Origin of the sequence: Rhodococcus sp. UFZ-B548 (assembly GCF_903819475.1) — a bacterium.
Taxonomy (GTDB): Bacteria; Actinomycetota; Actinomycetes; order Mycobacteriales; family Mycobacteriaceae; genus Rhodococcus_F; species Rhodococcus_F erythropolis.
Genome location: NZ_CAIJDS010000060.1, coordinates 1 through 46,406, shown reverse-complemented (window position 1 = coordinate 46,406; position 46,406 = coordinate 1). Strand labels below are relative to the sequence as shown.

Genomic DNA, 46,406 nt, shown 5'->3' with positions numbered 1-46,406 from the left:
CAGTGAGTGATCTCGGTTGCCTCCGAGTGTCTCACTAAATCCTGACAGAGAGGGCCTTGGGCGAAGGCATCGACCTCGTCACCCGTATCGGAGACACCTTCTCGGCCCAGATCAAATCCGTGAGCCCATGAGATGATCGCCGCCAAACCCCTGGCAGTGCATATGCGTCGGCGCTGTATGTAACACTGCAAGGCTCGAAACGGTCGGGCGAACACAGACCTATCTCAAGAAGTCCGACATGCCTATATCCACAGTCGCCGCAACGGTTCTGCTCTTTCTCGGAGCCGGAGCGTTGGCCTTACGTCAAGTCCTACTTGCGAAACTGCTGTGGGTTTTGGCCGCAGTTGCCGTGATCGCTTTGGCAGTCAACGGAATCCAGGCACGAAACATCATCGCGATATGCGCCGCTGTCGTGATCCTTGGCGCAATCGCCGTCATCCTCTTCGCGATTCCGAACAAGAGCGAACGATCCTGATTGTGCGGGGCAGGCGCCCGACCTGGACCAGGTCGGGCACCCGTCGCGCTGGGAGAACACTCATTTATCGGGGCACGCCCACTCGGTTGTAGTCACCAGAACGCCCAGACGAGACTGACTGCAGTGATCGAACCACCTACCAACAGAACATTGCCTGCCCTCCCTGCACCTTCATTCCTCTCGACGACAACACTGAACGCCGCGATAGCGACACCGACAACGAACAAAAGAACCGCATACCAATTCATGCCGCGAATGAAAGCAGAAATCGCCTCGCCACCACAACGGGGTGTGTGCACCGCAGAACCCGCAGTTCAGTGGTGCGCGTGAACGCCGGCGAGGGTGACGGCAGGTGGAGGAGATGTTGGCGCGGGAATCCTGAACCTATGAATTCGCCGAGCCTCCATCGACAGTGGTGTTTTCAACGAGCTCCAAGACCATGGAATGTGGTCGCGTGGTGGTTCGAATCTGGTACAAGACCCCGGCATATTGCACTGCGCGACGGGCAGTTCGAAGCATTGTCAGAAAGACATCCAAATTCGGTTCATACGCGACGAGGCGGGCGTGTTCATGCAGTTCGGTGCTCTCGACCTGAACTATCACCTCGCTCATCGCCCATGTCTTTGCATGGCTGACGCCCGAACAGAGCTGCCAAGCAGTAAGGAGTGAGTCCGGACGCCCGGGGAGGTCGTCGATCGATTCGATCAGTTTCTCGTATCCCCTAGGGTTCCCTTGTGACAGATCAATCTGCAATCGGGCAGCTGCATCAGTTGCCCATTGCTGTCGGGCCTCGTGTTCACCGCCGTCGTCGAGTGGGGTGCCGGAATACGCTTTTGATGAATACTTCCACGATTCGCGGTGTTTGTAGATCAGTCTGGCGAGTCTGGTGTCGGTTTCCTCTGGTAGGAGAAGCCACACCGTGGCACCAGCCGACTCGTAAGCTGCCCGTAAGAGCGCATATTGCGGGTAAAACCAAACGCCATTGAGCATGAGAGCCACCGCTGCTTCGATGCATTCACAAGCGTGGGTTAAACCTCGGTGAGCGAGCGATGTTGCCCAAATGTCCGGGAAACGGTCCTCATCCGCAGCTAAGTCGCTTCCCCCATCTGCCCGCTGACCAGCTTTTTTCTCAAATTCCTCGCAGATACTCCGAACGGATTCCAGCTCGGTGTAAATGGCACGCTTAAAGGTTGCATCATCCATATCGTCAGAGGTATCAGTTCCCTAGCGAGTTTGTCGGGGAATAGCCTTTCTGCGAACCGACCCCCGCCCGCTGCGAACGCGAACTCAGTACCCTCAACATCCGTCGATGAGCGAGCCTCTGCCTGTCAGAGAAATTTGATCTCAAGCCCCGCTGCCGTCAGTTCCCGAGCCACTCTGGTCTTCCAGTCAGGATCGGTGGTATTGACCGTGAGGAGTCCGTTTATGTCGGAGGGACGCTCGATGCCGCCGTCGATGAAAAGCACCTTGTTACGGCCTAGCTTGCCCAGGAAGTATCCGAACTCCAGGACGACATTTTGTCGGGCTCTAGGCTTTGCTTCGGCGGGATAATCTTTGCGATGGCCGGTATCGTCCGGAGAGCCGAGAACGATTGCAAAAGCTGCTTCTGCACTGTGCTTCTCAAATTTTTCGATCAGAGTATCGCCACCGCTGGCATGGTCGTCCAAAATGACGATCTGCTCGGTTGCCAAGCCCCATTTCAACAGCGTGACCTGGAGATCGTTTCTCAGTGCCTTGTCATGGCCGTAGACAATGAAGATTTTTCCGGATGTGCTCACTGCTGGTTCGCCATTCGTGGTGGGGTGATCACTAAGAGGATCGTAAGTGGGAGGAACATAGAATGCGCTGGGGGGTGCCGGATTCGGCGCGCCTGCCGTCGTGCCCGCACGATTCTCTTTCCATTGCAGGTGACCGAAATCCGATAGATCCGCGCCGATTTTGGCCAAAGCGCCTTGAAGTACTTTGACGCGGTTGGCGGCTAGGTCGCTTCCCGATTCGAAGACTCCTTCGGAACGAAGCAGCTCGACGAGTTCCGTGATGAGGTATTTGGTTGTCGGGTCGTCGGGAGAGTTCAAAAGGGCTCTCAGCACTCGGGTCTCCTTGGTCCCTGAAGACTCGGACGAGATGCCTACAATTTCGAATGTTGTGTCAAGAGCAGTATGCGATGGCCCCGCGCCGCCGCGCCACATCCCGGCCAAAGCGCCTGCGACCCGCTGACCCATTGAGTGCTGCTTCTGCATGAAGTGCAGTTTGCACCATCGGATCGAACATGATTCGAGCGCATCCAATTAACGGTCGTTTCCAGAATGCGTGGAGGCGTGGTGTTATTGCCAGCTCCTGACCGGATGCATCTAATTAGGTAGCGTGCGTGTGTGGCTCTGGAAGAAAAGATTTGAAGGCGCAACGCCGCTCGGCGATCGCTACTGTGCTGGTTTTCGCTGGATTCGGCTTGGTGTGCGGCCTCGTTGGTGCTGCCGTGTTGTGGTGGTACGCCTCCCAACCCTTCACGATCTACACAGCCAGCTACCAACCGCATAGTCTCCAGTCGACCCAGATCGAGAAGGTCCCGGTGTCCCGATTCATCATTGGCATGGTTATCGGTGGCCCCCTTTTCGGGGCCGCAGTTGGTGCCCTTGTTTCCACGACCGGTTGGAATCTCGTCCGGCGAGAACGCCGGCTCGATTCTGAGTAGAACCTGTTTGTCTTGCTCAACTCGGATCGGGCGCGGCAGTGGCCCGAATTGGTGTCCATCAATCGATCGTTTATAGACAGCGCTTAGGTCTTCCGGAGTAGGCCCGTGACGCCGGCGAGGAGGATGGCGGTAAATATCCAGGACAGGATTCGCAGGATCGGTAGGCCCCAGGTGACAACGAGCGATGCTCCAGATTTCGTTGTCCAGTCGGGTTTCGGGTTTCCGAGTGCGGCTGGGATTACGCTGGCGAGGGTGTAGGTCGCCTGGTTGAAGCATGGATAGTCGGGGTACCTATCGCAGGTTTCGTGGGCGGTGATGGGTGATAAGGGTGGGGTATCGGGGGCGTGGGTTGCTGCCGCGATGCGTGCGGAAGCAGGGACAGTCGGGACGAAGTCGCCGCGGTTGAAGGTTACAAGCGCGGTTCCTAGGACTAGGGCGATGACGAGCCACACCGCAGCAAGGAGCGGGTAGTAGCCGTGACCGGCGACCACTCGATACGTCCAGCGCAACGGTTTCGAATACCACGGTGCGTGCTCTGTAACCTTATTGGCGGCAACGAATCTGAGTCGCCGGGCGTCGGCAGGCTGGCCGTTGCGGTCGTAGACCTCGGCCATGGCATGCCAAGGCTGGACGGTGAACCCACGCTTAGATGGGGTGGTCTGCAGCCAGCGGGTTGCGGCGTCGCGGTCGGCACGGATCTGCCCGTGCACGTCGGTGATCTGCCACCCGGTTGCGATCAGTGGACCGTCGGGAATGGAGTTGTCGGGGATTCGCAGGTCGGTGATCGTGGTGCGGGTCAGGTCGATCGTTCCGGAGACTCTGGTCGGTGCCAGCCGGAGTGTTGCGATAGTGCTGGATTCCAAGGTGAGCGCGGTGCCGTCGGGGTTAGTGAGGGTGGCGCCGCTCAGGTCGAGTTGGCCACCGATGGTCGCGCCAAGGGCACGCACCTCGCCGATGGCGGCGAATCCATCACTCGCGAACAGTTCGCCGGTGACGGTCGCGCCATCGAGGGTGAGTGCGGTGCCGTCTTGGTTGGTGAGGGTGGCGCCGCTCAGATCGAGTTGGCCGCCGATGGTCGCGCCAAGGGCGCGCACCTCGCCGATGGCGGTGAACCCACCGTTAGCGACGAGGTCGCCGTCTATGGATGCCCCGTCGAGGAGAAGGGCACTCCCGGTCGGGGCCGTGATGCTGGCGCCCCTGAAGTTGAGTTGTTTGCCGATGGTCGCACCGACGGCCCGGACCGTACCTTCCACGCGGCAACCGTCCGTGGCGTAGAGGCCGACGCTGAGGGTCACGAGATCGAGATCGAGGGCGGTGTCGCCTGGGTTGGTGAGGACTGCACCGCCAAGATCGAGTACGCCGCCGATGGTCGCGCCTACAGCACGAACTTTGCCGTAAGCGACGAACTTACCCCTCGTGTACAGGCCGCCAGCGATAGTCGCGAGGTCCAGAAGTAGAGCGTCTCTGCCTGAGTTGTCGAGGGTCGCGTCACTCAGATTGAGCTGTCCAAGGATGGTCGCGCCGACGGCGCGGACGGTGCCCGCTTTGAACCCGTTTCCGGCAACAAGGTCGCCGGTCATTGTCGCGCCGTCGAGGGCGAGTGAGGTGACATGGGATCCACAGAGATGGAGCTCTTTCAATGTTGAACCGGTTAGATCGATGTCGTGTTCCACATGGGATTCGGTGAGATGAAGGGGGTGATTGAACTGCACGTTTTCGAGATCGACCGGTCCGGTGATCCGAGCGCCCTTGATTCGTAATCCGTGGGGGTCGACCGCCAGATCACGATCGGTGAGTACTACCCGGAGCGCGGCAGCTGGGATTCGCCGTTTCCTTCCCCAGATGTCTGCGTGGGTAGGATTTCGGAGGATCGAGAGCGGGGAAAGATCTGCTGCCAGGTCGAGTACCTTGCCGGTTCGCATGGCAGTACGGAGCCGTGCCGCCCACTCATCCACGTCGTCGTCCACCATGACGGTGATCATCTCGCACGATCTCGCGGGCCGACTATTTGGGCTCTACTGATTGATCGGTCGATCCTATCGAGATGGAGGCGTCAGTTTCGAAGCGCGCTACGCGGGGTGCAGGGACTGGCTTTGCCGCGGTGAATCGACTGGACGCCTCTCAACGCGGGATCGCTTATCGGACAGGGGTGTCACACCTACTCAAGTTACTTAGTCGAGTGCTCTCGGTAATGGAATCAGCCTGGTCAGCGATAGCTCTTACACAGACCGGGATCACGTGCACTAGACAAAGTGGTCGAGTTGCCGGAGTACCCAGAGGTTCAGGAGAGAACAATGGGACTACGACGTAAAGCATTGAGCCTCAGCTCATTTGGAATTTTCCCTTACCGGTCCAACAGTGACAAACTGGCCAAGATGGGCAAGCAGGAGCAGCGCAAGGCGAAGACCGACAACAAGAAGGACCGCAACCTGCAGGAACAGATCCTCGCGGAGCAGCGCCGCGCAAACGACCTGAAGGAGGCCGAGTTGCGCGCGCGGTACGCACCGAACACCTTGGAAGGTTCACCGGACAACAGCTGGTCCGACCGGAACGATGAGCCGCGGCGGGCCAACCGCAGCGGCTGGTGGGGCTACAGCGACCCAGCCAATAAGGATCGTCGCGGTTAAGCGATCTCCCGGCCGTTTCCGAGGAAAGCTGTGTGTCCATCAATCGTTCGTTTCTCGGACACGAAACAGACGACGACGATCAGACGAAGCGACCAGCCAGGGGAGTGTTGCAAAAACCTGTCCCATTGCTTTTGTCCCGAAACTTCGTCTGTCGGTGAGTTCTGCAACACTGTGCCCTTGTGAGCGACTTTTTGGGCTACTCCAGGGTTTCAACCACCGACCAGAACCCGGAATTACAGCAGGACGCGTTGAAAGCGGCCGGTGTCAGTTTCAGAAGACGACTGCACTTGTTCAGAAGTGGGCTGCGCATTGCCTCTTCAGGCACTTCGAGCGGGGCATGCTTCCGTTCAGTGTTGTCTTCCAACCGCCAGGACTCGTCACCCCGTGAACGCATACCGACCTTCTCGACACTGGCTCGAACCACCCGTCCTACGGCCTCCGATGGACAGATCCGCGCGCGACAAGGTCCACGGTCAGTGCGACGGCGACGGTTTGTGCAAGCAGCAGCCCGCACAGCACCAGAATTTGCACAGCCCCAGCCTGCAGGGCCGAACCGCTGGCCAGCAGTACGCCCACGAATGCACCCGGCAACGTCACCAGTCCCACCGTTCGTGTCTGGTCCAGTCCCGGCAGCAGCGCGTCGTTCGCGGTGGGTCGCACCACCTCCAGCCGTGCCTGACGTTCGGTCATGCCCAGACTGAGCGCCGCCTCCACTTCGCCGTGCCGGTCGGTCAACGCGGCCAGTGCGCGGCGTGCGGACAGCGATGTTGCCGTCATCGTCCCACCCAGGATGATTCCGCCGACCGGCACGATCGAGATTCCCTGCGCCGGAACGACGCCCGTGAGCAAGCACAAGGGCACGACGATCCCGATACCCACAGCGAGGGGAAGAACGAGCCAGATACCGGACCTTCCCGATTCCGAACGCCGACTCGACGTGAACGCCGCAGCCCCGAACATCACCAGCAGTACGAGCAGCGACGACCACAGATGCGCAAGCGCCGCAGCGAGAATCAGCGAGATTGCCGCCAGTTGAACGAACCCGCGAACGGCAGCAGCGGGAGCGGTGATCATGCGCCCGAACGAGGAGACCCGATAGAGGATCGCAGCGAGGGCCACCATCACCAGACAGAGAACCACGAGCGGCGGACCAGGCTCGGCCAGGGAAGTACTCACCGTTCAAGTATGTGGCGTTGCCCCGGTGCATTCGTCTCGCCGCTCCTTAGCGGAGGGCGATCAAGGTGGCCAGGTGACTGCCACCCCTACAGTTCCCTACGTCCTTCGCGCCAGGTTCGCGACGACAGCAGGCGCATCCCGTTGAGAGCGACGAGGACGGTGGAGCTTTCGTGCCCGGCTACTCCGATCGGCAGCGGAAGGGTCCAGAACAGATCCCATCCAACGAGTGCCACGATGAACGTCGCCGCGATCGCGAGGTTGGCGACCACGATCCGGTGCGCACGCCGCGACAGTTCGATCACCGACGACAAGGTTGCGAGGTCGTCGCGCACCAGGACCGCATCGGCGGTGTCGAGTGCGAGGTCTGAACCCTTGCGTCCCATGGCGACACCGATGTCGGCGGCTGCAAGTGCCGGGCCGTCGTTGACGCCGTCACCGACCAGAAGAACGCGGCGCTCGCGAGTGCCGCCGCTCGAAAGTCCGCTGCGCTGCAGTTGCTGCACTGCCGCTGCCTTGTCCTCGGGAAGCAGACCTGCCCGAACGTCGGTGATCCCGATACGCTCGGCCACCGCATGCGCTGCGCGGACGTTGTCTCCGGTGAGTAGCACTGCCGGACTACCGGTTACCCGTTCGAGCTCGCCGATGGTGGCGTCGAGGTTCGAGCGCGCGGTGTCCGCAAGGGCGATCACTCCGATTGGTTCGCCTCCGACGCGCACGATCACTGCGGTCATACCGCCCGATTCACGGTCGACCGCGGTACGTTCGGCCGTCGACTCCCATTCGCGTATCGACAGACGTTCGGACGGTACAGCTTTCGGTACCACGTCAGGTTTGCTCACGGTCACTACCTCGCCGTGGACGTTCGCGCGGACTCCCACACCCGGTGTCGACTCGAATGCCGTCGACGCCGGTATCTGCAGACCTCGGCTGCGGGTGTAGCTGACGATGGCTGCGCCGATCGGGTGTTCGCTGCCCATCTCGGCAGCCGCTGCCGCGGTGAGCACGTCGGTTTCGCTGAAGCCGGTGAATGCATCGACGCGTTCGAACTGCGGTGTTCCTTCGGTGAGGGTTCCGGTCTTGTCGAATGCCACCACCTCGATCGTGCGGAGTTGTTCCATGACGACAGCAGATTTGACCAGAACACCGTGGCGACCGGCGGTGGCCATCGCCGCGAGCAGAGGCGGCATCGTCGCGAGGACCACCGCGCACGGGGAGGCGACGATCATGAATGTCATCGCTCGCAGCAGGGCCGGTTGGAGTTCGTTTCCGAGCAGCATCGGGATCGCGAAAATTGCTGCGGTAGATACGACTACGGTCTTCGAGTAGTACTGCTCGACCTTCTCGATGAACAGCTGCTTCTTCGCTTTCGTGGCCGACGCGTGTTCCACCATGGCCACGATGCGGGTGATGACGGTCTCCGAGGGGTCGACGTCGATGCGGATCCGCAACGCGCCGGTGCCGTTGATGGTGCCGGCGAAGACGCCGTCGCCGACCGACCTGAACACTGGGATCGCCTCACCGGTGATCGAGGACTGATCGACGTCGGAACTGCCGTCGACGATGGTGCCCTCGCCGGAAATGCGCTCTCCGGGTCGGACAATCACGATATCGCCGCATCGAAGATCCGCGGCGTCGATTCGATGCTCGACGCCCGCGGTATCGAGCTTCACGGCGGTCTCGGGCGCGAGATCGAGGAGACTGCGAATCGAGTCGGCCGTACGGCGAGTCAGGACCGCCTCGAGTGCGCCGGAGGTGGCGAAGATGACGATGAGCAGTGCGCCGTCGAAGATCTGCCCGATCGCTGCTGCGCCGAGGGCCGCGACGATCATCAACAGGTCGACGTCGAGGGTCTTCTCTCGCAGTGCGCGTAGTCCCTCGCGTGCCGGTTCCCAGCCGCCGGTGACATAGCAGGCCAGGTAGAGCGCCCAGAACAACCAGAACGGGGCATCGACGAGCTGCGTTAGGAGTCCGAGAAGGAACAGTGCGGTGGCAGCCAGCGCCCACCTCACCTCGGCGACGTCGAGCAGGCGCGTTCGCGAGGAGCCGGGGTTGCGCCGGGCCGTGGGCGCGGCCGCAGTGGTAGTGCCGATCGATGCCATGACTGCCTTCTGCCGACGAATGTGGATGTACGGGTGACTGTACAGGAACATATGAAGATCTTTACATATGTACATGGACTACAGTTGCCGCATGGGACACGAAGTCGACGGGCGGCCACGTCCTCCAGCACAGCTCGACGCCGAATCCGCGGCAACAGTTGCGGCGACATTGCAGGCTCTGGCGACACCGAGCAGGCTGCGGATTCTCACCCAGCTACGGCAAGGCCCCAGTGGGGTGAACGACCTGGCCGACGCCGTCGAGATGGAACAGTCCGCCGTCTCTCATCAACTCCGCTTGCTCCGCGCGATGGGACTGGTCACCGGGGCGCGATCCGGCCGCAGCATCGTCTACCGCTTGTACGACAATCACGTGGCGATGCTTCTCGACGAGGCGGTCTATCACATCGAACACCTCGGAATGGCCGCACCGGATACGGCCGGCACTGTCGATTCCGCCTAGCCAGAGCCCCCCTTCTGGTACCCAGCACACTCGCAGTCACATCGAACCGACGGACGTGGCCGCTGGGCCTGCCTCCTCAACCAGTGGTTACCCCCAGGGGGTATCTCTTGGTATCGTTGGGGGCATGCACTCAGTGAGCCGGCGCGGTCGACGGGGCACAGCTCCGACGGTCTGTTTGCTGATTGCACTGACGGTGTTCGGTGTTCTGTTGATGCATTCGGTAACACCGATGTCGAGGTCCGTGACCGGCTCTATGTCCACGTCGATGAGCGACGGCCATGCTTCGGCGGCAGCACCGTCCCACACCGACGCCGTGGTTTCGGTAATGACCGGGGAGCACGGCTGCCCGTCGGCACACCAGATGATGCATCCCTGTGTCGGCACTACCGCGTCGTGGCCTGCGCTGACGGTCCCGGCTGCGAGCGCAGCCATCGACCTGGTGCCGACATCGGTGAACCGGATCATTGGACGCGCCGATTCCACGCTCGAACGTGCACCGCCGTGGACGTTGTGGGAGTTGGACAGATCGGTGACCTTGCGAGTGTGACGGGGAGCCCGACAGACGCACGTCTGTCGGGGGATCGATACACATTCAATTCTCTGTACTACTCACTCTTGCAAGGAGTTTCCTCATGCGTACCAAAATCATTGCCTCACTCGCTGCTGCTGCCGCGAGCGCGTTCCTCGTCGTCGGCTGCAGCGACAACACGACCGATTCGTCGATGGACGGCCATTCGATGGGCTCGATGTCCTCGGCGTCGCCGGCATCGTCCGCTTCGGCGAGCTCGTCGGCACAGTTCAACGATGCCGATGTGATGTTCGCGCAGATGATGTACCCGCACCACGCCCAAGCAGTCCAGATGGCCGACATGGCGAACGGCCGCACCGACAACCCGGACGTGCTGTCACTGGCATCAGCGATCGCCGCCGCGCAACAACCCGAGATGGACCAGATGACGGCATGGCTCACCGAATGGGGTCAGCCCGCACCCTCGGCCGACATGGGCCAGATGGGCGGGATGGACCACAGCTCGGGCAGCGGCATGATGACCACTCAGGACATGGACGCGTTGAGGGCAGCGTCGGGACCCGAATTCGACCGCCAATGGCTCACGATGATGATCGCCCACCACACCGGCGCCATCGAGATGGCGAACACCGAAATCGCGGACGGGACCGATCCTGACGCCCAGGAGATGGCCCGCACCATCGTCGCCACCCAACAACAAGAAATCGACACCATGCAGCGACTGCTCGGCTGACCTGGCCCGCTACACGACACGATGGCCGCATCCTCTCCGGCGGAGAGGATGCGGCTATCAGCGTTCCACAGTTGTCAGGGCTGCGTTCCCGGTACGAAATCAGCTCTCACAGTGCCGGTTCGCGCTGCGACGGAGGATTGGAACTCCCCTCGTTCACCGCCCCGGCGATGGCGTCGGGTGCGAGGTCGAGGCGACGCAGTAATTGTGCGTTCGCGGCGACGATGATCGTCGACAGCGACATCAGGATCGCGCCGATCGACATGGGGAGTACGAACCCGACCGGTGCCAGAACCCCCGCCGCGAGCGGGACGGAGATCAGGTTGTATCCCGCAGCCCACCAGAGGTTCTGCTTCATCTTCCGGTACGAGGCCCGCGAGAGTTCGATCACCGACAACACCGACCGCGGGTCGTCGCTGGCGAGGATCACTCCGGCCGATGCGATCGCGACGTCGGTACCCGCCCCGATCGCGATGCCGACATCGGCCTGCGCAAGAGCCGGTGCGTCGTTGACTCCGTCGCCGACCATCGCCACGGTGCGTCCTTCGCTCTGGAGTTCGGCGACGGTGTGGGACTTGTCTTCCGGTTTCACCCCGGCGAAGTAGCGGTCCACACCGAGCTCGGTGGCGACGGACTTCGCGACGGCATCGGCGTCGCCGGTGATCATCACGACCGCGATTCCGCGCGCGTGGAGCGCGTCGATCGCGGTGCGGGATTCGGGCCGGATCTCGTCGGCGAGCGCGAGTGCTCCGATCACGGCACCGCCGGCGAGGACGTGCAGGATGATCGCCCCGTCCCCGCGCCACCGATCGGCGACAGCGAGTTCGGATCCGCGCTCTTGCTCGAGCAGCGCTGGCCCGCCGACCTGGATCCGGAGGCCGTCGACGTCGGCTGCGACCCCGACAGCGGGGGACGACTGGAAGTCGGCGGCCACCGGGACCGTCAGGTTCCGTGCTCGTGCGGCCTCGACAATGGCGCGAGCCAGGGGATGTTCGGAGTCCGCTTCCGCGGCAGCAGCGAGTGAGAGAACGTCGGCGGCGGTGCGCCCGTCGGTCACCTCGATCGCGGTGACGGTGGGTTCGCCTTTGGTGAGGGTGCCGGTCTTGTCGAATAACACGGTATCCACCGTGCGCATGGTTTCGAGTGCGAGCCGGTCCTTGACGAGTACACCGCCGCGGGCGGCGCGTTCGGTGGCGATGGAGACCACCAACGGGATAGCGAGTCCGAGTGCGTGCGGGCAGGCGATGACCAGCACGGTGATGGTGCGGATGACGGCGTCGTCGGGCATCCCGACCAGAGTCCACACGGCGGCGGTGATGATCGCGGATCCGGCTGCGAACCAGAACAGCCAGCCGGCGGCGGTGTCGGCGATGCGCTGAGCACGCGAGGTCGAGTTCTGGGCGTCGGCGACCAGGCGGCCGATGCCGGCGAGGGCAGTATCGTCGCCGACCGCGGTGACCTGGATGCGGAGACCTGAGTCGGTGGCGACCGTGCCGGCGACGACCTGGTCGCCGTCGCTGCGGCGGATCGTGCGTGATTCGCCGGTGATCATCGATTCGTCGATGCTCGCCGATCCGGAGACGATGGTGCCGTCCGCGGGTACTCGGCCGCCGGGGCGGACGACAACGACATCACCGAGCTGCAGCTCGGATGGGGACACCGGCACCACGTCGTCGCCGTCGACGCGTTCGGCGGTGTCCGGGAGCAGTGCGGCCAGTGAGTCCAAGGCGGAGGTGGTCTGCGCGAGGGATCGCATTTCGATCCAGTGCCCGAGCAGCATGATCACGATCAGCAGGGCCAGTTCCCACCAGAAGTCGAGCTGGTGATCGAGCAGGCCGAGGCTCGCTCCCATCGACGAGGCGAATGCGACGGTGATCGCGAGGGCGATGAGCAGCATCATTCCCGGTGCACGTGAACGGATTTCGCCGATTGCGCCGGTGAGGAACGGGGAACCGCCCCAGGCGTACATCACGGTGCCGAGTACCGGTGAGATCCAGGCGATCCACGCTGCGTCGGGCAATGAGTATCCGAGGAGCATCGCGAACATCTCGGAGGCGACGATCACCGGGACGGCGAGGACCAGCATGCTCCAGAACAGGCGACGGAACATTCCGACGTGGTCGCCGTGACCGGCATGGCCACCGTGCCCGGTATGGCCCTCGTGTTCCTTCTCGCCGTGTGCGGAGTGGGCTGCGCTGTGTCCGGATGCATCGTGGCCCGGTTGAGTGTCCGCCGTCTCGGCTCCGCCAGCGTCGGACTGTGTGTGGTTGTTCATCGCGGTAGATCCTTCTCTCGAAACAAGGTCGAACGGCTACGCGGTGCGTGAATCCGCGGGTTGCGGTTCGGCTGTGTATCCGGCCTCGTGGACGGCGGCGATGACCCGAACGTGGTCGGGCTCGTCGGTACTGGTCACCGTCAGCGTTCCCGCAGCTGCAGATACTTCGACCGTGTCGACCCCGACGACGGCGCTGACTTCTTCGCGTACCGATGCTTCGCAGTGCCCGCACGTCATGCCGGTGACTCGGTAGTTCGTGGTTATCACGATGCCCCTTCGTTTGCATTCTTGGTAACATACCCCCAGGGGGTATATGACGGGATGGCTTGCACCATACCCCCTCCCCGTATATTTCGACAGGGCGAGCGGCTGCTGTCAGGGGCGAATACAGGTCACCGGAGCGGTGCAGTCGAAGTCGTGTCGACGTTCCCGGCGATTAACGTGTATCCATCGACCTGGCATCGACATCGGTGGCCCGAATCGCTGCACGCCCCGACTTCACACTCGAACGCGCATCGTCGCGGACTTTTGTAGGAATACACAGATTTGGTGACCTGGCGAGCGCGACAAGGAGCCCGGTCGACGCACGCCTGTCGGCGGATCGAAAGACATCCGAATCCCTGTATCGACCACTCATGCAGGGACTTTCTTTGTGCGTACCGAAGTTCGCTGCTGCCACCGTCGGCGCGTTCCCTCGTGCTCGGCTGTAGATCTCGACGGACAGATCCGCGTCCTTCTCGCCGCGCCACCGACCAGGCGGTGAATGACGTGCGGATCCCGTCGAGATGCCGAGAGATGTGTACGACTACGGAGCCGGAGACGCAGCCGTCCGACAAGCACGCAGCTGCGTCATCCCCAGACAGTCGAACCCCAGGACCGGATGCGGGCTCAGCACGACGGCGGTCGGGACGTGCGTCGACTCTGTAGGTGCGTACCAGCTGGCCCCAGGGTCGTTTTCGGTGGCATATCCTTGAACGACAGCCGAAAAGTGAGGTCGAAGCCGTGCGCAGAGAATCCGGACAGTTGGAGGAGTCGATCCTTCGATTGCTCGGTGAGCATCATCAGTTGGCGGTGTCAGAAGCTCGGGAGCTACTCGGATCCGATCTTGCGCATACGACAGTGATGACGGCGCTGGGGCGACTACACGGAAAGAGGCTCGTCGACCGAGAACGACGCGGACGATCGTACGTCTACACCCTCCGCGCTCCCGTCGACGAGCTACCGGCCTTACGAGCAGCGATGCGGATGCGGACCGAACTCGATACGCGAGCTGAACGAGCCGACGTTCTCGCCAACTTCGTTGCCTCCCTCGATCCGGAAGACGAATCCGTCCTCCGAAAGCTGCTCTCGGAAGGTTCCGCACGGAACTCGGACCACCGAACATGATTCTGTTGCTCGTCGTTGCCGCGTTGCCGTGGATCATGTCGGTCGCGTTGAGAACATACTGCGGCCCGGTCGACGACGATGCAGCACCGCTGGCAACGGTGACGGTCATCCCTGTCCTGGTGGCAGTCACGGCCTTCTCTGTCGCAGCGTCCACGACGGCGCTGGCATCGGTACTGATCGCCTCACCACCTGCCATTGCAATTGCCGCCGGCTTCGGGATGATCGGGTGGGTCGTCTACAGGCTCGCACTAGCCGCCGGACACATCGCTCGCGTCGTCGCCAGCTCACGAGATGCTGCGAAGTTCGCAGCCGAGGCCGACGTACGCGGCGGAACCGTCCTCGTCGAATCGACCGAGCCCGACGCCTTCGCCGTCGCCTCCGGTGGCGGCGCAGTGGTGATCACGACAGCGCTCGTCGCGGCCCTGTCGGATGCCGAACTCACTGCGGTGATCGAGCACGAACGCGCGCACCTTCGCTTCCGGCACACCTTCTTCACGCAGACGGTCGAGCTCGCAGCACAGTTCGACCCGCTGCTTCGCCCCGTCGTCGGCCACGTCCGCCACGCGGCCGAACGCCACGCAGACGAGTGGGCTGCGCGATACGACCGACATGCAACCATGTCGGCCCTGGCCAAGACGGTATTGCTCCGCGCCCACCTAGCGCGGCACTCGACTTCGTTGTCAAGCACCGGCGGCGACGTCGTACGCCGTGTCCGCGCTCTGACCGCGCCTCCGCCTCCGCCTCCACGCCGTTCGGTCGTGATCGCCGCACTGGTGTCGATCACGGCTTTTGCGGCGATCTCACTGGGATTGTTCGACGTAGCGCAGGACGTGATCGTTCCGGAAGTCGGCGAGAACCCGACCTCTGTCTTTCGTTGAGGAACTCCCCCCCACCGGAAGGCGTACGTCAGATTCCCGCGACGCCGGCCAGCTGCCCGATGCCGTAGGTGATGATCATGGCGATTGCCCCGCCGGTCACTATTCGCGTCACCGCGGGCCGGCGCGGGGCTCCCCCGAGCCATGCGCTGATCGTTCCGGTCGCGGCCAGAGCTACAACGACCACCGCGAACGTCACAGCGATTCGAATCGGCGCCGGAAGCAGCACGATCGCAAGAAGCGGTAGTAGTGCACCAGTGACGAACGCGATCGCCGATGAGAGAGCGGCCTGCCACGGGCTCGTCAACGCGTCCGGATCTATTCCCAGTTCGATATCGACGTGAGCTGAGAACGGGTCCTGGGCGGTCAGTTCTTCTGCAACGATGCGGGCAGTCTCCGGTGACAAACCTTTGTCCTCGTACATCGCCATGAGCTCTGCGAGCTCCTGTTCGGGTTCTTCGTCCAGTTCTCGGCGTTCTTTGTCGAGTAAGGATCGTTCGGTGTCGCGCTGAGTGCTCACCGAAACGTATTCCCCCAGTGCCATCGACACCGCCCCGGCGACAAGGCCTGCGGTACCGGCCGTGAGCACAGGTCCGCGTTCTGCGGTTGCGGCCGCGACTCCCACCACCAATCCGGCAACGGAGACGATGCCGTCGTTGGCCCCCAGAACTCCCGCACGGAGCCAGTTCAAGCGTCCCCCGACATCGCCGTGGGGTTCGGCCTCGTGTCCACCGGACACTGGATCTGCCATGTTCGACTCCTGTTCAGGTCAGTACCGATCAGTGTTCTCCGAAAGGGTAACTGTCGGCCCTTCGTCGTCACTTAACAGGATCGACTGGTGCGGGCGCGGAGGACACTGCGTCCTCCCACGCCGCGCGTGCCCCGGACTCTCCGATCCGATACACCTGCACCATCGTGGCCACTCCGACCACGACAGCGAGTACAGCGACAGCGATCGATTGCCACCGGACCGGCCGCGTCCCGCGGCGATCCCGAATGTGCTGCGCCACGAGCAGGGCTGCGACAAGAGCCAGTCCCAGTGCGAAGTAGAGCATCGAGTCGCCGAGTTCGGCGTGCGTCTGCACCGAGGCCCCCTCCGGAACTCGCTTCTCGAGCCATTCCCCCGCATCGGTGGTCAACGGCGTCAAGGCAAGTGTGAGGACCGCGAGCACCACGATCAACCAGACGAGCCTGCGGCGCACCGGAGCCCAGATACTCGACACGATGGCGAGCAATGCGGTGAGCGGGGCGAGCACCACGATGAAGTGCACCAGCAGCACATGAGCGGGCAGGCCATTGATCGTCGACACACGGATCTCCTGTTGTCTGGGCGTGCACACCACACGGCCACCACTAAATACTACACGAGTTGTAGTATTGAAGCTGCTGTCGACCACGGCTCTCCCGGGCCGGTGATCATTCGTCGAAGAATTTGCTCGTAGAGTTCCCCCAACGATTGCACCGTGCCTCGATCGAACAATGCTGTGGGGTAGACGATTCCAACGTCCATCCCGATCGTCCGGCCGACGGCGTCGCGTCGCTCGACGAGGTGAAAATGCAGATCACATTTCGCGATGTCCAACGGTCGGGGCGTGATGTCGACGTGCGTGGCGCCGATATCGAAGTGCGAGTCGGTGAACACATCCAACGAGAGCGCAACCTGAAAGAGTGGATGTCGCCCGAGATGCGGTCCTGGGTCGATATGTGCCGCGACCGTCTCGAAAGGGACATCCGAATGATCCAGTGCCCGTACTTTGCTGGCATGCGCAATGGCGATGACGTCCTCGAACGTCGCCGCTGCGGCGATATCGGATCGGATCGCAACAGTATTGACGAACGTACCGACGATCGTTTCCAGCTCCGGATCTCTGCGACCGGCGATCGGCGTCCCGATGACGAGATCGCTCGTGCCGGTAGCACGGGCGAGAAGCACCAGGAGACCGGCCCGCAGAACGGTGAACCGGCCGGTTTCATTGGCGCGGGCGACCCGATCGAGCCCGTCGGTGATGTCGACGGCCAGCTGCAGGTCGATTCTGTCGCCGGTGACGTCCCAGGACGAGGATCTGGGTCGGTCGGTCTCGACAGCAGTATCGAAAGCGAGGCCTTCGAATTCTCGGCTCCAGAAGTCGAGATCCGGCGACCCCGGGCGCTGCGCTGCCCAAATGCTGAAGTCGGTGTACTGCAGCGGCATCTTCGGCCAGCCCGGTGCGCGTCCCGATGCACGAGCTCGGTAGGCGACAGTGAAATCCTGGGCCAGTAGGCGGAGGGACCAACCGTCTGCTGCGATGTGGTGCACCGAGCACACAACAAGGTGGATGCCCGGTGCCTTCTCGAACAGCGTCGCCCGAATCGGAAGCTCACCGCGAACATCGAACGCTGCGGCGAGGACCTCGTCGACCGCGCGCGGATCGAACGCAGTGATACCGAGAACGGACTGCAACCGCGCTGGATCGTCGACAACGACTTGCCGCGGACCCCACGGTGAATCCGGGTAGATGGTGCGCAAGCTCCGATGTCTGACGAGCACATCGACGAAGGCTGCTTCGGCCGCGGAGGTGTCGAACGGTCCGGTGATCTCCGCGGCGAACGGAAGGTTGTACAGCGGCAGCTGTGCTGCGCGGTCGATGTGCATTTGCTGCGGTGCCAGTGGGATCACCGCAATGCTCTCCGCTGCGCCCGGCACCGGACGCCCTGGGCGGGGCCGATCGGCTGGATGCGCCTCGATAAATGTCGAGAGTGCCCGTACCGATCCTGCATCCACCAGGTCTCGTATCCCGATGTCGACACCGAGTTCGGTGTTCAGGCGTGCGATCACTCCGGTTGCAGTGAGGGAGTCGCCGCCCAGGGCGAAGAACGATGCATGCATGTCGATGACCGTAAGGCCGAGAACATCCTTGAATGCCCGCGCAACAGCATCTTCTGTACAGCTCCCGGGTTCTGTGTCCACACCGATTGCGACGTCGCGCTTCGGCTCCGGTAGCGCAGTTCGGTCGAGTTTGCGGTTGACGGTCAGCGGTATCGACTCGAGCACCGTGATGGTCGCGGGAACTGCAGATCCCGGAAGTATGTTCGCGAGAAAACCTCGAACCTCCTGCGGATCGAGCGGCTGCGCTCCGTCGCAGACGATGTATCCGTCGATGCGTAGGTCACCACTGTGGGTACGGCGGGTGGTGGATGCAGCCGCCGTGACTCGGGGGTGCGTCCGGAGTGCGGCATCGATTTCACCGAGTTCGATGCGATTGCCACGGATCTTGACTTGGTCGTCGGTCCTTCCGACGAACGCCAGGGAGCCGTCGGATCTCGCTCGTGCCATGTCGCCGCTGCGAAACAGTCGTCGACCGGCTCCGCCGAGCGGGTCTGCCACGAATCTCGATGCGGTGGCGGCGGCCCGGTTGCCGTATCCCCGTGCGATTCCGGTGGTCGCTATGTAGACCTCACCGACCGCCCCGGTCGGAACCGGTCGCAGGGTCCGGTCGAGGAGGTGGATTTCAGTTCCCACCATGGCGGTTCCGATACCGATTGCCTCTCCGGCGACCAGGGCATCGGTCATGGTGACGCTGCATGTGGTTTCGGTGGGGCCATACGCGTTGAGTAACCGACGCCCTGGGGACCATGCGGCGACGACGTCTCGCGGTGCCGATTCGCCTCCGATGATGATCGTCTCGATGTCGGTGAGGTCGGAGTAACCCAGTGTCACCAACGCAGATGGCGTGATCAGCAGATGCGTGAGGTGGCGGCGCGCGAGCAGTTGCGTCAGCTCGGGGCCCGCGTATGCCTGCGGCGGGGCGATGACCAGGGTCGCCCCTGCTGCCGCTGATGCAAGGTGTTCGACGATGGCGGTGTCGAATCCTGGCGAGGTGAGATGGCAGACTCTCGACGAGGCATCGAGACCATAGCTCACCTCGATCTGCTGCACCAATGCTCCGATGCCCTCGTGGGTGACGACGACGCCTTTCGGCTCACCGGTCGAACCCGAGGTGTAGATCACGTACGCCGCATTCGATAGCGAAGCCTTGCGCGTCGCCGGTCGACGCCGGGTTTCGTCGCTGCCGGCGACGCCGATGTCGAGCCAGTCGATTCCGCCGCCCGTCCAGGCGGGTTCTGCACTCGACCTGAGCCCGAGGACAGCGCGGCTGTCCCGCAGGATGTAGTCGGCCCGGCTATCGGGCAGTTTCGGGTCGATCGGCACGTAGACCGCACCCACGCGAGCGACCGCCCAGAACGCGATGACTGACGCGATGGATCGTGATATACACACTGCGATTGCAGCTTCCGGTCCGGCCCCCCGCTCTGTCAACCTCCCCGCCAGGTCGTCGACACGCTCGTTCAGTTCGAGATATGTCAATACTGTGTCTCCGTCGTCGACCGCAGTCCGCTCTCCCGCGTTCCGCACCGCAGCGTCGAATGCGTCGATCAGAGTCATGCTCGAAGTCGCTGCGGCCCCGGTCGATGCGGTGGGTGGTTCGTCCGGCAGGAACAACTCGAGGTCGCAGACGGCGGTATCGGTGACGTTCGGGTCTGCGAATCCGTCGAGGAGATGAAGAAACCGTTTGTGGTGGAGGGCGAGATCGCCGGCGGGATAGACGGCTGGGTTGGCCTCGAAGTCGATGCGGGGGCCCTGGCCGGTGCGGCCGGGGTAGATGTCGACGGCAAGGTCGGCCACCGGTCCAGTGGTCAAGATGTGGATCTGCCCGTCGACACCGCCCAGGCGGACACTGTTTGCGAACATCATCACGTTGACCGTGGGTCCGAAAGATGCTGCCGAGAGGGGTGATTCACCGGGTGAGGTGGACGATGTGCCGGGCCTGGATCGTTGGTGGCGCAGTACCGTGCCGAGGGCTGTCTCGGTCAGTTTGATGGCACCGCCGACGGTCGTGCGTCCAATGCCTGGCAGGTCCAGGGGCACAACGTTCGAGGTAGTCGATCCGCCGCGCCGTAGCAGCGCAGTGGAGCGAGCGGACACCGGGAGGGACAGTCGCACGTCGGTCGAGTCGGTCATGCGGGCAACAAACACTGCGAATGCTGCGATGACAACGCTCGACGTCGTGCGGCCAGCGAGCGGCGTGAGGACAGCGTGCTGGCTCGATGCGGCGACACCGCCTGCGGTCATCGACATCGGTTGCGGTGCAGCACTGCCCGCGAGCGACAACACCCCGGTACGGGAGTGTTCGAGTGCCGATGCGCGCCAGAAGTCACGGTCTCGTCGTGCCCGCGCCGACCCTTGATACTGTCGGTCTTCCTCCACGAACGCCGCCGGTGACGTCGCATCGTGGGGCGCTGGTTCTTCGCCGGCCATCACGGCGGTGTAGATCGCTGCGCCGCGCTCGAGTACTCGGACCGAGGCGTATCCATCCAGCGAGATGTGGTGGGCGCAGGTGTACCACAGGACATGATCGTCGGACAGGCGGAAGAGCCGGAGCCGGACCAAGCAGCCGTCGAGTGGGAACGGGCTTCGGCAGTCCCGCTCCATCCACTGCAGGGCAGCCTCCCGTGGATGCTCGACGCCGCGAAGGTCGACCGTCTGAGCCGCATCACGGACGCTGCCAGCGAAGGTCTGACTGGGACGACCGGCGGCATCGACAATGCGCATCGGAGCCGACGAATACTCGGTGTGGGCCCGCAGGCCACTGCTCAGCAGCGCATCGACATCGACGCTGCCGGTCAATTCGACATAGTAGGCGATCACGAAGGGGATGTCCGGCGACAGCTGCTGGGCATGCCAGATATCGAGCTGTGGTGTCGTCAACGCCAACACGTCGTCGCCCATGTGAACCCTCTCAGAACAGTTCATCAACTACTACATGATCGGTAGTATCCAGATTAGCGTCGTCACCGAGGCCGCGCATCGACGCAGCGAAGAGCGGCCGACCGAGATACCACCAAACCCCCTATAAGAAGCCTTACTCGCGTGTTGCTGAAGGTCCCTTGAGGATGAACGGGATGGGCTAGAACGGCGCTGGGTCGGACCACTCTCAGCGCTCTTTCAGCACCCTGTGGGCACTATGAAGCCAAGTCCATCGACTGGTCGACCTCCGCAGAACACACAAGGTTCGCGATCGATCGTCCAGGAAAGTTCGTACCCGAGTTGCAGCGCACGCACAGCGTCTTCCCAGCAAACTCGCACACTCTGGATCTCGAGGCCCTCGACCACGCGGGCCGATATCGGAAAGGCCTCGCATGACTACACCGGAATCCGGCTTTCGTAGAACGCGTATCGCCACTGCGGCAGTGGCAGGAATCGGGGTCGCCGTCGTGATCGGAACCTCGACCCTGGCATTCTTCGATACCCAGAACACCGGTACAGCCAACGCAGCGACTGTCTCGGATACGACCTCGACTAAGCAATCAGCCAACGGAACCAGCACCACCACGAACCCATTCGGCACCTCGCCACGTGTCTCGTCGGGATCCGGAACACCACACAGCACCACCCACGGCTCATGAGTACTGTCGCCGACAATGACTCGGTAGCCGAGTCCCGTTGGCAGATATGGAGCACCGACGCTCATCTCGTCGTGACCGACCCGATGTCGCTCGAGGCTGCGGAATCGATGGTGCGCAGCGAACTCGACGCGGTCGATCGCGCATGCAGCAGGTTCCGGCCCGATTCCGATGTCATGAACCTGGCCGGCTCACATATCCGGCCCGCCCCCGTCGGTGCCGTACTCGCCGACTTCGTGCACGCGTCGCTACAGGCAGCCGAATTCACCGACGGTGCAGTGGACCCGACGCTCGGCTCGGCGATGATCGAGCTGGGCTACGACCGGGACTTCTCACTGCTCGAACCACCATCCGAGGGTTCCTCCACACCCGTGTCGTTCGTACGCCGCGCCGACTGGACGATGGTGACCCTGCACGACGGCGTGCTCACGGTTCCGGAGGGCGTTGTACTGGACCTGGGAGCGACCGCGAAAGCGCTGGCAGCCGACCGCTGCGCGGCACTCGTCGCGTCCGAACTCGGCTGCGGAGTTCTCGTCTCTCTCGGAGGTGACATCTCGACGAGCGGTCCGCAACCGAGCACGGGATGGCATATTCGAGTGTCCGACGGCGACAACCAACCATCGACGACGATCACCATCGGATCGGGCGTCGGAGTTGCCACGTCGAGCACCCTGCGGAGGCGATGGTCGAAAGGCGGAAAGACTGCTCACCACATCCTCGACCCGCAACTCTTAGTTCCTGCCGACCCATACTGGTGCACAGTCACCGTCGTCGCACAGAGCTGCTTTCTGGCAAACACGGCCAGTACCGCCGCCATCGTGAAAGGCCCGTCGGCCGTTCGATGGCTGACAGACAACGGCCTTCCCGCCCGAATGATCGACGCCGACGGCGACACGACACTGACACCCGGATGGCCCCATAACAGTGCCCACATCGGACATCCGATCACCGAGGAGCACTGATGGATCAGGCATTGTGGGCACTCGGACGGGGAACAGGCATCGCGGCGTTGGTGCTACTCACCCTCTCCATGGCATCGGGAATGGTGACGCGATCGGGGAGACCGATCCTGACGCTCCCACGATTCGGCGTCGTGGAACTCCACAAGAACACGTCCCTGTTGGGGTCGCTGCTCATCGCGATCCACGTCGGTTCACTGTTCTTCGATCCCTACGCACAGCTGAACGTCATCGACTCGGTGGTCCCGTTTCTCGGGCAGTACCGGCCGTTCTGGCTCGGCCTCGGCACCCTCGCCGTGGATCTGATCATCGTCGTCGTCGCCACCGCTCTACTGAAGCACCGACTGGGGCACAAAACATTTCGAGTCGTCCACTGGTCGACGTACGCCCTGTGGCCGATTGCCCTCGCCCATGCCCTGGGCAACGGAACCGACGTCGGACACGCATGGTTCCTCTCCATTGCTGCAGTGTGCGCGGCACTGGTGACAGCCGCGACGACGTTCCGACTCCGCCACGACTTCCTCGAATTTCACCACACCCGAGCAGGAGCACAGCGATGACGACCTCGAGCCTCACTCACATTTTGTCCGGTGCCGCGTTCGACCTCGACCGACATGCGCACATGTTCGGGCCGGTGCCTGCGGGCGATGATTCGGTCATCGCGGCTGTCTCACGTTCCGGCCTGGCCGGGCGCGGTGGCGCAGGTTTTTCGGCCGGGGCGAAGATGGCCGCCATCACCGGTCGCCGCCCGGTAATGATCGCGAACGGATCCGAGGGCGAACCGCTGAGCAGCAAAGACGCTGTCCTACTGTCCGATTCACCGCATCTCGTTCTCGACGGCCTCTCGATTGCCGCGGCCGCAGTGCGCGCCACGGATGCATTCCTGGTCGTACCCGCCTCGCATGCCGAACGGTTGCGCAACGCCATCGCCGAACGGCGACACAGTCGTTGGGATCGCACCGATGTCCATGTCGTCGCGTCCGCCGGACGCTTCGTATCCGGGGAGAAAACGGCTCTGATCGCGGCGGTCGAGGGGAAGCCGCCGATTCCGCGATCCTCGCTGACATCGTCATCGAAATCGGGAGTGAAGGGGCGCCCGACTCTCGTGCACAATGTCGAGACTCTCGCGCACGTCGCCACCATTGCGCGATTCGGCGTCGACTGGTTCCGAGCGTCCGGAACTGCCAGCGAACCTGGAACGATGCTCGTGACGTTGTCCGGTGCGGTGCACAACCCCGGCGTTGTCGAGGTACCGATCGGAAGCCGACTCGAGTGGGTTGTCGGCGATATCGGACGAGCAGACATAGACCACACTCGCGCTGTCCTGGTCGGCGGTTATCACGGAACCTGGATCAACCGAGCGGACCTCGCAGGGCGACGCCTCTCGAAAGAATCACTCGCCGCGATAGGCGCAAGTCCGGGAGCGGGAGTGGTACACGCGCTTGCAGTCGACACCTGCGGTCTTCGTGCCACGGCCGACATCGTCGACTACCTTGCACGGGAAAGCGCCGGTCAATGCGGGCCTTGCCTGAACGGGCTCCCCCGGCTGGCATCGGTGTTCGGCGACCTCGCCTACCACCGTCCCGGTGAACAGACGCTGAACGAGATCCGCCGCTATGCCGGGCTCGTCGACGGGCGCGGTGCATGCCACCATCCCGACGGAACCGTACGGCTCGTCCGGTCGGCCTTGACCGCATTCGCCGACGACGTGCGCCTGCACAGCACCGGCCACTGCGAAGCGAGAGCTCTCTGGGGAAACCGATGAGAACCGACCGAACATCCGACATGCAGCTTCACATCGACTGGACGCGCTGCGACGGCCGGGGCCTGTGCACCGAATTGCTCCCCGAGATCCTCTCCCGCGACGAGTGGGGATATCCGCTTTCAGCGAGCCCTGCGCCTGTTGTGCGATCGAGATCACTGGGTGATGCACGCAAGGCCGTCGAATTGTGCCCACGGATAGCGTTGTCGTTGCACTCACCGGACCGAACGACACCGTAGAGCCGTCTCGACACGAGACTGTCAGAGGAACCGGGGCCACAGGATGACTCGGTCGATTCCGTGAACCGACGCGATCTCTGCGTTCGGTGTGCCTAGCCGAGCATCCTGCGGATGCGGTGTGCCGGATGTCGCGGCCGTTGCCGTGGTGGATGCAGGTGGTGGCGACGGCGACACACCTCAGGATCGCCGAAGCAATGCGGTCACCAGGCGAACACTTTGCCTTGTGGACAGCTCCGGCAGATACGCCTTGGTGATTGCACTGCCGATGCTCGCCAACGCTGCTGGATCGGGGAACGCCATGTACATCGGGCTGTATTCGGGTTGGAATTTGGATTTGAACGCGAGCAGTGATCGAAAGCCGTACACCGGTTCGAGAGTTCGCCCGAGCAGGTCCAGGGATCGATCCATCACCCCTGTGGCCGGTGAATCCGATGATGCAGCAGTCACCGCATGTGCCAGCGGAGCACCGGAAAGGCTGAGGAACTGTGCGCCTTCGTCTTTGACCATCATCGCAGCCGAAGCGATCAAGAACTCGATGGCCGGCCGGAAACCGTCGGCGCGTCGGCGCATGAAGTCCATCGTCCACCCCACCACGATGCCGTCGCGATAGACGGGCATCCAGGAGGTGACAGCGTGCACCGTGCGGTGCTCGTCCACGGCAATGAGGCAGCGGACATCGCGGTCGTCGAGTTCGTTGAGTCCACCGAGGGTGAACCCCATCTCGGGCATGCCTTTGTCGGTCATCCATTCTTCGGAGATGGCCGCGATCTGGTCGGTGATCGCGAAGGGTGCGTCCGGGTAGGAGAGCCATTCGGCGTGCACAGCAGCTTTCCCGGCGCGGTTGAGTGCTGTACGCACGTCCTGAAACTTCTTCCCGGTGAACGCCAGGGTCGACAAGTTCAGGACCGCCTCCTGGGCGACCTGCACACTCGACCACCCGAGCGTGTCGGTGACCGAACGAACCTCGCCCGACACCGAATACAGGCACGGTGTCCAGCCGTTCCCGACGCAGAAGTCCGCGAATCCGAGCAGCGTTGCGCGCAGATCGCCCGGGGGACACACCGGGCTGCCGGTGGTGACAGCGACACGGCCGATCACCCGATATGCGATGAAGCCCGTGCCCGAGTCGTCGAACCAGTACTGGTTCCCCGGCCACGTGGTCATCCACGACAGTGATCCCCCGCCGAAGGACCGCAGGATTTCGCGGGCGCGGACGACATCACCGGAGTCGACTGTGTAGGCGGGTTTGGTGAAGGTTCGGAACATGGCGACGGTCAGCACGAGCCAGAACACCACTCCTGTCCACTCGAAGAGCAGCGTCGCTGGCGTGTTCGTGGGTAGTAGGCGTGGGTCGAGCCACTGCAGGTCCACCGGTGGGATGAGACGGTTGGGAAATTCGGCGATGAGCGCGGTCGGTGTGGCCACCGGGTCGAACCCTGCCCGTGCAAGCCAGCCGGCACCGACGAAGACCACGAACAGGGTTGCCACTGTCACCGCCGCCGCGTACCCGAACCGGCGGTACGTTCCCGACGGCGCGGCAGCATCGAACAATCCACGCGACCACAGCAACAACGCCACAATGACGATCGGAGTCAGTACCGGTATCGCCGATCTCGCGATCTGCGATGTCTCGTCCAGGCCGTAGAACACCGAACCCGGTGTGACACTGTCGATGTAGCGCAGCACCACGTTGAGCACGGCCAACCCGATCAGCACCGCCTGAGCGATTACGGCGGTCCACCAGGCACCGCGCCGACCACGCCGGAGCCCGTCCGCTACCGCCAGGACGAACACCGTCGGCATGATCGCCAACAGTGTGGGGCCGATCCCGGAAAGCCTCAGTGCAGCAAGCCCTTCCCTGCATTCTTGGGGATCCCCTCCTGCCGCGCACAGTGCGCGGATATCGCCCACTGTGGCCTCGGATCCGCCGAAGACATCTTTCAACCCGGCGAACGGGCCGATCGCATTCGGGGAGAGTGCGGCCAGGATCGGACCGATTGCGCTGGCCGCGACCACGAGTGCAATGAGCAGACGACCCTCTCGTTGCGTTCCCACCATCGGTTGACGCCGCGTCGGCCGACCGAGCAGCAGCGGGCCGACGCTCAACCCGATCGCTGCCGCCACGAGCCGGATGACGTCTTGCAGGTGACCACCGAAGAGCACCAGGGTGATCAACAACGTCACCGTCACCACCCGCACCCGCCACCGCCACAACGTGCTCATCGACACCGTCGACGCCATGAGCACCCCGACGATCCACGTGGTCGGACTTACCGCGACACCACTGTGCAACGTCGAGGCCCATCGCAGGCCGATACGCTCGGTGATCGAGGTGAACAGCACCCCGCCGGCCGTTCCACCCAGTTGTGTCAGCACCGCGGCCGCCACCCATCGCGGCGTTCGGAGTCGCTTCTCGAGCGGTGCAGCGACGAGCAGCACCAGAAGCGTCGCAAGCAGATACCCGGTCAGGCTCGGCGACCACAGACCGGCCGAGAGCAGTGTCCACACTCGGCCCTGCCGCAGTGACTCGGTCCCGACACCGACCTGAGCCAACACCGATGGGCTCGGGCCGTGCCCGACACTCGACGTCGCGATCGCCGCCGCCCACATCACGAGGACGAACAGTGCGCTCGCCGGCGCACGAACTATGTTCTCGCGCAGGAACGCTCCTGCCGAGGCTGTGTACCGGGGTAACGCTCGTACGGCGGATCTGGCGGCGGCGGTGAAGTTCACCGCGCGCTCCTTTACCCGGGTGCTGTGTGGTATCGAGTGCTTCACGATCTCAGATCCTCCTCGTTGCGGACCGCGCACGAGTGGTCCTCGCGCGGTTCCGATCGCATCGCGAGCCGACAGCTCGCCCGGGTCCTACAAGATCTCCGAATCTTTTCGCCGCCCTGTGGTACTCGCCGCCCGTCGAGTCCATCCGGTCCAGGGGCCAGCGCCGGGTCATGGCGTCAATCCCAACCGGGTTCCCAGCCACGGCAACGACTGCGAGAGCCCCGGTCCCCACACGCTCCAGCTGTGTCCTCCCGGGAGTTCGAGGTAGCGCACGTCCACCCCGGCAGCGGTGGTCGCGGCCAGTACTCGTTGTGCCTGCGGGCCGTACGTCCGGTCCGTGCTACCGGCGACGATGGTTCCGGCGGTGTCGGGCAATCGTGTGCGCGCGAGGACGTCGAGGGGGTTCACCGCGGCGAAGGCGACGGGGTCACCGCCGAAGAACTGGTCCACCGTCTGTCGACGGGTTCCCACTGTCGGTTCGTCCTGCCCGGAAATATCGAGGAACGTGGGATACACGGCCGGGGCGTTGACGGCGAGCTGCAGTGCGCACGTTCCTCCGGCCGACATACCGCCCACAGCCCAGTGGCGAGGGTCGGGATCGATCTGGAGTGTGGAGCGGATCCAGGCGGGGACGTCCACGGACAGGTAGGTGAAGGCGTGACCGGCAGGAGAGTCCACGCAGAGGGTCTGAGCGAGCCTGCTGCCGAGTGGATCGGCCACCACGACGACGGGGGCGAGACCGGCGTTCGCGGCGGCGTAGGAGTCCAGTACGGCATCCAATCTGCCGCCGTCGAACCAGTCTCGCGGTGTTCCCGGTTGCCCGGGGACCAGGACCAGCACCGGTAGCTGCGCGCGCGGAACACTGAGATACGCCGGTGGCAGGTAGATCCACGCTTCCCGAGCTCGGAATCCCGACATCAGCCCCGGGATGCTCGCCGTGGACACGATCCCTGTGCTGGGCATCGACGTCGGCGGTGACCAATTGCGGCTCAGTGGCACTCCGGGTTGCGCGTTCGTCAGCGTCGGTGTCGTTCCTGGTACCCGGGAGAAATCCACTTGCGAGGCCAGGTTCAGCCCGAGGGCGGTCCGCACGGTCGGGTATGCACCGAAGTGGTTGTTCACCTGTGCAGCGCCGCTGATCACCACACAGGCCACAGCAACCAGTGACAGCACCTTCATCCGCACCCGCGCTGGACGCAGCAACGCCATCGCCAACGCCGCTGCACCGAGCCCGGTCCAGAGCACCGCAACCACCGGAAGAGGATCGGGGAACGGTCGCCAGAGAACGTCGACCGACACCATCAGGATCGCTGACACTCCCGCCCCGATGAGCAACGCTGCCGGTAATCGGCGACACCACCAGCGGCGCCCCCGGCCGAGCGCGAGCACCAGCAATGCCACCACTCCGAGCCCGAGCAGGGCGGCGCGCACCGGGCCGTAGAGGACAGGTATGTCGATCATCGACATGACGTCCTTTCACAGGTGACTCCGAGGCCGCCTTGTCCGGTCCCATGCTGTCCCAGCACCGGCCTGCCCGCACGGAGAACGCCCGTATAGGGGGTTGGGTAAGAGGATCGGCGCAAGGAACGTGCGGCCCTCACGCAGGGTCGGGCAGGAGCTCGCCGTTGGCTTTCTGCGGTTCCCCGGTCCGTCGGTGGGTCGGGGCGGGGAGAGTATCGACAGGGCCGTTGCGGACACGGATCGCCTCGGCGACGACGAAGCCGACGAGCACGGTCAGCACTACAGCGGAGGTCCATTGAGTTCCCCATCCCAATCCGCCGTGGTCGGTGGGCTTGCTCAGGAAGTCGCCGCCGGTAGCGCCGAGGGGGCGGGTGAGAACGAACGCGATCCAGAACAGGGCGATGCCATTGACGGAGGTCAGGTAATGGGCTGCGAGTAGCGCGATCATGACCGCGAGCAGGATCAGTGCGCTGGTGCGGAACCCCAATCCGAGACTGTCGGCGAGGAAGTCGCCACTCGAGGTACCGAGGCTGTTGGAGAACAAGATCGCGATCCAGTACAGAGTTTCGCCGCGTGCGGTGGCGATGTTCTCCACGTCGAGGGTCTGTCCGCTGCGCCACCACAGTAGGAACACCACCACCAGACCTGTGGTGAGCAGGACCGCTCCGCCGGTGTAGCCCAGTCCGCCTGTGCGGTTGAGAAGATCCGACAACGTCGTGCCCGCGGTGCTGGTCAACGCGATGACCGTCCAGAACAGGGCCGGGTGGTAGCGCCGGGCTCGTAGCTGGAAGATCACCGCGATCAGGAACAGTGCCGCGAAGACGACGGTAGCGACGAGGTACCCCACGTGCAGGGTCTGAGCGAGCAGATCCCCGCCGGTCTCGCCGAGGGTGGTGGCGAGTATTTTCACCACCCAGAACGATGCCGTGATGTGGGGAAGTTTGCGCGCGACCCGCAGCGCGGATCGGCCTGTCGTGGGCGGGTCGTCCGAAGCGGTCATCGAGAGTCCTTGTCCAGTCGCAGAAAATGCCCACCCGTGCGGGCCACCGCCGGCGCGGCAGATCAGAGACTGACATCTGCTTGTTGAAGAACCGCTGAGAACGCGCGCTCAGCGGTTCAGCGGAAGGCGGATCTCGAACCGGGCACCGCCGGCCGGCGACTGCGACACCGCCACCGTCCCTCCGTGCGCGGCGACAGTGCCTGCGACGATGGACAGTCCCAGCCCTGTGCCGCCTTCATCACGTGTTCGTGAGGAGTCCAGGCGCACGAAACGGTCGAACACTTTCGCGCGCTCGGACTGCGGTATCCCCGGCCCGTCGTCGTCGATCCGGATGATGGCGTGTCCTGCCGATTCGGCGCAGGACACAATGATGCGGGTCCGGGCGTGGCGGACGGCGTTGTCGGCGAGGTTGCGCACCACCCTGCCCAGCGCGCTGGGGTCACCGGTCACCCGAACGGGCACGATCGACGACTCCACCAGTACCTCGGACACGGCCTCGATACGTTTGCCCTCCTCGTACAGCAGGTCGTCGAGATCGACATCGACCGCCGCGACGGGCAGACCGGTCTCGTCCGACCGTGCCAGAAGCAGCAGATCCTCGATCAGTCGACGCATTCGGCGCGCTTCCGGAAGCAAGGACTCGTCGATCATCGCCTCATCGAGAAGGTCGGGCCGCGACGATGCGAGTTCGAGAGCTGCGGTGATCGTGGACAACGGACTTCGTAGTTCGTGGGATGCGTCGCTGACGAAGCGTTGCTGCGCTCGTTGTCCGACCTGCAAGCGTTCGAGCATCGCGTTCATCGTCTGTGCCAGGCGGGCGATCTCGTCGCGGGTTTCGGGTACGGGAATACGTTCGTCGAGTTGGCGACTGGAAATCGACGCCACCCTGGACCTGATCCGTTCGACCGGGCTCAATGCCGCACCGACGAGGCGGTACGTCGCGAACGCGACCAGGGCGATCACGATGGGACCGACGACGGTGAGCAGGATCGCCACTGTGGACACGACGTTTTCCACCGGTTCACGGTCGGCCCCGACCACCACCGTCACCGGCCCGGAGGGCGATGTGGCTCCCTGTGCGGTAACCCAGAAGTCGCCGTCCTCACCGTAGGACACTCGGCCCAGATCACGGGTCGCGGCCGGGGCAACCTGCTCGGTCGTGACAGGCGCAGCGCCATCCCCTCGGGACTGCGCTCGTACCGTCCCCGATCCGTCGATGACCTGAATGATGCCGATCTGCCCGTCCGTGGCCAGTAACGAGTCGTCGATCTGCGCTGCGGTGTCGGATTCGAGCTGTTCGGCGACCTGCAGGCCGCGGGCAGCGGCAGCAGATCGAGCGGAGTTCTCGAGCGAGTTGTACAGGACCCCGAGGAGCGCACCGCCGGCGATGACGAGGCAGACGGCGACAACCACTGTCGATGCCACCGCCGAGCGCACGCGGACGGTCCACGAACGTGGTCGCAACAGATCGAGGGTCGAGTGCATCAGGTCAGTGTCCCGTGTCCCCTCGTGAGAAGCATCTGCTCTTCAGCGTCTCTTCAGGAACGATCTGCCAGAGTCCACGACCATGACCACGACCACCGCGCGCATGTTGGCGAGCAAAGTCCCCGAAGTGACGCTCTTGTTCTGGGTCATCAAGATCCTCGGTACCACCGTCGGAGAGACGGCCGCCGATGCACTCAACGTCGATCTCGGGTTCGGCTTGACCGGAACCACCGTCGTCGTCGGTGTAGTGCTGGCCGCGGCCCTGATCTACCAGTTCACGCTGCGCCGGTACGTGCCGTGGGTCTACTGGCTGGTGGTCATCCTGATCAGCATCGCCGGCACGTTGATCACCGACAATCTCACCGACAACTTCGGTGTGCCCCTGGCCATCAGCACCGGGTTCTTCGCTGCCGGCCTGATCCTGACGTTTGCAGCGTGGTACATCAGCGAGGGAACACTGTCGATCCACAGCATCAGAACCCGGCGCCGTGAAGGGTTCTACTGGCTGGCGATCCTGTTCACCTTCGCGTTGGGCACCGCCGCGGGCGATCTGGTCGCCGAGCAGCTCGCACTGGGATACCTGACATCGGCATCTGTGTTCGCGGCGATCATCGCGGTGGTCACCGCCGCGCACTACGGGCTACGACTCAATGCCGTCCTCGCGTTCTGGATCGCCTACATTGTCACTCGCCCCCTCGGCGCGTCGATCGGCGACTATCTCACGCAAGACAAGAACCTGGGCGGCCTCGGACTGGGACCGACCGTCGTCACCGCGGTGTTCGGCGTCGCCATCGTCGGATCGGTGGCGTATCTGAGCATCTCCCGCGCCGATGTCCTCGACACCACCACCGTCAGCTCCGGGACCTCCGACGCAGCGCACAGCGCATGACACCGCCCGTCGAACATCACCCGAACACCGGCCGGGCGCGGCGCACCACGCCGTGCTCACGTACCCCGCGAGTACCGCGCGGTGCGTGCCTGTCCATTCACCGATAGTCCTGGCGCGCCCCACCGCACCGACGGCCCGCTGTGTACGACCGTGGGCCTAATCGACCGATACCAGACACAGGCAGCGGTCGCTCCCGACCCACCGGGCCGATCTCGAGACGAGGATCGATGACCGACACGGCAGACACCGAACAAGCACGCGTGTTCATCACCATGTTGCACGCCGAGATCGCCGTGATCTCGGCGCGAATCGAAGGAGCCGAGAAGATCGCCCGGACGGCCTGGGAGGTCGGCCGAACATCCTCTCGCCGTTGGTATGCCGACGATGCACGTATCCAACGCACGATTCTCTACGAGCTACATCGTCAACTCGATTCCCTGCACACTCGCTTCCCGGGTGTACGAGTGCCGGAGGCACCGAGGTCACCGTCGACGCCGGAGAGTGCCGGAGGCACCTCACCCCTGACCTCGTCGAGGCCTGCGCCCACTCACCGTGAACGAACACCGTGATCAGGGCCGCAACCGAGAAGTGCAGGACCGTCGACCGATTCGACGAACTACCCCAACTCATCGGAGCCCCTGTAGCTCGCTGGTCGACAGCAGCTCCAGCTGTGTCCGACGATGTGCAGCGGCACTGCGCTGCGCCGCGCGATGTCGACCTCACTCTCAGGTGTCCACAGGGATCCTTCAGGAGCAGTCGAGCATATTCGGGGTTGTACCGCACGCAATCAGATGTGCATCCGACAACCGAAGGAACCCTCGTGAACATCAAGAACAGGATCGTTGCGGTCGCCGCCGTCGTGCTGGCCGGAGCATCCATCGGCGGTGGCATCGCAGCCGCACAGACCCTCGAACAGCCCACAGCCTCGAACAGCAGCGTCGTCGACACTCCCGAAGCGGGCGACACACCGGACGCACCGGGCGCAGCAGATGTGCCCGAGGCCGGCGACACACCCGACGCACCGGGCGCCGCAGACGTACCCGAGGCCGGCGACACACCCGATGCACCCGGTTCCGTCGACAAGCAGGAAACGGGCGACACACCCGATGCACCGGGCTCGGTGGACCTACCCGAGGCCGGTGATATCGTCGACGCCCCCGGACAGTAAGTTCCTCGCTTCACCCCGCAGCGCCCGCAGGCCCGTTGGCCCCCGGGCGCTGCCCCTATTTCATCCCAACCCTGTTGCTTCCGAACGCTTTTCAGTGTTCCTTCAGTCTCGTCCGCGCATGATCGAGATGTACCGGATCACTTCTGGCAGGAGATACCACTCATGCTCGCACCGACTCGCCCGACACCGCCGGACCACAGCGACGACCGACAGATTTCGCGCCGCGAGGTGAAGATCTGGAAGCTTCTCGCGGCGGCAGCACTCGTCGTGCTCACCCTTGCCTCGGTGTCCTACGCGCGAGCGCTGCTGACCCCGGGATATGCGACCTGGAACGACAAGACATCATCATGGATCCGCGACCATGGGGGTGGCCCCGTCCTCAACGCCTACGAGAACTGGCGCTACGCGAGCCCACCGTCGGACACCCCACCCGATCTGTCCGGATTCACCTCGGCCACAGCCATTGCCGGCGGCACCCCGACATCGTTCGCCACTCTCCCCGTTCTCCCCACTGTCACCGGATCGCCGGCTCCGACATGGACACCCGGCCGCACGGGAGCCGATGGAACTCCGGTCGCCTACATTTCGCACTACCAGCCGGACCCGGCCCATCGCAGCGCAGTGGCCGGAGTAGCGATCGTCTCCGGTTCCGCGACGGTCGCCCACCTCGTCGACGGCACGAGCCAACCCCGCACCGACGGCAATGCCGCTGCATCGGTACCTGGTTCCGAGGTACCGAATCTGGTGGCTGCGTTCAATTCCGGGTGGAAGATGAAAGATCTTGCCGGCGGATATTTCTCGAACGGTGTGGCGCGGCAGGACCTGCAGAACGGCCAGGCCTCGGCGGTGGTCGACGACTCCGGGCACCTGAGTGTCATCGACTGGAGCAGCGGCGCGGCAGTGGACCCGCACATCGTGGCGGTGCGGCAGAATTTACCGCTGATCGTCGACCACGGCTCGATCGCCGCGGGCGTGCACTCGAACGCCGACAGCCGCTGGGGCAGCGCGAAGAATCAACTGCAGTACACCGAACGATCGGCATTGGGGACCACCGCGAACGGCGACCTCGTCTATGTAGCGGCGTCGAGAGTCGACCTCTCCACCCTGGCGCAGGCACTCGTCGATGCCGGGGCGGTGACCGGGATGGAGCTCGACATTCACACAGGGCTGACCGAGTTCAACTCCTGGACAGTCGATCACACCGGGACGTTGACACCGACGACGATCTTGCCGGGAGTCCAGAACAGACCCGACCGCTACCTGGCCCCGGATCAACGCGACTTCTTCTATCTCACTCTCACGACGCCGACGCCGAATCAGCAGTGGGCCGCAGCGGACACCGCGTCGACGCCGCCGAGCGTGGTCGACGCCGCGGGCATCTAGGGCGCACCCCAGCGGCCGACACGGCTCCTGTCGACCGAAAGAAGCCACCGGCCAACAGGTGCGGAGTACACGAACGGCGAGGGTGTCGGTGCCGCAGAACGAGGATGCTCAGTCGGCCGCCGCGACGGTGAGGCGGTATCCGACCCCGCGGATGGTCTCGATGCTCTTGAGCCCGAACGGTTGATCGACCTTCTTGCGGAGATAGCCGATATAGACCTCGACGATGTTCTCGTCCCCGTCGTAGTTGACATCCCACACCGACCGCACGATCTCGGACTTGGTCACCACGGTGCCGCTACGCCGCATCAAGAACTCGAGCACACTGTATTCGCGCGGGGTCAGCGCAAGTTCTGCACCGCCTCGACTGACGCGGTGGCGCGCGGGATCGAGTTCCAGATCGCCGGCAGTGAGCACCGCGGGGCGCTCGGGAGCTCCCCTTCGCATCAGGGCGCGCAGGCGAGCAACCAGCACCACGAAAGAGAACGGCTTGACCAGATAGTCGTCTGCGCCGAGATCGAACGCATCGGCCAGATCGTATTCGCCGTCCTTCGCCGAGAGCATCAGGATCGGTGTCCACACCCCCTGCGCCCGAAGATCTCGCACGATGTCGTAACCGTGTTTGCCCGGCAGCATGATGTCGAGAACGAGCGCATCGAACTCCCCCGTCGCTGCACTGTGGAATCCGTTGTCACCATCGTGTTCGACCTCGACAGTGAACCCATCGGCCACCAGACCGCGACGCAGCATCTCCGCCAGGCGCACTTCGTCCTCGACCACCAGTACCCGCATCGACAACTCCGTCCGTATAAGTCTGGCAAGTACAACAGACCCATGCCGAGATACCAGACTCGCTCTCAGCGGTTCTTCAGCAGCTCCCCAGCACACTGATCCCCGTGCTCCTTTCCTCATCGATCTCCGCCGTACACGCCACGGCCACCGAAGTGTTCACCGAAGCCGCAACCGCCGACGTCGAGATCGCGGGGCTGGTGATCGCAGTCGGCCTCATCGCAGCCGGGCTCATGCTCCGCATGCGCCGCGACAGGGCCGGCGCGACGGTCTTCGGCGCACTCGGTTACGCCTTCGCCGTTCTGGTGCTCGCCGTCGCAGTACACAGCAACGGCTGGCTGACCGGTGCCGATACCGCAGTCGCTCGATGGTTCGTCGATCATCGCAGTGCGACACTCGACCAACTCGCCGTCGCCGTCACCACGGTCGGTGGCCCCGCGGAGACCGCCGCACTGGGCCTGATCGTCGCAGTGGTTCTGGTGTGGAGGACGAAACGGTACGGCCCGGCACTGGTGCTGCTGGTGACCGTCGCCTCGGCTTCGATCGCGTGCACGCTGTTGAAGCTGATCGTCGGCCGTGAGCGGCCACCCCAGTCGATCCAGATGATGCTCGAAACCGATCCGTCGTTCCCGTCGGGGCACGTCACCGGCACCGCTTCCCTACTGTTGATGCTCGCGCTCATCGCCGGTGCGCGGCGATCGAGACCAGTACGAGCATTGCTGCTCGTCATTGCCGTCACGCTGACCGTTGCCGTGGCGTGCACGCGGATGTACCTGGGCGTCCACTGGCTCACCGATGTCGGTGCCGGCGCGCTCCTCGCGGCGGGTGCGGTCACCCTCGGCTCCTATGCGCTGCATCGTCTCGACTCCGCCGGCGATGGCACAGAGTCGACGCCACCTCGACTACTCATGAACAGGATCTCGCTATGACATCGGGACTGACCGGCGGTGTTCTCGACCCGAGCACCCTCGTCGCGACATTCGGATTGATCGGTCTGCTCGTGGCGTTGTTCGTCGAGACCGGTCTGCTGATCGGGTTCTTCCTCCCCGGCGACTCACTGCTGTTCACCGCAGGAGTGCTTGTCGCGCAGGTCGATCCGTTCGTTCCCCTGTGGGTGATCCTGGTGTCCGCACCGATCGCAGCCGCGCTCGGTGACCAATGCGGATACATGATCGGCCGTGCCGCCGGGCCCGCCGTCTTCGACCGACCCGGCGCCAAACGGCTCGGCCCTGCGCAACTCGCGCGCGCGCAATCGTTCTTCGACACCTATGGTGCCCGTACGATCGTTCTCGCCAGATTCGTTCCCGTCGTCCGGACACTCGCACCCGTCATGGCCGGTGCGTCGGGGATGAAATATCGAACCTTCCTCGTCTACAACATCATCGGAGCCCTCGCCTGGGGTGCCGGTGTACCGATGCTCGGCTACCTACTCGGCGGAATCCCGTTCGTGCGCAACCACATCGAGATCATCCTCATCGCGGTAGTCGTACTCTCGATACTCCCCCTCGCCATCAACTACCTGCGCTCTCGTTTCCGAGGACACGCACCGGTCAACCGGCCCGACCCGGACACGAGCATGTCCCCGCGCTGAACAACAGAGATCTGACAACACCGGCGTCGAGACCACCGGGCGCATCGACGAACCGAGCCGATCCCGCGGCATCGCCGCACCGACGAACCCGAAAACCCCAACGGTGCTCTTTGTCATCGGAGATGCTTGACTCGCTTGCTGGCGATTTGTATCTGTGGTCCCGATACACCGGGAGTTCAGCCGGGTAACGACGCCGTGTCGGGTAGACGAGAGGAGGAACAGATTTCGGTGTCGATGTCCGCGAGCACTCATCGGTGGCGTATCGCTCGGCACCCCCACGCCGGGAGTGGTGTGGACGCCGTCGTCATCATCGCAGCCGGCACCATCCTCCTCACCCGATCAGCTCTTCAGCTGCTGGGGTATCCGCGGGTCGGTAGCGGTCCACTGCACATCGCCCATCTGCTCTGGGGCGGTGTGGCCCTGACTGTCGCCGCACTGACCGCACTGTCGGTACTCGGCGACCGAACGCGACCGATCACGATCGTGCTCGCCGGGATTGGACTCGGACTGGGCCTCGACGAGATCGGCAAATTCGTCACCACCACCAACGACTACTTCTACAAGCCGGCGGTGGCCATCATGTACGTCCTGCTCATCGCTGTCGTGGCCACCTCCCGCCTGGTCCGTGATCTGGTGCCGCGTCGACCCCACGAAGACCTTGCCGCGGCAGCCTTCATCGCTGCGGACGGGGTCGTCCGCGGACTCGACCATCACCGCCGCGCCCAAGCCCTCGACTATCTCGCGCGCGCGAACGCACACGAACGACGACAGGTCACGCAAATCACCGCACTGCTCGCCAGCTGCACCGAGCGACCGCCGACGCGGTGGCGACGACGATGGTCGACGATCGGGAACTGGCGTGTACTGCGCTACCTCGACCACAGCATCTGGATTCGACTGTCCGCACTGGCCCTGGTGACGTACTCCGCGTTCGGTCTGTCGTCGGTCAGCATCCTCGGCACCGAAACCGTCGACGACATAACGCAATTCGCGCGACTGCTCGATGCGGCAGGGTCAGGGCTTGCGCTCGTTCTCGCACTTCCCGCTCTCGTCTGGCGTACCGACCGCAGGTGGACTCTCGAGGCCGTGCGACTGTCGAGTATCACCACGCTGATCTTGATTCAGATCGTCGAATTCGCGCAGTCCCAATTCTCCGCACTCGCGGATCTGCTGGTCGGACTGGTCACGTTGTCCTTGATCTCCAGGGCGATCGCGGTGCGCGCGCGTCGCCGGAACGACGTCGTCCGTCCTACGACCTGACGGAGTCGACGCTTCAAACCCATGCGCTGCGAACATGCCCGGGCCATTGGACATCCAGCCCGCCGAAACATCAAGACGTAGAAATGACAGAAGGCGCGCACGATCATCGCCGCAGTCAGCGCAGACGATGATCGTGCGGCCAGCTCCCTGATCGATGACATCAGCCGTCGTCGCGCTCCGGTTCGCCGTGTTTGTCGAGAATGTCGACGAGCGAGTGCAAGAGTTCGTCGACGCGGTCGTTGATGTCGTCGAATCGATCGTCGAGATCGGCAAGGCGGATGTGAGCGTTGCGGCGGGCACGAATTCCATGCTCGTAGTAGGCATTGTCCAGAACGACGCTCGAGTAACGTATTTCGTCGTAGAGAACGTCACCGTCTGTGCCGTTCTCCGTCCACAGGACTCGCGGACGATGCTCGGACGGACGGCCGGTCAGGTGCGCGCGGGTCACTGCGGACAACGACTGCGCCGTGAGCGGTTCCGGAATCCAGGGCGTGTAGCCCCAACGGTCGATGCGGACCACAAGTGGCTCACCCGCTTGCTGCGCTGTCACCACCGGAAACGCAGACGTCGGCGGTGAGCGATCGGGGTCGAGAAATTCGCGGAGCACCGAGATACTCGCGAAGCGATCGAGCATCGACTGAATCTGCGCCCAGCGCCGGTACACCGTCACCGGACCGGACTCACCGTGACTGCCGAGCATGTTCGGGGTGACCCGGTACAGGCCTGAAACAACCAGGTCCAGCCCCGCGACCTCGATGTCGCCTCGGCGCAGCACACTGATCTCACGGTAGGTCAGACCGGCGGACACCAAGGTCAGTATCAGTGCATCACGCCGACCGAACAGCCCGTATGGCCATCCGGACGTCGGAATGCTGTCGATGATCGATGCAGCGCCGCCACGGATTTCGGCGAGACGTTCCCGGCGATGCTCCGCGAGAGCGAGTCGAATGGGGACCGAGCGGCCGGGTTCGGTCATTCCGCGAGTGCGGTGAGCGGCGTTGACAGCGGCGACTCGGCGTCGCTGCGTGGCGACGCTGGCGGGATGGTCGGCGAGAAACTCTGCCAGTGTGGATGGTGCAGCCGGCAGCGACGGACGGTCGGTGGCAGCGCACCAGTCAAAGAACAGTGCCCATGTGTGTTCTGCGGAGCGGTCGAGACCCGCGACGCCATGGGGCACCGAGCTGAACGCAATTCCGTTCGGTTTCATAGTCCGAGCTCGGTGACGGCGTTGCCGAGCAGCGGCGCGTTCTCGCGGGCATAGATTTCGACCATCCCAGGGGTCGTGTGGCCTGTCTGGCGCATGATGGCGTGGGCGTCGGCGCCGTTCCGGAATGCTTGGGTGACGAATCCTGCCCGCAACGAATGCCCACCCAACTGTGTGACCGTCTCGGGATCGAATCCGGCGCGAGCGGCGCGGCGACGGATTGCAGCGTGCACCGCAGCCCCGGAGAGGGCGGTGTCGGAGAGGTTGCCGTTCTTGCGGATGGACCGGAACAGCGGCGAGGATTTGTCGGCGGTGGGCAGGGAGCCGCGGCAGACATGGGCATCGAATGGTGTTGCACGGAAGAGCAGTCGAATGACGGCGATTCTGCCGCCGGTGTCGAACGCTGCGACGATCTTCAACCATCGCACCCACGCGCAGACCGGGCAGGATTCATAGCGGTCGGTGAACGGAAGGGCTTTCACGGTTCCGGTACCGTCCTGGTCGGTCTTGGACTTGCGGATCTGTACGTGCGCGCCGTCGAGGCGGTCGCGGCGGACATCGCGGCATTCGAGCGCCACGAGTTCACTGCGCCGAAACGCGCCGGTGTATCCCATCAGCAGTAGCGCGGTGTCGCGGCGTTCGAGCACCTCCGACGCCCAGTCCGCTGCAGTGCGTCGGGCGTGGTCAACGATCGTGGTGATGTCAGCGGTGAGGAGCGGGGCACGGGGATTTCGGGGCCGCTCCCCCGCAGACGCATAATCCCGACGAATACCGGCGAGAGTGGCGCGAACCATTTCGTGGCCGCACGGGTTGTTGTGGCCAACAGCGCGGTGACGGTCGGCGATCGCCGCGATCCACTTGCCGAACGTCGACGGTGCATACGCCCGCGTCCCGTCGACAGTGAGCGTGTCGGCGGCGGCGACGAGGTAGGCCGCCACCGTCGCGGGATGCGCAGGCAACGCGTGGTGCCCGGCGACGGTGCACCAGGTCTCGAAGCGTCGCCACGCCGAATCGTAGGCGCGGCGAGTAGCAGCAGACCGTGCCGATGCCATCGACCGTTCGATTCGCGCGGCGACCTCGCTCGACAGGTCCGGAAACACCGCCGCACCACTCACCGGGACGATTGAACCCACGTCCGGGACCTCGCTGAGCTGCCGTTCTGCCATGGTAGGGACTGTAGCGAGCACCCCCGACAGGCTTCTCAGGTCGAATGCACGCTGAGCAGGCGTTTCAGCGGGGACGGTGCGGGAAGGAAAATTCTCGTCGGTCACCGCACAAATAACGTGGGTGACTACAGGCAGCGATCGATTTCCGCGTAGAAACCAAGGTAGAGATGCGTGTGGTGATCACGCGCGCTTCAGTCCCAGTCCAGTCGAATACCGAGCTCGACGAAGGCATAGGCCAGCTCATCGACGTCACCTTCGGTCCGGCACCCCGTTCGAGCGAATCCGAACAAAGATCGGGCGGCATCGCTGTCGACGCGGGCGGCGACGACCGCCGCATCGATCGCCGCCACCACACCGTCCCAGGCGCTGCGGACCGGTACCGCACTACGAGACCTCGTCGGAGCGGTCCCCGGATCGACCGGCTCGTACCGTCGCGGCCGCAGCAGGCAGGCATCAGCTCCGCTCGCGGCTATCTCATCGTTCTCGACCGCGATGATCGCGGTCGCCGCTGCGAGAAGGACTTTTGCTTGCTCGTCCCACCTCAGGTCCTCGAACGGAACCCACGATGTCCGCAGCGGGCGAGGATGCCCTGTCGATTTCCAGATCGCGCTCAGTGGCTTCGCCCACCATCCGGTGCGGACCAGCGGTGTAGACACTTCGTCGACGACGGTGCGCAGCAGCCTGAACCACACCGCTGCATGAACACGGCCTCCGCCGAGCTCGACCGACCCGCTCGTCAACGCGGCAATGGAGCGTCTGTCGATTTCCGCGACGGCCGCCGCGACCGGTATCGGTGCTGCGTGTTCGTCCGAACCTGCTGGTGTCCTGTCCCAGAAGACCAGGCTGCCGGGTACGACAGCGCAGAATTCGAGCCCACAGTGATGCTTCGTGCAGCTGGACAGCATCGGGTATTGCTGAGCCATCATGACCGCGATATCGGCGTCTGTGTCGAGGTCGTCGATACAGAGAGGGCATGCCCGCGTCGTCAACGTGCTCACCCAGGGAAGCCATGTGCCGGCGGGCGGTGCGCGTCGACGTCGATCGGCCATTGCCAGACCCGGTGGCAATAGAACCGAGAACTGGTGGACGTAGGTGTCGAAGTCGCATTCGGCGGGGTCGGTGCTGTCGAGCAGCCAGGGCGTGCAGCCCGCCAACGTCATCTCCCGCAGCCGTTCCGCCGTACAGGAGCTTCTCTGGGCAAGCGCGGATAGCACCGGCTCAGGTGTGTGCCGGTCCAGGTCCACGCCCGAGGTGTCGACGCTGAGCCCGTCGAGAAGGTCCGCTGTATTGAACAACGAATACAGTTCGCTGGTCCGGGCCAGCCACGACATCAGAGTCTCACCAGGTAGTGGTTTCGGGTGCAGTGGCCACCGCGGATGCGCACTGTGGCCGAGCGCTGTGCGTGCTGCGGGGGCATCGGCTGGTGTCATGCCAGGTGCCGTTCGAATTGGCGGCGGCGTTCGGTGGGCCCGGAGTAGGCGGTCTGCGTCAACACCTGTGAGGTGATCGATTCCTCTCCGGCTTCGAGTGCGGTCACTGCGGCCGCGGTCAACAGCATGGCCAGTTCGCCGATAGTTCCTTCGCAACGGGTGAGGAGGTAATCGGTCATCTCCGCCGATGTCAGGTGCGAGGGCACACGCAACGGAAAGCTGGCGGTGAAGCTCGCCAGCAGGGAGCGGGTGTCGGTGTCGTTGGTCCAGATCGGCAGCGTCATGGGGTGAAAACGGTTCTCCAACTGTGCATCACTGCGGATCGCGAGGTACGCCTCTCGGGTACCGACTCCGACGAGAGGGATCCGCAGTTCGTTGCCCATAAACCGCAACAGGTTCAGGAATTCTCGGCGCACGTTGTCGCGGCCGGCGAGGACGTTGTGGAGCTCGTCGATGATCAGCATCCGAACCCCGGTCGCTCGCAGCAGCGTGATCGCTTGCTGTTCGAGTTCGTGGACTCGGCTCCGTGGCCGGATCGGCGTTCCAAGGGCAGCAAGCATCGCCAGGTAGAACCGTGCGGGTGCCGGGTCCGGAGGCATCTGCATACACAACACCGGTATCTGCTCGCGATCGGACAAGCTGACAGTGGGGTGTGCACGGCGGAACTTCTCAACGATCATCGACTTGCCGTTGTTCGTCGGTCCGATCAGAAGCATGTTCGGCATTCGTTGTCGATCCGGCCACCCCAGCAGCGTCTCGAGGTGCTCGATGACCGACTGTGCACGCGGATACCCGATCCACCGTTCGGCCCGAATGTGTTTGATGCGTTGTGCAGCAGGCAGAATCGCGATCGATCTGACCGAAATTCGCAGGTGGGTGAGGTCCGCGCGATCGACGTCGATGTCGTCGTCGCTACGGTCGTCATCGTCGCCTTCGGGAGCGCTGCGGGCGTCGCTGTTCATCGATTCACCATTCTTCGATGTCGTCGAAGATCGGAACCGACACGTCGTCGGTGCCTGGATCATGCTCGGGCGGGCTCTGCGTGTTCGGTGGTGTGGCGATGCTGCTCAGGTGGGCACGGCGAGTGCGATTACGTCGGGCTCGTTTGGTGTCCCTCTGCGCGGACGTGGCTATCTGACGCATCTGCTCGATCATCGCGAACAGAGCGTGTTCGTCGATGCTCGCTCGGCCGTGTTCTCGAAGGCGCGTGACCGCTGCGCGGTGTTCCCACGATGTCACCGCCGGATGCGACATAGTCCGGTACGGCACCTCGACATACCCGCCGCCGCTGTCGGGGTCCAGGACCCACACCCTGCTCAGATCTCGTGGATCACGCCGGATCACGAACTGCCCCAACTTCTCTCGCCTGGCGATCCACGGTTTCAAAGCATTGGAGAAGTACTGGATGTGGTCGATGACGAACCCTGTCCGGGTCAGGCGGCGCCGCATGACCGGAAGGAAGTCCACCAGGAATGCGGTCTCGTCCACCACTGTCGACGTCGGCAGAGCAGGGTCGGCGTCGATGCTGCTGGCCCACTGCGCAGCCGGGCTCCGGCTCAGGCCGGCGTGCACGTCCGCGTGATACGCCGCGATCGCCAGGATCAGCCAGCGTTCCAATTCTTGTAAGGCCAGTGCTGCTGTGCCCTCCGAGTCGTAGCTGCCCCGCTGCGTTGGGTTCGAGAACGTGGTGCCGGGGAGTTCGTGGACCTGGGTCATGACGGTGCCGATGATGCGTTCGACGATCCCGCCGTAATGCGGCCGGCCGGGTGGTCGGTAGCCGAGGTCGATGCCGTGCTGCTCGCAACCACGCTGGAGCGCTTCGCTTTTGAACTCGGCGGCGTTGTCGACGTACAAGCGGTGCGGCTTTCCGCCCATCGGCCACCGCACATCCGCGCCAAGGCCCAAAGCGTCGATCCGTACGCTCTTGTCCGAGCACACCCTGCCCAGACACAACCCGACCGACACTGCGGACGGCGGATCGAGTGTGACGACGAACCCTGGCACACAGCGGCTGAAGACATCGATGGCAATCGTGAGATACGGACGTCCGATCGGTGCCCGGTCGTATTCGTCGACGATCATCAGATCGACCACGGTGTGATCGATCTGGACTTGTTGCAGAACGGCCGTCACCGGCGGCGGGACGTCGCCAGCGGATTGCCGCGATCGGGCCGCGTCCGGTCCGCCACGTGAGCGTGCGACGCGGCCCGGGTGCATTGCTGCGATCCGCGCGTTGACTGTGTTGCGGGCTGGGATCGGGAGTCCGGCGCGGCGGCAGGCGAGCGCGATACGACGATGCAGCGCAGCGACACTGAGCTTCTGGCGAGCCAGAAAGTCACGGTTGATGTGCTCGGCGATTACCACTTCCACCTCGGTCGGCACGCGGGAGCGTCCGCGCCCGCCTGACGGTGCGGAGACCAACAGATCGGTGACCGCCCCTCCCCCATTCCGGAGCCTGGACAGCAGCACGTACACACGCCGCGGCGAGACCCCCAACTGCTGCGCTGCATCCTCGACCACTGCGGTACCAATCGAGGATCGATCCGCTAGTTCGCTGAGCACTGCAAACCGCGTCCGTGCCTGCTCCCACTGCTCGGCCGACGCGGTCAGCACACCGGTCTCGGCGACGTCGAACTTGTCCGCGTCCATCGCAGCCTCCGAACGCCCAGCCTGGGTGACCGATTGTGCAGTGCACTTCTGCACTCAGAATGTCAGAAGACGACTGCAATCGGAGGTGAAACCCCAGGAAAGCATGACGCGCACTCCTGAAACTGACAGCCGGCTGTTTTCGCATATGGACCGACAAAGCATCAGGAGCGAAAACGGATCGCCCCGAGCTGGCCGCCGTTATGGACGCACTGCGCCCCGGTGACACGCTCGTCGTGTGGCGACTCGATCGACTCGGCCGATCGCTGCCTCACTTGATCGAGACGGTTACCGAACTCGAAGCGCGAGGGGTCGCGTTCAAATCGTTGACAGAAGAGATCAACACGACCACGCCGGGCGGCAAGCTGATCTTCCACATCTTCGGCGCCCTAGCGGAATTCGAGCGCAACCTCATCCGTGAACGCACGATGGCTGGATTGTCGGCGGCGCGTGATCGTGGCAGGGTCGGTGGCCGGCCATCCTCGCTGACGCCCGCGAAGAAGCGGCTGGCGACCAAGATGAAGGGTGACGGCGTATCCATGACCGAAATTGCGGAAGTGTTGAACGTCGCCCGCAGCACCCTGTACCGGAACTTGCAGTGAGAAAACAGCTTTGACGTGATTTAGCGGCTTCGTGACTCGCTGAACAATTTGGCAGGGTTTTCGTCGCAACTGACCTGCAGCCGCTATACCGGCCGCTGGAAAAACCTGTTCCCGCGCCGGATGCGATCTCGCCGACCTCGATCGCTAGTCCTCGTCCTCGTACTCCGGTTCGGGCTCATCCACCCATGCCTGATACCCCGGACTCGTCAGACGCAGGTGGATCGCACTGACACCCCGGTGCAGTGTGATGACCGTTTTCGGCAGATCCCACCGGATAGTTGCCTCAGGTCCGGGTTCGGCGCTCGTGGCTGTCCCCAGGAGTGCAGTAAGTGCCACATCGAGGTTCGTGAACCCTTCGTCCAGCAACGGGCGCACCTCTGTCATGGGCGTAGCGTCATCTGCCAGATCCGTGACGAAGATCGAGATCCAATCCATTCTGTGTTGCCGCCCGAACATGTTCGCAGTCGGCCGGCTGACATGAAAGTTCGTCCGCATCGAGGCGCCAGCATGCCTGAGTTCGACGAGCTCCCATCCAGCTTGTGCGCAGAAGGGTTCCAGGTCGTCGACGGCCCAGGTCCAGTCGAATTCTGCGGCGAGGCGGGCGATCCGGGTGGCGCCTTCGATGTCGACATGCATGTGTGGATGCTAATTCCTTCTTGATCGTCGTTGACGAAGGCCCAAAGCCGCACAGTGGCGCCAAAACGATCGAATGAGAGACGAACGACTCTGCCCGGGCTGCCACGGCGCCCTCGGCTACAGCTCGATCCCGGTGTCAGGGTGAGGTTCACCCCGGATGGTGGACACCGAGATAGCGGGACCGAGGGTTCCGCTG

Annotated in this window: 40 protein-coding genes and 1 pseudogene; 20 read left to right on the top strand and 21 right to left on the bottom strand. The window is 63.8% G+C overall.

Annotated features, from left to right (window positions below; translation table 11 throughout):
* The first annotated feature begins 238 nt into the window (after nucleotides 1–238).
* Entirely contained in the window at nucleotides 239–475 is a 237-nt protein-coding gene (locus H7C86_RS32250) for a hypothetical protein (RefSeq protein ID WP_182263012.1), read from the top strand.
* 384 nt (nucleotides 476–859) lie between these two features.
* Here the strand turns inward: H7C86_RS32250 and H7C86_RS32245 are convergent, their stop codons facing one another.
* The 3 genes from H7C86_RS32245 to H7C86_RS32235 all read right to left on the bottom strand — a co-directional run bounded on the left by H7C86_RS32245 (nucleotide 860) and on the right by H7C86_RS32235 (nucleotide 5,137).
* A complete protein-coding gene (locus H7C86_RS32245) occupies nucleotides 860–1,678 on the bottom strand; it encodes a hypothetical protein (RefSeq protein WP_182263011.1) in 819 nt (272 codons plus the stop codon).
* 125 nt (nucleotides 1,679–1,803) lie between these two features.
* A complete protein-coding gene (locus H7C86_RS32240; RefSeq protein ID WP_182263010.1) occupies nucleotides 1,804–2,715 on the bottom strand; it encodes a TIR domain-containing protein in 912 nt (303 codons plus the stop codon).
* A gap of 535 nt (nucleotides 2,716–3,250) precedes the next feature.
* Nucleotides 3,251–5,137, bottom strand: coding sequence for a hypothetical protein (locus H7C86_RS32235; RefSeq protein WP_182263009.1), 1,887 nt, complete (start codon nucleotides 5,135–5,137; stop codon nucleotides 3,251–3,253).
* 405 nt (nucleotides 5,138–5,542) lie between these two features.
* Between H7C86_RS32235 and H7C86_RS32230 the strand changes: the two genes are divergently transcribed.
* Nucleotides 5,543–5,794, top strand: a complete 252-nt coding sequence (locus H7C86_RS32230; RefSeq protein WP_182263008.1) for a hypothetical protein — start codon at nucleotides 5,543–5,545, stop codon at nucleotides 5,792–5,794.
* A 429-nt stretch (nucleotides 5,795–6,223) separates the two neighbouring features.
* Here H7C86_RS32230 and H7C86_RS32225 read toward each other — a convergent pair whose 3' ends face one another.
* Complete coding sequence (locus tag H7C86_RS32225; protein WP_030537382.1) at nucleotides 6,224–6,970, bottom strand: ABC transporter permease; 747 nt, start codon at nucleotides 6,968–6,970, stop codon at nucleotides 6,224–6,226.
* Between the two features lie 86 nt (nucleotides 6,971–7,056).
* Nucleotides 7,057–9,069 (bottom strand): heavy metal translocating P-type ATPase, encoded by a 2,013-nt coding sequence (locus tag H7C86_RS32220; protein ID WP_178377368.1) that lies wholly within the window; start codon nucleotides 9,067–9,069, stop codon nucleotides 7,057–7,059.
* A gap of 91 nt (nucleotides 9,070–9,160) precedes the next feature.
* Here H7C86_RS32220 and H7C86_RS32215 point away from each other — a divergent pair, with 91 nt between their 5' ends.
* The 3 genes from H7C86_RS32215 to H7C86_RS32205 all read left to right on the top strand — a co-directional run bounded on the left by H7C86_RS32215 (nucleotide 9,161) and on the right by H7C86_RS32205 (nucleotide 10,791).
* On the top strand, nucleotides 9,161–9,529 hold the full coding sequence (locus H7C86_RS32215) for a metalloregulator ArsR/SmtB family transcription factor (protein WP_030537380.1): 369 nt from the start codon (nucleotides 9,161–9,163) through the stop codon (nucleotides 9,527–9,529).
* A 124-nt stretch (nucleotides 9,530–9,653) separates the two neighbouring features.
* Nucleotides 9,654–10,076, top strand: coding sequence for a DUF6153 family protein (locus H7C86_RS32210; protein WP_030537379.1), 423 nt, complete (start codon nucleotides 9,654–9,656; stop codon nucleotides 10,074–10,076).
* Nucleotides 10,077–10,161: 85 nt separating this feature from the next.
* Nucleotides 10,162–10,791: a DUF305 domain-containing protein gene (locus H7C86_RS32205; RefSeq protein WP_003943446.1), complete on the top strand. Its 630-nt coding sequence runs from the start codon at nucleotides 10,162–10,164 to the stop codon at nucleotides 10,789–10,791.
* A 106-nt stretch (nucleotides 10,792–10,897) separates the two neighbouring features.
* On the opposite strand, the gene H7C86_RS32200 is transcribed toward H7C86_RS32205, so the two are convergent.
* Complete coding sequence (locus H7C86_RS32200; RefSeq protein ID WP_003943427.1) at nucleotides 10,898–13,063, bottom strand: heavy metal translocating P-type ATPase; 2,166 nt, start codon at nucleotides 13,061–13,063, stop codon at nucleotides 10,898–10,900.
* Nucleotides 13,064–13,099: 36 nt separating this feature from the next.
* Complete coding sequence (locus H7C86_RS32195) at nucleotides 13,100–13,330, bottom strand: heavy-metal-associated domain-containing protein (protein ID WP_003943444.1); 231 nt, start codon at nucleotides 13,328–13,330, stop codon at nucleotides 13,100–13,102.
* 735 nt (nucleotides 13,331–14,065) lie between these two features.
* Here H7C86_RS32195 and H7C86_RS32190 point away from each other — a divergent pair.
* Nucleotides 14,066–14,449, top strand: coding sequence for a BlaI/MecI/CopY family transcriptional regulator (locus tag H7C86_RS32190; RefSeq protein ID WP_037126985.1), 384 nt, complete (start codon nucleotides 14,066–14,068; stop codon nucleotides 14,447–14,449).
* On the top strand, nucleotides 14,446–15,327 hold the full coding sequence (locus H7C86_RS32185) for a M56 family metallopeptidase (protein ID WP_030537377.1): 882 nt from the start codon (nucleotides 14,446–14,448) through the stop codon (nucleotides 15,325–15,327). Before H7C86_RS32190 ends, H7C86_RS32185 begins: the two co-directional genes overlap by 4 nt.
* A 28-nt stretch (nucleotides 15,328–15,355) precedes the next feature.
* Here H7C86_RS32185 and H7C86_RS32180 read toward each other — a convergent pair whose 3' ends face one another.
* The 3 genes from H7C86_RS32180 to H7C86_RS32170 form a co-directional block, all read right to left on the bottom strand.
* On the bottom strand, nucleotides 15,356–16,075 hold the full coding sequence (locus H7C86_RS32180; protein WP_030537376.1) for a VIT family protein: 720 nt from the start codon (nucleotides 16,073–16,075) through the stop codon (nucleotides 15,356–15,358).
* 67 nt (nucleotides 16,076–16,142) lie between these two features.
* Complete coding sequence (locus H7C86_RS32175) at nucleotides 16,143–16,634, bottom strand: DUF2231 domain-containing protein (protein WP_003943426.1); 492 nt, start codon at nucleotides 16,632–16,634, stop codon at nucleotides 16,143–16,145.
* A 50-nt stretch (nucleotides 16,635–16,684) separates the two neighbouring features.
* The gene (locus H7C86_RS32170) at nucleotides 16,685–21,091 is read right to left on the bottom strand and encodes a non-ribosomal peptide synthetase (protein WP_030537375.1); all 4,407 of its coding nucleotides are present in this window, start codon (nucleotides 21,089–21,091) and stop codon (nucleotides 16,685–16,687) included.
* Nucleotides 21,092–21,501: 410 nt separating this feature from the next.
* Between H7C86_RS32170 and H7C86_RS32165 the strand changes: the two genes are divergently transcribed.
* The 5 genes from H7C86_RS32165 to H7C86_RS32145 are packed head-to-tail and all read left to right on the top strand — an operon-like array spanning nucleotide 21,502 to nucleotide 24,725.
* Nucleotides 21,502–21,768 (top strand): hypothetical protein, encoded by a 267-nt coding sequence (locus H7C86_RS32165; RefSeq protein ID WP_030537374.1) that lies wholly within the window; start codon nucleotides 21,502–21,504, stop codon nucleotides 21,766–21,768.
* Nucleotides 21,765–22,727, top strand: coding sequence for an FAD:protein FMN transferase (locus H7C86_RS32160; protein WP_030537373.1), 963 nt, complete (start codon nucleotides 21,765–21,767; stop codon nucleotides 22,725–22,727). Before H7C86_RS32165 ends, H7C86_RS32160 begins: the two co-directional genes overlap by 4 nt.
* Nucleotides 22,727–23,284 carry a ferric reductase-like transmembrane domain-containing protein gene (locus tag H7C86_RS32155; RefSeq protein ID WP_030537372.1) on the top strand — a complete coding sequence of 186 codons (558 nt, stop codon included), beginning with the start codon at nucleotides 22,727–22,729 and terminating at the stop codon, nucleotides 23,282–23,284. Before H7C86_RS32160 ends, H7C86_RS32155 begins: the two co-directional genes overlap by 1 nt.
* The gene (locus tag H7C86_RS32150) at nucleotides 23,281–24,489 is read left to right on the top strand and encodes an NADH-ubiquinone oxidoreductase-F iron-sulfur binding region domain-containing protein (RefSeq protein WP_030537371.1); all 1,209 of its coding nucleotides are present in this window, start codon (nucleotides 23,281–23,283) and stop codon (nucleotides 24,487–24,489) included. The genes H7C86_RS32155 and H7C86_RS32150 overlap by 4 nt, the downstream gene beginning before the upstream one ends.
* Nucleotides 24,486–24,725: a ferredoxin gene (locus tag H7C86_RS32145; protein WP_030537370.1), complete on the top strand. Its 240-nt coding sequence runs from the start codon at nucleotides 24,486–24,488 to the stop codon at nucleotides 24,723–24,725. The genes H7C86_RS32150 and H7C86_RS32145 overlap by 4 nt, the downstream gene beginning before the upstream one ends.
* Before the next feature lie 177 nt (nucleotides 24,726–24,902).
* Here H7C86_RS32145 and H7C86_RS32140 read toward each other — a convergent pair whose 3' ends face one another.
* The 4 genes from H7C86_RS32140 to H7C86_RS32125 form a co-directional block, all read right to left on the bottom strand.
* Nucleotides 24,903–27,458, bottom strand: a complete 2,556-nt coding sequence (locus H7C86_RS32140; protein ID WP_225320206.1) for a bifunctional lysylphosphatidylglycerol flippase/synthetase MprF — start codon at nucleotides 27,456–27,458, stop codon at nucleotides 24,903–24,905.
* A gap of 213 nt (nucleotides 27,459–27,671) precedes the next feature.
* Entirely contained in the window at nucleotides 27,672–28,964 is a 1,293-nt protein-coding gene (locus H7C86_RS32135; RefSeq protein ID WP_225320205.1) for an esterase family protein, read from the bottom strand.
* A 136-nt stretch (nucleotides 28,965–29,100) separates the two neighbouring features.
* Complete coding sequence (locus tag H7C86_RS32130; RefSeq protein ID WP_051649567.1) at nucleotides 29,101–29,964, bottom strand: hypothetical protein; 864 nt, start codon at nucleotides 29,962–29,964, stop codon at nucleotides 29,101–29,103.
* A gap of 108 nt (nucleotides 29,965–30,072) precedes the next feature.
* Nucleotides 30,073–31,449 carry an ATP-binding protein gene (locus H7C86_RS32125; protein WP_030537366.1) on the bottom strand — a complete coding sequence of 459 codons (1,377 nt, stop codon included), beginning with the start codon at nucleotides 31,447–31,449 and terminating at the stop codon, nucleotides 30,073–30,075.
* Between the two features lie 82 nt (nucleotides 31,450–31,531).
* Between H7C86_RS32125 and H7C86_RS32120 the strand changes: the two genes are divergently transcribed.
* From H7C86_RS32120 to H7C86_RS32105, 4 genes are all read left to right on the top strand, one after another.
* Nucleotides 31,532–32,338, top strand: coding sequence for a hypothetical protein (locus H7C86_RS32120; RefSeq protein WP_080712791.1), 807 nt, complete (start codon nucleotides 31,532–31,534; stop codon nucleotides 32,336–32,338).
* Nucleotides 32,339–32,565: 227 nt separating this feature from the next.
* Complete coding sequence (locus tag H7C86_RS32115; RefSeq protein WP_030537364.1) at nucleotides 32,566–32,907, top strand: hypothetical protein; 342 nt, start codon at nucleotides 32,566–32,568, stop codon at nucleotides 32,905–32,907.
* A gap of 251 nt (nucleotides 32,908–33,158) precedes the next feature.
* Nucleotides 33,159–33,506: a hypothetical protein gene (locus H7C86_RS32110; protein WP_063836248.1), complete on the top strand. Its 348-nt coding sequence runs from the start codon at nucleotides 33,159–33,161 to the stop codon at nucleotides 33,504–33,506.
* A gap of 162 nt (nucleotides 33,507–33,668) precedes the next feature.
* The gene (locus H7C86_RS32105; protein ID WP_030537362.1) at nucleotides 33,669–34,889 is read left to right on the top strand and encodes a phosphodiester glycosidase family protein; all 1,221 of its coding nucleotides are present in this window, start codon (nucleotides 33,669–33,671) and stop codon (nucleotides 34,887–34,889) included.
* A 108-nt stretch (nucleotides 34,890–34,997) separates the two neighbouring features.
* Here the strand turns inward: H7C86_RS32105 and H7C86_RS32100 are convergent, their stop codons facing one another.
* A complete protein-coding gene (locus tag H7C86_RS32100) occupies nucleotides 34,998–35,678 on the bottom strand; it encodes a response regulator transcription factor (RefSeq protein ID WP_030537361.1) in 681 nt (226 codons plus the stop codon).
* Nucleotides 35,679–35,782: 104 nt separating this feature from the next.
* Here H7C86_RS32100 and H7C86_RS32095 point away from each other — a divergent pair, with 104 nt between their 5' ends.
* The 3 genes from H7C86_RS32095 to H7C86_RS32085 all read left to right on the top strand — a co-directional run bounded on the left by H7C86_RS32095 (nucleotide 35,783) and on the right by H7C86_RS32085 (nucleotide 38,526).
* Nucleotides 35,783–36,604: a phosphatase PAP2 family protein gene (locus tag H7C86_RS32095; protein WP_051720934.1), complete on the top strand. Its 822-nt coding sequence runs from the start codon at nucleotides 35,783–35,785 to the stop codon at nucleotides 36,602–36,604.
* Nucleotides 36,601–37,266 carry a DedA family protein gene (locus tag H7C86_RS32090; protein WP_051649571.1) on the top strand — a complete coding sequence of 222 codons (666 nt, stop codon included), beginning with the start codon at nucleotides 36,601–36,603 and terminating at the stop codon, nucleotides 37,264–37,266. Before H7C86_RS32095 ends, H7C86_RS32090 begins: the two co-directional genes overlap by 4 nt.
* 228 nt (nucleotides 37,267–37,494) lie before the next feature.
* On the top strand, nucleotides 37,495–38,526 hold the full coding sequence (locus H7C86_RS32085; protein WP_155277940.1) for a hypothetical protein: 1,032 nt from the start codon (nucleotides 37,495–37,497) through the stop codon (nucleotides 38,524–38,526).
* Nucleotides 38,527–38,686: 160 nt separating this feature from the next.
* On the opposite strand, the gene H7C86_RS32080 is transcribed toward H7C86_RS32085, so the two are convergent.
* The 5 genes from H7C86_RS32080 to H7C86_RS32060 all read right to left on the bottom strand — a co-directional run bounded on the left by H7C86_RS32080 (nucleotide 38,687) and on the right by H7C86_RS32060 (nucleotide 44,975).
* Nucleotides 38,687–39,733: a hypothetical protein gene (locus tag H7C86_RS32080; RefSeq protein ID WP_030537357.1), complete on the bottom strand. Its 1,047-nt coding sequence runs from the start codon at nucleotides 39,731–39,733 to the stop codon at nucleotides 38,687–38,689.
* On the bottom strand, nucleotides 39,730–40,896 hold the full coding sequence (locus tag H7C86_RS32075; protein WP_030537356.1) for a site-specific integrase: 1,167 nt from the start codon (nucleotides 40,894–40,896) through the stop codon (nucleotides 39,730–39,732). Before H7C86_RS32075 ends, H7C86_RS32080 begins: the two co-directional genes overlap by 4 nt.
* Nucleotides 40,897–41,087: 191 nt before the next feature.
* A complete protein-coding gene (locus tag H7C86_RS32070) occupies nucleotides 41,088–42,326 on the bottom strand; it encodes a TniQ family protein (protein WP_030537355.1) in 1,239 nt (412 codons plus the stop codon).
* Nucleotides 42,323–43,288: a TniB family NTP-binding protein gene (locus tag H7C86_RS32065; protein WP_225320204.1), complete on the bottom strand. Its 966-nt coding sequence runs from the start codon at nucleotides 43,286–43,288 to the stop codon at nucleotides 42,323–42,325. Before H7C86_RS32065 ends, H7C86_RS32070 begins: the two co-directional genes overlap by 4 nt.
* A gap of 4 nt (nucleotides 43,289–43,292) precedes the next feature.
* Complete coding sequence (locus H7C86_RS32060; protein ID WP_030537353.1) at nucleotides 43,293–44,975, bottom strand: Mu transposase C-terminal domain-containing protein; 1,683 nt, start codon at nucleotides 44,973–44,975, stop codon at nucleotides 43,293–43,295.
* A gap of 128 nt (nucleotides 44,976–45,103) precedes the next feature.
* On the opposite strand from H7C86_RS32060, the pseudogene H7C86_RS32055 reads away from it, so the two are divergent.
* A pseudogene (locus H7C86_RS32055) lies at nucleotides 45,104–45,574 on the top strand (recombinase family protein); the annotation flags it as partial.
* A gap of 144 nt (nucleotides 45,575–45,718) precedes the next feature.
* Here the strand turns inward: H7C86_RS32055 and H7C86_RS32050 are convergent.
* On the bottom strand, nucleotides 45,719–46,210 hold the full coding sequence (locus tag H7C86_RS32050) for a DUF6301 family protein (RefSeq protein ID WP_182263007.1): 492 nt from the start codon (nucleotides 46,208–46,210) through the stop codon (nucleotides 45,719–45,721).
* Nucleotides 46,211–46,406: the final 196 nt, after the last annotated feature.

Coding starts and splice junctions, on each gene's coding strand:
- H7C86_RS32250 (WP_182263012.1), top strand. CDS start 239: ATGCCTATATCCACAGTCGCCGCAACGGTTCTGCTCTTTCTCGGAGCC.
- H7C86_RS32115 (WP_030537364.1), top strand. CDS start 32,566: ATGACCGACACGGCAGACACCGAACAAGCACGCGTGTTCATCACCATG.
- H7C86_RS32125 (WP_030537366.1), bottom strand. CDS start 31,449: ATGCACTCGACCCTCGATCTGTTGCGACCACGTTCGTGGACCGTCCGC.
- H7C86_RS32160 (WP_030537373.1), top strand. CDS start 21,765: ATGAGTACTGTCGCCGACAATGACTCGGTAGCCGAGTCCCGTTGGCAG.
- H7C86_RS32105 (WP_030537362.1), top strand. CDS start 33,669: ATGCTCGCACCGACTCGCCCGACACCGCCGGACCACAGCGACGACCGA.
- H7C86_RS32215 (WP_030537380.1), top strand. CDS start 9,161: ATGGGACACGAAGTCGACGGGCGGCCACGTCCTCCAGCACAGCTCGAC.
- H7C86_RS32185 (WP_030537377.1), top strand. CDS start 14,446: ATGATTCTGTTGCTCGTCGTTGCCGCGTTGCCGTGGATCATGTCGGTC.
- H7C86_RS32240 (WP_182263010.1), bottom strand. CDS start 2,715: ATGCAGAAGCAGCACTCAATGGGTCAGCGGGTCGCAGGCGCTTTGGCC.
- H7C86_RS32220 (WP_178377368.1), bottom strand. CDS start 9,069: ATGGCATCGATCGGCACTACCACTGCGGCCGCGCCCACGGCCCGGCGC.
- H7C86_RS32180 (WP_030537376.1), bottom strand. CDS start 16,075: ATGGCAGATCCAGTGTCCGGTGGACACGAGGCCGAACCCCACGGCGAT.
- H7C86_RS32075 (WP_030537356.1), bottom strand. CDS start 40,896: ATGGCAGAACGGCAGCTCAGCGAGGTCCCGGACGTGGGTTCAATCGTC.
- H7C86_RS32230 (WP_182263008.1), top strand. CDS start 5,543: ATGGGCAAGCAGGAGCAGCGCAAGGCGAAGACCGACAACAAGAAGGAC.
- H7C86_RS32170 (WP_030537375.1), bottom strand. CDS start 21,091: ATGGGCGACGACGTGTTGGCGTTGACGACACCACAGCTCGATATCTGG.
- H7C86_RS32065 (WP_225320204.1), bottom strand. CDS start 43,288: ATGAACAGCGACGCCCGCAGCGCTCCCGAAGGCGACGATGACGACCGT.
- H7C86_RS32205 (WP_003943446.1), top strand. CDS start 10,162: ATGCGTACCAAAATCATTGCCTCACTCGCTGCTGCTGCCGCGAGCGCG.
- H7C86_RS32135 (WP_225320205.1), bottom strand. CDS start 28,964: ATGATCGACATACCTGTCCTCTACGGCCCGGTGCGCGCCGCCCTGCTC.
- H7C86_RS32120 (WP_080712791.1), top strand. CDS start 31,532: ATGACCACGACCACCGCGCGCATGTTGGCGAGCAAAGTCCCCGAAGTG.
- H7C86_RS32080 (WP_030537357.1), bottom strand. CDS start 39,733: ATGAAACCGAACGGAATTGCGTTCAGCTCGGTGCCCCATGGCGTCGCG.
- H7C86_RS32210 (WP_030537379.1), top strand. CDS start 9,654: ATGCACTCAGTGAGCCGGCGCGGTCGACGGGGCACAGCTCCGACGGTC.
- H7C86_RS32155 (WP_030537372.1), top strand. CDS start 22,727: ATGGATCAGGCATTGTGGGCACTCGGACGGGGAACAGGCATCGCGGCG.
- H7C86_RS32235 (WP_182263009.1), bottom strand. CDS start 5,137: ATGGTGGACGACGACGTGGATGAGTGGGCGGCACGGCTCCGTACTGCC.
- H7C86_RS32070 (WP_030537355.1), bottom strand. CDS start 42,326: ATGACACCAGCCGATGCCCCCGCAGCACGCACAGCGCTCGGCCACAGT.
- H7C86_RS32165 (WP_030537374.1), top strand. CDS start 21,502: ATGACTACACCGGAATCCGGCTTTCGTAGAACGCGTATCGCCACTGCG.
- H7C86_RS32145 (WP_030537370.1), top strand. CDS start 24,486: ATGAGAACCGACCGAACATCCGACATGCAGCTTCACATCGACTGGACG.
- H7C86_RS32060 (WP_030537353.1), bottom strand. CDS start 44,975: ATGGACGCGGACAAGTTCGACGTCGCCGAGACCGGTGTGCTGACCGCG.
- H7C86_RS32200 (WP_003943427.1), bottom strand. CDS start 13,063: ATGAACAACCACACACAGTCCGACGCTGGCGGAGCCGAGACGGCGGAC.
- H7C86_RS32150 (WP_030537371.1), top strand. CDS start 23,281: ATGACGACCTCGAGCCTCACTCACATTTTGTCCGGTGCCGCGTTCGAC.
- H7C86_RS32090 (WP_051649571.1), top strand. CDS start 36,601: ATGACATCGGGACTGACCGGCGGTGTTCTCGACCCGAGCACCCTCGTC.
- H7C86_RS32050 (WP_182263007.1), bottom strand. CDS start 46,210: ATGCATGTCGACATCGAAGGCGCCACCCGGATCGCCCGCCTCGCCGCA.
- H7C86_RS32245 (WP_182263011.1), bottom strand. CDS start 1,678: ATGGATGATGCAACCTTTAAGCGTGCCATTTACACCGAGCTGGAATCC.
- H7C86_RS32130 (WP_051649567.1), bottom strand. CDS start 29,964: ATGACCGCTTCGGACGACCCGCCCACGACAGGCCGATCCGCGCTGCGG.
- H7C86_RS32100 (WP_030537361.1), bottom strand. CDS start 35,678: ATGCGGGTACTGGTGGTCGAGGACGAAGTGCGCCTGGCGGAGATGCTG.